Origin of the sequence: Jannaschia rubra (assembly GCF_001403735.1) — a bacterium.
GTDB classification, from domain to species: Bacteria; Pseudomonadota; Alphaproteobacteria; order Rhodobacterales; family Rhodobacteraceae; genus Jannaschia; species Jannaschia rubra.
Window position 1 is genome coordinate 110,012 of sequence record NZ_CXPG01000021.1, and the last position, 56,360, is coordinate 166,371.

At 67.7% G+C, this 56,360-nt stretch carries 53 protein-coding genes, 1 tRNA gene and 1 pseudogene (2 of these 55 running past the window's edge); 25 read left to right on the top strand and 30 right to left on the bottom strand.

Annotated features, from left to right (window positions below; genetic code table 11):
* From JAN5088_RS14075 to JAN5088_RS14090, 4 genes are all read left to right on the top strand, one after another.
* Positions 1–281: the 3' end of a carbohydrate ABC transporter permease gene (locus JAN5088_RS14075; protein ID WP_055683465.1), read on the top strand. The gene continues 862 nt to the left of window position 1, outside the view; 281 of the gene's 1,143 nt are visible here — the last part of the coding sequence; the start codon falls outside the window, past its left edge; its stop codon occupies positions 279–281.
* Between the two features lie 8 nt (positions 282–289).
* Positions 290–1,930 carry an alpha-amylase family glycosyl hydrolase gene (locus JAN5088_RS14080; RefSeq protein ID WP_055683466.1) on the top strand — a complete coding sequence of 547 codons (1,641 nt, stop codon included), beginning with the start codon at positions 290–292 and terminating at the stop codon, positions 1,928–1,930.
* A 27-nt stretch (positions 1,931–1,957) separates the two neighbouring features.
* Positions 1,958–3,061, top strand: coding sequence for an ABC transporter ATP-binding protein (locus tag JAN5088_RS14085; protein ID WP_055683467.1), 1,104 nt, complete (start codon positions 1,958–1,960; stop codon positions 3,059–3,061).
* Positions 3,062–3,127: 66 nt separating this feature from the next.
* Positions 3,128–4,657: a hypothetical protein gene (locus JAN5088_RS14090; RefSeq protein ID WP_055683468.1), complete on the top strand. Its 1,530-nt coding sequence runs from the start codon at positions 3,128–3,130 to the stop codon at positions 4,655–4,657.
* Here the strand turns inward: JAN5088_RS14090 and hpt are convergent.
* Positions 4,654–5,190 (bottom strand): hypoxanthine phosphoribosyltransferase, encoded by a 537-nt coding sequence (gene hpt / locus JAN5088_RS14095; RefSeq protein ID WP_055683469.1) that lies wholly within the window; start codon positions 5,188–5,190, stop codon positions 4,654–4,656. The two genes, JAN5088_RS14090 and hpt, sit on opposite strands and share 4 nt — an antisense overlap.
* Before the next feature lie 71 nt (positions 5,191–5,261).
* On the opposite strand from hpt, the gene JAN5088_RS14100 reads away from it, so the two are divergent.
* On the top strand, positions 5,262–5,714 hold the full coding sequence (locus tag JAN5088_RS14100) for a type II toxin-antitoxin system RatA family toxin (protein ID WP_055683470.1): 453 nt from the start codon (positions 5,262–5,264) through the stop codon (positions 5,712–5,714).
* On the opposite strand, the gene JAN5088_RS14105 is transcribed toward JAN5088_RS14100, so the two are convergent.
* Genes JAN5088_RS14105 through JAN5088_RS14115 form a run of 3 tightly spaced genes read right to left on the bottom strand, consistent with a single transcriptional unit; the run spans position 5,696 to position 7,766 of the window.
* Entirely contained in the window at positions 5,696–6,160 is a 465-nt protein-coding gene (locus JAN5088_RS14105; RefSeq protein ID WP_055683471.1) for a CinA family protein, read from the bottom strand. The genes JAN5088_RS14100 and JAN5088_RS14105 overlap by 19 nt on opposite strands.
* Complete coding sequence (locus tag JAN5088_RS14110; RefSeq protein WP_055683792.1) at positions 6,157–6,648, bottom strand: phosphatidylglycerophosphatase A family protein; 492 nt, start codon at positions 6,646–6,648, stop codon at positions 6,157–6,159. The genes JAN5088_RS14105 and JAN5088_RS14110 overlap by 4 nt, the downstream gene beginning before the upstream one ends.
* Entirely contained in the window at positions 6,648–7,766 is a 1,119-nt protein-coding gene (locus JAN5088_RS14115) for a bifunctional 2-C-methyl-D-erythritol 4-phosphate cytidylyltransferase/2-C-methyl-D-erythritol 2,4-cyclodiphosphate synthase (protein WP_055683472.1), read from the bottom strand. The genes JAN5088_RS14110 and JAN5088_RS14115 overlap by 1 nt, the downstream gene beginning before the upstream one ends.
* A 209-nt stretch (positions 7,767–7,975) precedes the next feature.
* Between JAN5088_RS14115 and dusB the strand changes: the two genes are divergently transcribed.
* The 5 genes from dusB (at position 7,976) to ntrX (ending at position 15,094) form a co-directional block, all read left to right on the top strand.
* Positions 7,976–8,980 (top strand): tRNA dihydrouridine synthase DusB, encoded by a 1,005-nt coding sequence (gene dusB, locus JAN5088_RS14120; RefSeq protein WP_055683473.1) that lies wholly within the window; start codon positions 7,976–7,978, stop codon positions 8,978–8,980.
* The gene (locus tag JAN5088_RS14125; protein ID WP_055683474.1) at positions 8,977–10,056 is read left to right on the top strand and encodes a two-component system sensor histidine kinase NtrB; all 1,080 of its coding nucleotides are present in this window, start codon (positions 8,977–8,979) and stop codon (positions 10,054–10,056) included. Before dusB ends, JAN5088_RS14125 begins: the two co-directional genes overlap by 4 nt.
* Positions 10,056–11,396, top strand: a complete 1,341-nt coding sequence (locus JAN5088_RS14130; protein ID WP_055683793.1) for a response regulator — start codon at positions 10,056–10,058, stop codon at positions 11,394–11,396. The genes JAN5088_RS14125 and JAN5088_RS14130 overlap by 1 nt, the downstream gene beginning before the upstream one ends.
* 73 nt (positions 11,397–11,469) lie before the next feature.
* Positions 11,470–13,698, top strand: a complete 2,229-nt coding sequence (locus JAN5088_RS14135; protein WP_055683475.1) for a sensor histidine kinase NtrY-like — start codon at positions 11,470–11,472, stop codon at positions 13,696–13,698.
* Position 13,699: 1 nt separating this feature from the next.
* On the top strand, positions 13,700–15,094 hold the full coding sequence (gene ntrX, locus JAN5088_RS14140) for a nitrogen assimilation response regulator NtrX (protein WP_055683476.1): 1,395 nt from the start codon (positions 13,700–13,702) through the stop codon (positions 15,092–15,094).
* On the opposite strand, the gene JAN5088_RS14145 is transcribed toward ntrX, so the two are convergent.
* On the bottom strand, positions 15,091–15,510 hold the full coding sequence (locus JAN5088_RS14145; RefSeq protein ID WP_055683477.1) for a hypothetical protein: 420 nt from the start codon (positions 15,508–15,510) through the stop codon (positions 15,091–15,093). The two genes, ntrX and JAN5088_RS14145, sit on opposite strands and share 4 nt — an antisense overlap.
* Positions 15,511–15,629: 119 nt before the next feature.
* Here JAN5088_RS14145 and trkA point away from each other — a divergent pair, with 119 nt between their 5' ends.
* From trkA to tsf, 7 genes are all read left to right on the top strand, one after another.
* Entirely contained in the window at positions 15,630–17,012 is a 1,383-nt protein-coding gene (trkA, locus tag JAN5088_RS14150; RefSeq protein WP_055683478.1) for a Trk system potassium transporter TrkA, read from the top strand.
* Positions 17,013–17,040: 28 nt separating this feature from the next.
* On the top strand, positions 17,041–18,561 hold the full coding sequence (locus JAN5088_RS14155) for a TrkH family potassium uptake protein (protein WP_055683794.1): 1,521 nt from the start codon (positions 17,041–17,043) through the stop codon (positions 18,559–18,561).
* A 148-nt stretch (positions 18,562–18,709) separates the two neighbouring features.
* Complete coding sequence (gene hfq / locus JAN5088_RS14160) at positions 18,710–18,967, top strand: RNA chaperone Hfq (protein ID WP_055683479.1); 258 nt, start codon at positions 18,710–18,712, stop codon at positions 18,965–18,967.
* A gap of 55 nt (positions 18,968–19,022) precedes the next feature.
* Positions 19,023–20,327, top strand: coding sequence for a GTPase HflX (gene hflX, locus JAN5088_RS14165; RefSeq protein ID WP_082430025.1), 1,305 nt, complete (start codon positions 19,023–19,025; stop codon positions 20,325–20,327).
* Between the two features lie 97 nt (positions 20,328–20,424).
* Positions 20,425–20,982, top strand: a complete 558-nt coding sequence (locus JAN5088_RS14170) for a lipid-binding SYLF domain-containing protein (protein ID WP_055683480.1) — start codon at positions 20,425–20,427, stop codon at positions 20,980–20,982.
* Positions 20,983–21,132: 150 nt separating this feature from the next.
* Positions 21,133–21,930: a 30S ribosomal protein S2 gene (gene rpsB, locus JAN5088_RS14175; protein WP_055683481.1), complete on the top strand. Its 798-nt coding sequence runs from the start codon at positions 21,133–21,135 to the stop codon at positions 21,928–21,930.
* Positions 21,931–21,999: 69 nt separating this feature from the next.
* On the top strand, positions 22,000–22,875 hold the full coding sequence (gene tsf / locus JAN5088_RS14180; RefSeq protein ID WP_055683482.1) for a translation elongation factor Ts: 876 nt from the start codon (positions 22,000–22,002) through the stop codon (positions 22,873–22,875).
* Positions 22,876–22,929: 54 nt separating this feature from the next.
* On the opposite strand, the gene JAN5088_RS14185 is transcribed toward tsf, so the two are convergent.
* The 16 genes and pseudogenes from JAN5088_RS14185 to JAN5088_RS14255 all read right to left on the bottom strand — a co-directional run bounded on the left by JAN5088_RS14185 (position 22,930) and on the right by JAN5088_RS14255 (position 37,613).
* Positions 22,930–23,697, bottom strand: coding sequence for a LuxR family transcriptional regulator (locus tag JAN5088_RS14185; RefSeq protein WP_233489799.1), 768 nt, complete (start codon positions 23,695–23,697; stop codon positions 22,930–22,932).
* A gap of 169 nt (positions 23,698–23,866) precedes the next feature.
* On the bottom strand, positions 23,867–24,553 hold the full coding sequence (gene phoB / locus JAN5088_RS14190; protein ID WP_055683484.1) for a phosphate regulon transcriptional regulator PhoB: 687 nt from the start codon (positions 24,551–24,553) through the stop codon (positions 23,867–23,869).
* A complete protein-coding gene (phoU, locus tag JAN5088_RS14195) occupies positions 24,550–25,269 on the bottom strand; it encodes a phosphate signaling complex protein PhoU (RefSeq protein WP_055683485.1) in 720 nt (239 codons plus the stop codon). The genes phoB and phoU overlap by 4 nt, the downstream gene beginning before the upstream one ends.
* Positions 25,270–25,281: 12 nt before the next feature.
* A complete protein-coding gene (gene pstB, locus JAN5088_RS14200; protein WP_055683486.1) occupies positions 25,282–26,067 on the bottom strand; it encodes a phosphate ABC transporter ATP-binding protein PstB in 786 nt (261 codons plus the stop codon).
* A gap of 14 nt (positions 26,068–26,081) precedes the next feature.
* A complete protein-coding gene (pstA, locus tag JAN5088_RS14205; RefSeq protein ID WP_082430026.1) occupies positions 26,082–27,425 on the bottom strand; it encodes a phosphate ABC transporter permease PstA in 1,344 nt (447 codons plus the stop codon).
* On the bottom strand, positions 27,422–28,885 hold the full coding sequence (gene pstC / locus JAN5088_RS14210; protein ID WP_055683487.1) for a phosphate ABC transporter permease subunit PstC: 1,464 nt from the start codon (positions 28,883–28,885) through the stop codon (positions 27,422–27,424). The genes pstA and pstC overlap by 4 nt, the downstream gene beginning before the upstream one ends.
* A gap of 28 nt (positions 28,886–28,913) precedes the next feature.
* On the bottom strand, positions 28,914–29,939 hold the full coding sequence (locus JAN5088_RS14215; RefSeq protein WP_233489800.1) for a PstS family phosphate ABC transporter substrate-binding protein: 1,026 nt from the start codon (positions 29,937–29,939) through the stop codon (positions 28,914–28,916).
* A gap of 61 nt (positions 29,940–30,000) precedes the next feature.
* A complete protein-coding gene (locus JAN5088_RS19765) occupies positions 30,001–30,369 on the bottom strand; it encodes a sensor histidine kinase (RefSeq protein ID WP_442354556.1) in 369 nt (122 codons plus the stop codon).
* A gap of 141 nt (positions 30,370–30,510) precedes the next feature.
* A pseudogene (locus JAN5088_RS19770) lies at positions 30,511–30,699 on the bottom strand (histidine kinase dimerization/phospho-acceptor domain-containing protein); the annotation flags it as partial.
* Between the two features lie 317 nt (positions 30,700–31,016).
* Positions 31,017–32,213 (bottom strand): trans-sulfuration enzyme family protein, encoded by a 1,197-nt coding sequence (locus tag JAN5088_RS14225; RefSeq protein WP_055683490.1) that lies wholly within the window; start codon positions 32,211–32,213, stop codon positions 31,017–31,019.
* Positions 32,214–32,237: 24 nt separating this feature from the next.
* A complete protein-coding gene (locus JAN5088_RS14230; RefSeq protein WP_055683491.1) occupies positions 32,238–33,497 on the bottom strand; it encodes a glutamate-5-semialdehyde dehydrogenase in 1,260 nt (419 codons plus the stop codon).
* The gene (gene proB / locus JAN5088_RS14235) at positions 33,497–34,582 is read right to left on the bottom strand and encodes a glutamate 5-kinase (RefSeq protein WP_143114743.1); all 1,086 of its coding nucleotides are present in this window, start codon (positions 34,580–34,582) and stop codon (positions 33,497–33,499) included. The genes JAN5088_RS14230 and proB overlap by 1 nt, the downstream gene beginning before the upstream one ends.
* An 11-nt stretch (positions 34,583–34,593) precedes the next feature.
* Complete coding sequence (gene obgE, locus JAN5088_RS14240) at positions 34,594–35,637, bottom strand: GTPase ObgE (protein ID WP_055683492.1); 1,044 nt, start codon at positions 35,635–35,637, stop codon at positions 34,594–34,596.
* Between the two features lie 36 nt (positions 35,638–35,673).
* Complete coding sequence (locus JAN5088_RS14245) at positions 35,674–36,261, bottom strand: GNAT family N-acetyltransferase (protein WP_055683493.1); 588 nt, start codon at positions 36,259–36,261, stop codon at positions 35,674–35,676.
* Between the two features lie 332 nt (positions 36,262–36,593).
* The gene (gene rpmA / locus JAN5088_RS14250; RefSeq protein ID WP_055683494.1) at positions 36,594–36,863 is read right to left on the bottom strand and encodes a 50S ribosomal protein L27; all 270 of its coding nucleotides are present in this window, start codon (positions 36,861–36,863) and stop codon (positions 36,594–36,596) included.
* Positions 36,864–36,869: 6 nt separating this feature from the next.
* Positions 36,870–37,613, bottom strand: coding sequence for a 50S ribosomal protein L21 (locus tag JAN5088_RS14255; RefSeq protein ID WP_055683495.1), 744 nt, complete (start codon positions 37,611–37,613; stop codon positions 36,870–36,872).
* A 268-nt stretch (positions 37,614–37,881) separates the two neighbouring features.
* On the opposite strand from JAN5088_RS14255, the gene JAN5088_RS14260 reads away from it, so the two are divergent.
* Positions 37,882–37,971 (top strand) — tRNA-Ser (locus JAN5088_RS14260).
* A gap of 84 nt (positions 37,972–38,055) precedes the next feature.
* Here the strand turns inward: JAN5088_RS14260 and JAN5088_RS14265 are convergent.
* Positions 38,056–38,529, bottom strand: coding sequence for an EF-hand domain-containing protein (locus JAN5088_RS14265; RefSeq protein WP_158448492.1), 474 nt, complete (start codon positions 38,527–38,529; stop codon positions 38,056–38,058).
* A gap of 303 nt (positions 38,530–38,832) precedes the next feature.
* On the opposite strand from JAN5088_RS14265, the gene JAN5088_RS14270 reads away from it, so the two are divergent.
* From JAN5088_RS14270 to JAN5088_RS14280, 3 genes are all read left to right on the top strand, one after another.
* Positions 38,833–39,546 carry a response regulator gene (locus JAN5088_RS14270; protein ID WP_055683497.1) on the top strand — a complete coding sequence of 238 codons (714 nt, stop codon included), beginning with the start codon at positions 38,833–38,835 and terminating at the stop codon, positions 39,544–39,546.
* On the top strand, positions 39,543–40,907 hold the full coding sequence (locus JAN5088_RS14275; RefSeq protein ID WP_055683498.1) for an ATP-binding protein: 1,365 nt from the start codon (positions 39,543–39,545) through the stop codon (positions 40,905–40,907). Before JAN5088_RS14270 ends, JAN5088_RS14275 begins: the two co-directional genes overlap by 4 nt.
* A 78-nt stretch (positions 40,908–40,985) precedes the next feature.
* Complete coding sequence (locus JAN5088_RS14280) at positions 40,986–41,675, top strand: D-lyxose/D-mannose family sugar isomerase (protein WP_055683499.1); 690 nt, start codon at positions 40,986–40,988, stop codon at positions 41,673–41,675.
* A 22-nt stretch (positions 41,676–41,697) separates the two neighbouring features.
* On the opposite strand, the gene JAN5088_RS14285 is transcribed toward JAN5088_RS14280, so the two are convergent.
* Genes JAN5088_RS14285 through JAN5088_RS14315 form a run of 7 tightly spaced genes read right to left on the bottom strand, consistent with a single transcriptional unit; the run spans position 41,698 to position 50,530 of the window.
* Positions 41,698–43,659 (bottom strand): beta-galactosidase, encoded by a 1,962-nt coding sequence (locus JAN5088_RS14285; RefSeq protein ID WP_233489801.1) that lies wholly within the window; start codon positions 43,657–43,659, stop codon positions 41,698–41,700.
* Positions 43,656–44,579, bottom strand: a complete 924-nt coding sequence (locus tag JAN5088_RS14290; protein ID WP_055683500.1) for a 2-dehydro-3-deoxygalactonokinase — start codon at positions 44,577–44,579, stop codon at positions 43,656–43,658. The genes JAN5088_RS14285 and JAN5088_RS14290 overlap by 4 nt, the downstream gene beginning before the upstream one ends.
* Entirely contained in the window at positions 44,576–45,346 is a 771-nt protein-coding gene (locus tag JAN5088_RS14295) for an SDR family NAD(P)-dependent oxidoreductase (protein WP_055683798.1), read from the bottom strand. The genes JAN5088_RS14290 and JAN5088_RS14295 overlap by 4 nt, the downstream gene beginning before the upstream one ends.
* 23 nt (positions 45,347–45,369) lie before the next feature.
* Positions 45,370–47,451: an alpha-galactosidase gene (locus tag JAN5088_RS14300; protein WP_055683501.1), complete on the bottom strand. Its 2,082-nt coding sequence runs from the start codon at positions 47,449–47,451 to the stop codon at positions 45,370–45,372.
* Positions 47,451–48,296 carry a carbohydrate ABC transporter permease gene (locus tag JAN5088_RS14305; protein ID WP_055683502.1) on the bottom strand — a complete coding sequence of 282 codons (846 nt, stop codon included), beginning with the start codon at positions 48,294–48,296 and terminating at the stop codon, positions 47,451–47,453. The genes JAN5088_RS14300 and JAN5088_RS14305 overlap by 1 nt, the downstream gene beginning before the upstream one ends.
* A gap of 1 nt (position 48,297) precedes the next feature.
* On the bottom strand, positions 48,298–49,227 hold the full coding sequence (locus JAN5088_RS14310) for a carbohydrate ABC transporter permease (protein ID WP_055683503.1): 930 nt from the start codon (positions 49,225–49,227) through the stop codon (positions 48,298–48,300).
* Between the two features lie 55 nt (positions 49,228–49,282).
* Positions 49,283–50,530 carry an ABC transporter substrate-binding protein gene (locus JAN5088_RS14315; protein ID WP_055683504.1) on the bottom strand — a complete coding sequence of 416 codons (1,248 nt, stop codon included), beginning with the start codon at positions 50,528–50,530 and terminating at the stop codon, positions 49,283–49,285.
* Positions 50,531–50,634: 104 nt separating this feature from the next.
* Here JAN5088_RS14315 and JAN5088_RS14320 point away from each other — a divergent pair, with 104 nt between their 5' ends.
* From JAN5088_RS14320 to JAN5088_RS14335, 4 genes are all read left to right on the top strand, one after another.
* Positions 50,635–51,420 carry an IclR family transcriptional regulator gene (locus JAN5088_RS14320; protein WP_055683505.1) on the top strand — a complete coding sequence of 262 codons (786 nt, stop codon included), beginning with the start codon at positions 50,635–50,637 and terminating at the stop codon, positions 51,418–51,420.
* 14 nt (positions 51,421–51,434) lie between these two features.
* Entirely contained in the window at positions 51,435–52,496 is a 1,062-nt protein-coding gene (locus JAN5088_RS14325; RefSeq protein WP_055683506.1) for an ABC transporter ATP-binding protein, read from the top strand.
* A 121-nt stretch (positions 52,497–52,617) separates the two neighbouring features.
* Positions 52,618–53,874, top strand: a complete 1,257-nt coding sequence (locus JAN5088_RS14330) for an MFS transporter (protein WP_055683507.1) — start codon at positions 52,618–52,620, stop codon at positions 53,872–53,874.
* A gap of 146 nt (positions 53,875–54,020) precedes the next feature.
* The gene (locus tag JAN5088_RS14335; RefSeq protein WP_055683508.1) at positions 54,021–55,163 is read left to right on the top strand and encodes a baeRF3 domain-containing protein; all 1,143 of its coding nucleotides are present in this window, start codon (positions 54,021–54,023) and stop codon (positions 55,161–55,163) included.
* Positions 55,164–55,168: 5 nt separating this feature from the next.
* Here the strand turns inward: JAN5088_RS14335 and JAN5088_RS14340 are convergent, their stop codons facing one another.
* A protein-coding gene (locus tag JAN5088_RS14340) for an acyl-CoA dehydrogenase family protein (protein WP_055683509.1) crosses the window boundary here: on the bottom strand, positions 55,169–56,360 show its 3' portion. 368 nt of this gene lie beyond the right edge of the window; 1,192 of the gene's 1,560 nt are visible here — the last part of the coding sequence; its start codon lies off the right edge, out of view — the gene reads right to left on this strand; the stop codon is at positions 55,169–55,171.

Genomic DNA, 56,360 nt, shown 5'->3' on the forward strand with positions numbered 1-56,360 from the left:
GCATCGTCCTGCCGCTGTCGTTCCCGGCGCTGGCCAGCTTCGCCATCTTCCAGTTCCTCTGGACGTGGAACGACCTGCTCGTGGCCAAGGTGTTCCTGCCGTCGAACAGCGAATCCTGGGTGATGACCGTCAAGATCGCCGATGACCTGCTCGGCTCGCGCGGGGGGGACTGGGGCATCCTTGCGGCGGCGGCCTTCATCTCGATCGCGGTGCCGCTGCTGGTCTTCTTCACCATGCAAAGATACCTGGTCCGCGGCCTGCTGGCCGGATCCGTGAAATAGGACAACAGATGACTGCAATCGCCGAAGCGCCGAACCCTGCGATCGACCCCGACTGGTGGCGGGGTGGGGTAATCTATCAGATCTACCCCCGATCCTTCCAGGACAGCACCCAGGACGGCATCGGCGACCTGAACGGCATCACGGAACGGCTGCCCTACATCGCCAGCCTCGGCGTCGACGCGATCTGGATCAGCCCGTTCTTCACCTCGCCCATGAAGGACTTCGGCTATGACGTCAGCGACTATTGCGACGTCGATCCGATGTTCGGCACGCTCGCCGATTTCGACCGCCTGACCGAAGCGGCGCACCGTCTCGGCCTGCGCGTGATGATCGACCTCGTGCTGTCGCACAGCAGCGACAAGCACCCCTGGTTCGAGGAGAGCCGGTCCAGCCGGACCAACGACCGCGCCGACTGGTACGTCTGGGCCGACCCGAAGCCCGACGGCACCGCGCCCAACAACTGGCTGTCGATCTTCGGCGGTCCCGCCTGGCACTGGGACGCGCGGCGGCAGCAGTATTACCTGCACAATTTCCTCGTCAGCCAGCCGGACCTGAATTTCCATAATCCGGAGGTGCAGCAGGCCCTGCTCGACGTGACGCGGTTCTGGCTCGATCGGGGGGTCGACGGGTTCCGGCTCGACACGATCAACTTCTACTTCGCGGACGCGCTCCTGCGGGACAATCCGGCCCTTCCGCCCGAACGGCGCAATGCCAAGGTCGCGCCGATGGTGAACCCCTACAACCATCAGGAACACCTGCACTCCAAGAACCAGCCCGAGAACCTGGACTTCCTCAAGCGTTTTCGCGACCTGCTCGACGAATATCCCGGCGCCGCCGCCGTAGGCGAGATCGGCGATGCGCAGTTGGGGATGGAGCTTCTGGGACAGTACACGCGTGAGGGGCAGGGCGTGCAGATGTGCTATGCCTTCGAGTTCCTCGCCCCCGACCGCCTGACCGCAGCCCGCGTGGTCGAGGTGTTCGAGCATCTCGATGATGTAGCGCCCGACGGCTGGGCCTGTTGGGCGTTTTCCAACCATGACGTGACGCGCCACATCACGCGCTGGCACCTGGATGAACGCGGGGCGCGCACCTATGCGACGCTGCTCGCCTGCGTGCGCGGGTCGATCTGTCTTTATCAGGGCGAGGAGCTTGGCCTGACCGAAGCCGCAGTCGCCTATGAGGACCTACAGGATCCCTACGGCATCGAGTTCTGGCCCGAGTTCAAGGGCCGCGACGGCTGCCGTACGCCGATGGTCTGGGAGGCGTCGAACACCAACGGTGGCTTCAGCGAAGTGAAGCCCTGGCTGCCGGTCGCCACGGAGCATCTCGGGCGGTCGGTGGCCATGCAGGACGACCTGGACGGCTCGCTCCTCAACCACTACCGCCGGATAATCGCCCTGCGGAACGGGTCGGAGGCGTTGCAGAAGGGCACACAGGACGGGCTTTACGCTGACGGCAACCTGCTGACCTTCCGTCGCACGGTGCCGGGCGAGACGCTGTTCTGCGCGTTCAACCTGGGGGACGACGCGGTGGGTATGGCCTTGCCTGACGGCAACTGGCGCATGGTGGAAGGGATCGGCGGCACGGCGCCGGGTCAGGGCGGCCTGACCCTCGGGGCGTGGAGCTATTGCGTGATGCGGGCGGTCTGACGGACCGGAGATTGGGAAGGGACGACGATGGCGAACCTCAAGCTGACCGATGTCGGCAAGACCTATGGCGGCAAGGTCGAGGTCCTCAAGGACATCGATCTCGACATCGAGACGGGCGAACTGGTCGTCTTCGTCGGCCCCTCCGGTTGCGGCAAGTCCACCCTGCTGCGGATGATCGCGGGGCTGGAGAAGATCAGCAGCGGCACGCTGGAAATCGACGGACAGGTGGTCAACGACATGCCGCCGTCGCAGCGCGGCATCGCCATGGTGTTCCAGTCCTACGCGCTCTATCCGCACATGACGGTGCGCGAGAACATGGCCTTCGCCCTCAAGATCGCCAAGATGTCGCGCGCCGAGATCGACGAGGCGGTGAACGCGGCGGCGGAGAAGCTGCAACTGACCGACTATCTCGACCGGCTGCCCAAGGCGTTGTCGGGCGGGCAGCGGCAGCGGGTGGCCATCGGGCGGGCCGTCGTCCGCAAGCCCAAGGTCTATCTGTTTGACGAGCCCCTTTCGAACCTCGACGCGGCGCTGCGCGTGGCCACCCGGATCGAGATCGCGCAGCTGAAGGAGGCGATGCCCGACAGCACCATGGTCTATGTCACCCACGACCAGGTCGAGGCGATGACGCTCGCCACCCGCATCGTCGTACTGGCGAACAAGGGCATCGCGCAGGTGGGCACCCCGCTCGATCTGTATGAACGGCCCAACGGCGAGTTCGTTGCGCAGTTCATCGGTTCCCCCGCGATGAACCTCATGGCCGGAGAAATCGTCGGCACCGGCGAGGTCACGACCCTGAAGCTGGACGAAGGCGGCGGCACCATCACCTCGGTCGTGCCCAGCCGGCCGGAGGACAAGGGCGCCCGCGTCAACGTCGGCATCCGACCGGAGGACATGGTGGCGACCGAAGGCGACGACTATGCCTTCGCCGGAACGGTTGATATCGTCGAGGCCCTGGGCGAGGTGACGCTGCTCTACTTCGAACTCCCGAAGGCGGAGACGGACAGCAACACCGTGATCGCCAAGCTCAACGGCATCCACAGCGGCATCCGCGGCAGGACGCTGCGTCTGACCGCCGATCCGTCGAAGGTCCATGTCTTCCGCAACGGGGTGTCATTGCTTTACCGCTGACACGCCCGATTTTCGCCCGAAAGAGTACGCAGTCTGCGGGGGACCATTCCTGCGGAGACGTTTTTCATGGCGGCCGGCAACCTCTATCGCGGCATCCTGACGGGGCTGGGCGGCGTTAACCTGTTCGCGGGCTCCGGGATGCTTGCCATGCTGCTGGGGATGGGCGCGCGCGCCCTCGACCACCTCTACGTCGCGGCGCTCGTCGGCATCGGGCTGATCCTGATGTGGCGGGCGCTCTCGCCCCGTTCGCTGACCCATCCCCAAGGGGTGTCGGGCGGCATCTTCGCTCTCCTCCTCCTCGCCGTGCTGGGGGCTGCGTCGACCCTGACCGGCGGCTTGGCCGGAAACCTGCTGGAACAGGGGGGCATGGCGAACGGGCTGCGCTACGGCCTCGCCCCCGGCCTCTTGATGTTGGGTCTGATCGTCACGATGGTGCTGCCGGTCCTCGTAATCCTCATCGTGCGGGAGACCGCGCCGGCCACATCGGAGCCCGCTTTGCCCGCGTCCCCCCGGACGGCGCTCGAACTGACGCACATCGTGCTTCTCCGTCTCACCGGCATCGCGGGCTTCCTTGCCGCCGCCTTCGCGCTGGCCACGATGGTCGAGACGCCGACCCAGAAAGCCGTCTTCGGATCGCTCGGCCTGATCGGATCGCTCACCCTCCTCCTGCCCAGCCTGACGCCGCGCTTCATGGCGCGCCCGTCGCGTCTGCATCATTTCATCGGCTTCAACCTGCTGGCGACGATCCTCGCCGCCCTTCCGCTCCTCGCCTACTTCATCCCGCTCGGTGCGGAAGTTGCCACGCGACCACAGGTCGATCCCATGACCGGCCTCGTGGTCGTCCCCGATGCCTGGACGTCCTTCATGGCGGCCGACCGGATCACGCAGGTGGCCATGGCTTCGGTCCTGATCCCGATCCAGCTTGCCTGGTTCACGATGCTGATCCTGCTGACCCGCCCGCCCGCGCGCTCTCGCACCCGTCCGAACGACCCTGCGCGTGCCATACCTACCGTCGAAAAGCGCCCCGTGTCCCTGCCGACGGCCAAGCGCGGACTGCCGGCGGTGGGTGCGGCGATGAAGCTCTATGTCGCGGCGGACTGGATCATCCTGCGACTGCTCGGCCTTGGCCTGATCGGCACCGCCTGGATGCTGTGGGACGCGGTCAAGACCGGTCGCACTCCTCAGGCAGCCATCCTCGCCCACGGGGGCGAGCCGATGACCGCGGTCTACCTCTATGCCGGTTTCGGGGCGTTGCTGACGGTCCCGCTGCTATTGCCTCGGTTCATCATGTCACCGCGCCACGTCATTGGCGGGCTGGCCAAGTCCATCCTCCTTGTGGTCGCGGCGCTGGTCCTCATCACGCCTCTGGAAATCGCGATGGTGACGTTCACCGACAAGGCGTTCCACGCCACGCTGATCGCGACGGTGCCCAAGCTGTTCAAGGCCGTGACGGGCGTGGCCGTGACGTCCACACTGCTGATCGCCTTCTTCCGGCAACTCGGCAATCTGCCCCAGGTCGACTACAAGGGCGACCCGAAGATCGCCCTGTCCTCGCAGCAACTCCACGAACTTCGGAAGGCACGGATGCCAAGCTAGGCCGACATGCGGACGCTGCCGATATAGGGCAGGTTGCGGTTCCGCTGGGCATAGTCGATGCCATAGCCCACAACGAAGGCATCGGGGATCTCGAACCCCGTCCAGGTCGCCTTGATATCCACCTCGCGCCGCGTCGGCTTGTCGAGGAGGGCGATCGTCTCCAGCCGCGCGGGGCTGCGCGACCGCAGCAGGTTGGTGACGTGGTGCAGCGTGTGGCCCGTGTCGACGATATCCTCAACCACCAGAACGTCGCGGCCGCCGATCTCTCCGCGCAGGTCCTTCAGGATGCGGACTTCGCGGCTCGATTCCATCGCGTTGCCATAGCTGCTGGCCTCCAGGAAATCGACCTCGACCGGCAGGTGCAACTCCCGCACCAGGTCGGCGATGAAGACGAACGACCCGCGCAACAGGCCGACCACGATGAGCTTGTCCGTCCCCGCGAACCGCGCCTCGATCTCGCGCGCGAGCGCCTCGATCCGGGCGGCGATGGCCTTCGCACTGATCAGCTGGTCGATCACATAGCTGTCGGTCATGTTGCTCCTCGCGGACCCATCGGTCATGACGGGGCGTTAGCACGCCAACGCCACCGGACCCAAGAGAGACGATGCCCCGACACAGCGAAACCCGCGAACTGCCCTATACCGCCGACCAGATGTACGACCTGGTGGCCGACGTCGCCCAATATCCGGAGTTCCTGCCCTGGACCGCAGCGGCGCGCATCCGGTCGCGCGAAGGCGGCCCGGAAGGCGAGGTGATGCTGGCCGATCTGGTCATCAGCTTCAAGGTCTTCCGCGAAAGCTTCGGCTCCCGCGTCGTTCTCTGGCCGTCCGAGCATCGAATCGAGACCGCCTATCTCGATGGCCCTTTTCGGCGGATGGATTCCGAATGGCGGTTCGAACCGCTCCCGACCGGATGCCGCGTCCATTTCTGGGTGGATTTCGAGTTTCGCAACGTCATCATCGGCAAGGTCGTGGGCGCCGTCTTCAACGAGGCGATGCACCGCATCGTAGCCGCCTTCGAGAAGCGGGCGAAAGCGCTCTACGGCAATGCCGCCTGAAGCATTTCCAGCGCGTGATCCCGCGCTGCCCGCCGCACCTCGTAGCGGCCGAGGGCCCCGAACTCGACGGTTTCGACCGTGGTGCCATCGGGTCCGGCCAGTCCGAAACAGACGCGCCCCTCGGGCTTGAACTCCGACCCTCCGGGCCCGGCAATGCCCGTGATCGACACCGCAAGCACCGCCCGCGACCGGGCGCGCGCGCCTTCGGCCATCTGCCGCGCCACCTGTTCGGACACCGCGCCGTGGTCGGCCAGCGCCACCTGCGACACACCCAGCATGTCGCGTTTGGCCGCGTTGGAATAGGTGACCGCCCCCCACAGGAATACCGCCGACGACCCGGGCACGTCCGTCAGCGCGGCAGCCACCATGCCCCCGGTGCAGCTTTCGGCGGTGGCGACCGTGACGCCGCGCGACGTGCAGGCCGCTATCAGCTCCGCCGGGGTCATCGCAGCGCCATCCCGGCGTGCGCCAGGCCGGCCAGCACCACGACGCAGACCGCCGCCATCAGGCCCGCGACCGCGTCGTCCAGCATCACGCCCCCCGCGTCGCTGCGCCGGTCCATCCAGCCGACCGGCCCGGGCTTCCAGATGTCGAACAGCCGGAACAGGACAAATGCCGCGATCCATCCCGGCCACAGCCGCTCCACCCCGACGCCCGCGTTCGACGCGCCCCACGCAAGGGGCAGAAGCGCGATCCATTGCCCCAGCACCTCGTCGATCACCACCTCGCCCGGATCGTGGTCGGCCTGACCCCGCGTGGTCACGGTCGTGGCCCACCAGCCCACCGGCAGGATCAACGCCGTCAAGGCCGTGAACAGGATCGGCCCGCCCTGCATCGCCAGCCATGCCAGCGGCAGCGCGACCAGCGATCCCCAGGTTCCGGGCGCCGGCCGCAGCAGACCCACGAAACCGACCGTCGCGACGACGCGCGCGATCACGACGTCACCAGCGACACGGTGGCCATGCAGGCGATGCCCTCGCCGCGGCCCGCAAAGCCCAGCCGTTCCGTCGTCGTGGCCTTCACCGATACGCGATCCACCGCGACCCCGGTGACGTCGGCCACGCGGGCGCGCATGGCGGCGGCGTGGGGTGTGATCTTGGGGTGCTCGCAGATCAGGGTCGCGTCGATGTTGCAGATCGCGAACCCCCGCTTGCGTGCCAGATCGGCCGCATGGGCCAGGAAAACGGCGCTGTCGGCGCCCTTCCACTGCGGGTCCGATGGGGGGAAGTGGCGGCCGATATCGCCCTCGGCCAGCGCTCCATAGATCGCGTCGGTGATCGTGTGCAGGCCTACGTCGGCATCCGAATGACCCTGCAACCCGCGGTCGTGGGGCACCTTCACACCGCAGAGCATGACGTGATCGCCCATACCGAACCGATGCACGTCGAAGCCGTTGCCAACCCTGATGTCCATACGTGTCCCCATCGCTGCGCGGGCGAAATCCTCCGGCCCGGTGATCTTCATGGCCGCTTCGTCGCCTGCCACAATGGCGACGTCCAGCCCAGCGGCCAGCGCGACCTCCACATCGTCGCTCGCCGGCCCGTCGAAGGCGGCGTGCGCGGCGCGGATGGCGGCGGTTCGGAATCCTTGCGGCGTCTGCGCACGCCAGAGGTTCCGGCGGTCCTGCACGCCCTCGACCCGCTCCGCGCCGTGCCAGAGTGCATCGGTCACGGCCAGCGCTGGGGCCGCCCCGTCGGCCGAAGCCAGCGCCTCCAGCACCCGGTCGATGACCGCGCCGGGCACGTTCGGCCGCGCCGCGTCGTGGATCAGCACAAGCTCCGTCGTCACCGGAGCGAGCCCCGCCGCAACGGACCCCGACCGCGTGGATGCGCCGTCGATGAGGCGCACGCCCGGCACCGCGGCCTTTGCCATTGCGCGATCCTCCGGGTGGATCACCACCACGACCTCGGCCACGCGACCGGCGAAGGCGGCGACCGCGCGGGCCAGGACCGTCTGTCCGCCCAGATCGCGATATTGCTTGGGCAGACCGCCCCCGGCGCGCGTACCGCGGCCGGCAGCGACGATCAACGCGGTGGCATCGGCGCGGGGCATGGCGAACTCCGGGGTGGCGGTGCAGAACCGTCCCGTCCTAGCGTCCGACCCCGGAGCAAGGCAAGACAGTGACGCGCGCGCGGGCAGGGGGCTGGAGAACTGCCTGTTTTTTGTGCATATGCGGTCTGGAGGGCGTCAGGGTCAGCAAGACGCTGATCTCCAGGCCCGGCCTGACCTATGCTGCACACGATATGACAAGAGACTGGCTGATGGCGGACATGCCCCACGCGACACTCGACTCCCGGCTGGCGGCCCTTGGGATGACGTCGCCTGTGGCCCTCGCGCCAATGGCCGGCATTACGGATCTGCCGACACGGACGCTGGTGCAGTCGTTCGGCGCGGGCCTCGTCGTGTCGGAAATGGTCGCCAGCCGCGAGATGGTCGAGGCCAAGCCCTCCGTCCGGGACCGCGCCGAACTGGGCGCGCAGGTCGAAGGCACGTCGGTCCAGATCGCCGGCCGGGATGCCGTCTGGATGGCGGAGGCTGCAAAACTGCTGGCGGGGCAGGGCGCACGCATCATCGACATCAACATGGGCTGCCCGGCCAAGAAGGTGACGGGCGGCCTGTCCGGCTCGGCTCTGCTGCGCGACCACGACCATGCGCTGCGCCTGATCGAGGCGGTGGTGGCCGCCGTGGACGTGCCCGTGACGCTGAAGACGCGGCTCGGCTGGGACGACGACAGCTGCGACTCTGCAGCCCTTGCGCGTCGGGCCGAGGATGCCGGCATCCGCATGCTCACGATCCACGGGCGGACGCGGTGCCAGTTCTATCAGGGCGCGGCCGACTGGGCCGCGATCGCGCCTATCGTGCAGGCGGTCACGATCCCGGTGCTCGCGAACGGCGACATCATCGACGCCGCTTCGGCCAACGCGGCGCTGGCGGCCTCGGGGGCGGCGGGCGTCATGGTGGGGCGCGGCGCGCAGGGACGGCCGTGGCGACTGGCGCAGGTTGCGGCGGAACTGGGCGCCGGACCCGCCCCCCGTGTGCCGCGGGGTACCACGCTGGTGGAGGTCGTCGCCGCGCATCATGCGGCACTCCTCGCCTTCTACGGCAAGGATCTGGGCGGCCGCGTCGCCCGCAAGCACTTGGGCTGGTACATGCACGAGGCCGGAACGCCGTCCGACCTGCGGCGCAGGGTGCTGACCGCCGCGCCCGACGCGGTGGCGCCGCTGCTGGCCGAAGCGCTGACCGGTCCGCAAAGGCAGGCGGCGTGACCGGACCCGACGTCTGGCAGGCCCTGCCGATCCCGGCGCTGGTCCTTGACGGCGCGGACCGCGTCGCGGCCGTCAACGGCCCGGCGGAGGGAATGTTCAACCGCTCCGCCCGGTCGCTGACGGGGCGCGCGTTTCCGGCGATCCTGGACCTCGATGGCGGGGTGCCCGCCGCCACGGCCCGCGTGCGGGCGACGGGCGCGCCGCTGACGCTGCACGAGGTGACGATCCGGCCAGCGCAGGCGCCCGCCATTCGGTGCGAGGTTCACCTTGCGCCACTGGACGACGGCGTGCTGATCCTGATGTCGCCACAGGACATTGCCGGACGGTTCGACAGCACCGACCACGCCCGCACCGCCGCGCGGTCCGCTATCGGCATGGCCGAGATGCTGGCGCATGAGATCAAGAACCCCCTCGCGGGGATCACCGGCGCGGCGCAGCTTCTGGGGATGGGGCTCGCAGGCGAGGATCTGGAGTTGACCGGCCTGATCGTCGCCGAAAGCCGCCGCATCGTGAAGTTGCTGGAACAGGTCGAGCAGTTCGGGAACCTGCGCCCGCCCGACAGGCACGCCATCAACATCCACGACGTCCTAGACCGCGCGCGGCGGTCCGCGCTCGTAGGCTTCGCCGCGCATGTGGATATCGTCGAGAAATACGACCCTTCCCTTCCGCCGACCTGGGCCGACCCGGACCAGTTGTTGCAGGTGGTGCTGAACCTTCTGAAGAACGCCGCGCAAGTGGCCGATCCGAAAGGAAAGGTGACGATCCGGACCTTCTATGAGCCGGGTCTCCGGGTGCGGCGGACCGATGGGACGGCGGCGTCCCTGCCTCTCCAGGTCGAGATCGTGGACGATGGCCCCGGGATCCCCCCCGCCATCGCCGCCAGCATCTTCGAGCCTTTCGTCTCGGGCCGCGAGAACGGCACGGGGCTGGGTCTCGCCCTCGTGTCGAAGATCGTGAATGACCACGACGCCTGGATCTCGGCCAGCAGCATGCCGGGGCGGACTGTGATGCGCCTGTCGCTGCCGCTCGCCCCGAAAGACATGAAGATCGACCCGCAAGCCATTGGAGCAAAATGATGGACGGCACGATTCTCGTCGCCGACGACGACCGCACCATCCGCACCGTCCTGACGCAGGCGTTGACGCGGGCCGGGTGCAAGGTTCATGCGACGGCCTCGCTGGGAACCCTGCTGCGGTGGGTCGAGGAGGGGAAGGGCGATCTGGTGATCTCGGACGTGGTCATGCCCGACGGCAACGGGCTCGAGATGCTGCCCCGTATCGCGCGGGAGCGGCCGGGCCTGCCGGTCATCGTCATCTCGGCGCAGAACACGATCATGACCGCCATCCAGGCCGCGGAGGCTGAGGCATTCGACTATCTGCCCAAGCCCTTCGACCTGCCCGACCTGATGAAGCGCGCGGCCCGGGCGATGGAGCAGACACGCACCGCGCCGACGCCCTCACCGCCCTCCGGCGACGACTTGCCGCTGATCGGGCGTACGCCTCGGATGCAGGCGCTCTACCGGCTGATGGCGCGGGTGATGAACACGGACCTTTCCGTCCTGATTTCCGGCGAATCCGGCACCGGAAAGTCGCTTGTGGCGCGCACGATCCATGACTTCGGCAACCGGCGCGACCTGCCTTTCGTCACGGCGACCGGCGACGACCTTGTTACAACCGATGACGTGGCGGACCTGGTCGCGCGGGCGCAAGGCGGGACGATCCTGTTCGACGAGGTGGGCGACCTTACGGCGCAGGCGCAGGCGACCCTCGTACGGCTCATCGACCGGCTGGAGGGCGGGCCGCGCCTCCTGGCGACGGTGCAGCACGACCTGACGCCGCGGCTCGACGACGGGTTCCGGGCCGATCTCTATTATCGGCTGGCGGGGGCGCAGATCGACGTGCCGGCGTTGCGCGACCGGGTGGACGACGTGCCTCTGCTGGCCGCGCATTTCGCCGCCCGTTCCGAACGTGACGGCGCCCCTCCGCGGCAACTGGCAGCCGACGCAGTCACGGCGCTGCGGGCGCATCCCTGGCCTGGAAACGTGCGGCAGTTGGAGCATGTCGTTCGTCGCCTGCTCGCCGCCTCGCCGGTCGAGACGATCGCACGGCCCGAGGTCGAGGCGGCCCTGGGCGATGCTCTGGTTCGGCGGACGGCCGATGCCACGGGCACCCTGTCCGAGGCGGTTGACCGCCATCTGCGCCGCGAATTCGACCTGCGCGCCGGGCAGCTTCCGCCGCCGGGCCTCTACCAGCGCGTCCTGCGGGAAGTCGAAGCTCCGCTGATCGAGACCGCGCTGGACGCCACCAGGGGCAATCAGGCGCGTTGTGCCGAGATGCTGGGGATCAACCGCAATACGCTCCGCAAGAAGATCACCGATCTCGATATCCGCGTGACACGGCGCCGCAAGTTGATGTAAAAGCGCCACAGGCGTTGCGGATCGGGAACAACCCGACGTGAACGACGCCCGGTAAGACATTGATGAGGCGATTTTGCGGGCTCCTGCCAGCCACGTACGGCCGTCGTCGCGCGCGTTTCTCTGGAGCGGGCGCAGACAGCTTCAGACGGCCCTGACGGTCACCCTGGTGGTGCTCGGCCCCGTCCTCGTGGGGCTGACGTTCGTGTCGCTGGGCTTGCGGGGACCGTCCGGCGACCTGACGTGGCTGCGCGTCGTGCTGCTGGCCGACCTGATCTATGTGCTGACCATCGCCGCCATGGTGGTGCGCCGCCTGACGCGGATGATCGCGGCCCGGCGTGCGCGGTCGGCGGGCTCGCAGTTGCATATGCGGCTGACGGGGGTATTCACCGGCATCGCGCTGATCCCCACGATCTTGACCGCCGTCTTCGCCACGATCACCATCAACATCGGGCTGGAAGGCTGGTTTTCCGACCGCGTCCGCAGCGCGCTCGGCAATTCGGTCGAGGCGGCGCAGGCCTATGCGCAGGAACACCGCGACGACCTGACCGAGGATGCGCGCGCTCTGGCCAGCTATCTCAACGTGGCGAAGCGGGCGTCTTTCTTCATGGCCGACGGCGACCTGCGGCAACTTCTGTCGCAGGGGCAGGAGCTTGTGCAGCGCGGGCTGGAGGAAGCCTTCGTCATCGACGGAACCGGCGACATCCGGGCGCGGGGCGATCGGTCATATCTGTTCGACTTCGAGCCCGTCCGCGAGGAACAGATCGAACAGGCCCGCGCAGGCGCGATCATCCTTATCGAAGACAAGGAAATCAACGAGTTCCGCGTCCTTCTTCAACTGGATGCCTTCGCGGACCGATTCCTTTACGTCACCCGGACGGTGGACGGCGACATCCTTCAGCTTCTGGACGAGACGCAGGCGACGGCGCAGCTCTACCAGCAGCTCGAAAAGGATCGGGGGCGGCTTCTGTTCGAGTTCGGGCTGCTTTATCTCGGGTTTGCGATGATCCTGATCCTGGCCGCCACATGGGCAGGCCTGTGGTTCGCGGAGCGGCTGTCGCGTCCAGTCGGGCGGCTTGCGGGCGCGGCACAGCGGGTGGGGCAGGGCGACCTGAACGTGCGCGTGGCCGAGGAGAAGGGCGACGACGAGATCGCCATGCTGGGCCGGATCTTCAACCAGATGACACGGCAGTTGAAGGGACAGCGCGACGCGCTGGTCGAGACCCACGCACAGACCGAGCGCCGCCGCCGCCTGTTCGACAGCGTGCTGGGGTCGGTGACGGCGGGCGTGATCGGGCTGGACCCGGAGGGGCGGATAGACTTCCTGAACCGCTCCGCGCAGCGGCTGCTGTCGATCGACGGGGAACGCTATGGCCTGCCGCTGGACCGCGTCGTGCCGGAGTTCACCGACCTGTTCGACCGCCTGCGCGAGGCGCGGACCGAGACGGTGCAGGAGGAGATCCGGCTTGCACGGGGCGGCCACCTCGAAAGCCTGCTGGTCCGCATCGCCACTCGCCCCGGCGCGGACGGCGCGCCGGAGGGATATGTTGTGGCCTTCGACGACGTGACCGAACTGGTCAGCGCGCAACGAATGGCCGCCTGGGGCGACGTTGCGCGCCGCATCGCACATGAGATCAAGAACCCCCTGACGCCCATCCAGCTTTCGGCGGAGCGCCTGAAACGCCGCTTCACGCGGGAACTTTCGCCCGAGAGTGCGGCCAAGCTGGGCGAGTTGACGGACGTGATCGTCCGCCAGACCGGCGACCTGCGGCGCATCGTGGACGAGTTCAGCAAGTTCGCCCGAATGCCGGAGCCTGAGCGGCAGAAGGGCGACATCGCGGGCCTTCTGCGCGAGACCGTGACATTGCAGCGCGCCGCGCTCGACCCGGTCGAGATCGTCGCCGACATTCCTGCGGGGCCGCGGATGGCGGAGTTCGACCCGACGATGATGGGCCAGGCGTTTACCAACCTCATCAAAAACGCAGGCGAGGCGATCGAAAGCCGCTATGAAAAGATGGGTGGCGGAGTCTCGGGCCGCGTCGACGTGACGCTCGACGCGTCGGGTCCGCAGCTGGAAATCCGCATCCGCGACACGGGCATCGGCCTGCCGCAAGACCGCAGCCGCCTGTTCGAGCCCTATGTGACGACGCGCGAAAAGGGGACGGGGCTGGGCCTGTCCATCGTGAAAAAGATCGTCGAGGAACACGGCGGCACGCTGGATCTGCAGGACGCGGCCCCGGAGGCCGACGGACACAAGGGGGCGGAGGCCGTCATAAGGCTTCCCCATATCGAGAAGGGACACTGAAATGGGCGACATCCTGATCACCGACGACGAGGCAGATATCCGCAGCCTCATCTCGGACATCCTGGAGGACGAGGGATACTCCTGCCGGACGGCGGGCACCGCCGATGCCTGCATGAAGGCCATCGAGGACGAGGCGCCCAGCCTGATGATCCTGGATATCTGGCTCAAGGACAGCGACATGGACGGGATCGACATCCTCAAATCCGTGCGCCGCAGTCACCCGGACATTCCGATCATCATCATCTCGGGGCATGGCAACATCGAGATCGCGGTCGCGGCGATCAAGCAGGGGGCCTATGACTACATCGAGAAACCGTTCAACATCGACCAGCTTATGGTCGTCGTCGGCCGGGCGATGGAGACGTCGCGCCTGCGCCACGAGAACAGCGAACTGCGCCGCAAGGATGCGTCATCGGCCGAGATGATCGGCCAGTCGGTCGCCTTCAAGACGCTGATGTCGCAGCTCAAGAAGGTGATGAACTCGAACGGGCGCGTCATGCTGACCGGGCCGGCGGGTGCGGGCAAGGAAGTCGCGGCCCGGTTCATCCACGCGAAGTCCAACCGGTCTTCAGCGCCCTTCGTCTCGGTCAGCTCCGCCTCGATAGAGCCGGACCGGATGGAGAGCGTGCTGTTCGGCCGCGAAAGCCCCGAGAAGGGGATCGAGCCGGGCCTGCTGGAGCAGGCGCACGAGGGCGTTATCTACTTCGACGAGATCGCGGACATGCCGCCGGGCACCCAATCCAAGATCCTGCGCGTTCTCGTGGAGCAGGCCTTCACACGCCTTGGCGGCAGCGAGAAGGTGCGCGTGGACCTGCGGGTGATCTCCTCCACCAACCGCGACCTGCAACAGGAAATCCGCGCGGGCCGGTTCCGCGAGGAACTGTATCACCGTCTGAACGTCGTTCCTATCGAGGTTCCCAGTCTGGAAGACCGGCGCGACGACATCTCGGTACTGGCCGACCATTTCATCGCCTCGCTCAACAAGGCGCAAGGCCTGCCGCTGCGCGAATTGTCGGAGGAGACGAAGGCCCTTCTGCAGACGATGCGCTGGCCCGGCAACGTGCGGCAGCTTCGCAACGTGATCGAGCGCGTGCTGATCCTGGGTGACGGGACAGGCCCCATCGAGCCGTCCGAACTGCCCAGCCCCAACGACGGCGGCGGCGATTCCGGCGACATGACCCTGTCGGGCAGCCTTGCCAGCCTGCCGCTGCGCGACGCGCGGGAGTTGTTCGAGCGGCAGTACCTGATAACGCAGATCAACCGCTTCGGCGGGAATATCTCGCGCACGGCGAGCTTCGTGGGGATGGAACGGTCGGCCCTGCACCGCAAGCTGAAGTCGCTGGGCGTCGTGACCTCCGCGCGCGGTGGATCGCGGGTGGCGCGGATCGACGACTAGGTGGCGGGCACGGCGATCCTGCCGTTCGCGTTGCACAGCCCGCGCGTATCGAAGGGCTGGCTCTGCAGGACGGCGACCTGGCCGCGCGGGCAGGCGGGCAGGTCTGCGGCGCGATAGCCCTTGGCGGCCATGCAGGCGTTCAGCGACCGCTCCCGCAGCGGCTCGTTCCGGTCGTAGTCGTAGATATCCGGCCCGTTGTAGCCGCCGATGCAGAAGTTGCCGGTACAGCTTCGCGCGCCGATGATGACGCTGGGCGCGGTGGCGATGCGGCTGCGTTCGGGAAAATCGCGACGGGCCTGGGCAGCGCAGGCCAGGAACTCCTGCTCGGCGGTCAGGGCCGGCGTGCCGGGCTTGATCCAGACCGGCTCGGGCGCGGCGCAGGCGGCGAGCAGCAGAAGGGGGGCCAGATACCTCATGCCGCGACAATTAGCACAGCGTCCCGCACTGGCAATCGAAACCGCCGGAGCGGGGGCGTTGACCGTGGGGGCGGCCGGGCCTATCCAAGCCGTCTGATCCGGGGCCGCGGGGGCATTCCATGAAAGTCATCATCTGCGGCGCGGGGCAGGTCGGCTGGCAGATCGCGCGGCATTTGTCGGGCGAACGCAACGACGTGACGGTCGTGGATAACAACCCCGAACTGGTCCACCGCGCGACCGACACGCTGGATGTGCAGGGCATCACCGGCTTCGCCAGCTACCCCGACGTGCTGGAACGCGCGGGGGCCCAGGATGCCGACATGCTCATCGCGGCGACCCATTCGGACGAGGTCAACATGGTCACCTGCCAAGTGGCCCATTCGATCTTTACCGTCCCGCGCAAGATCGCGCGCCTGCGCGCGCAGTCCTACCTCAGCGCAGTGCGTGCCGACCTTTACCGCCGCGACCATCTGCCCATCGACGTCGTCATCTCGCCCGAGCGGGAGGTGGCGGAGGCAGCCCTGCGCCGCCTGCGCGCGCCCGAAGCCTTCGACGTCGAGGAGTTCATGGACGGCCAGGCGCAGTTCATCGGGTTGTCGCTCGACGCCGACTGCCCCGTGCTCGACACGCCCCTGCGCCAGTTATCGGAGCTGTTCAGCACGCTGCGCGCCGTCGTCGTTGGCGTCCGGCGACCCGGCGGCCGCCTGTTCGCGCCCGAACCGCGCGACCAGCTCAAGGCTGGCGACCAAATCTATGTGCTGTGCAACTCCGAGGACTTGACCCGTACGCGCGAGATCTTCGGCAAGACGGTGCGGCGGCAGGAGCGGGTGGTCATCATCGGCGGCGGCAACGTCGGCTTGGCCGTGGCGCAGGCCCTGGAGGCCGCGCCCGAGCGCATCCGGGCCAAGATGATCGAACGCAGCCGCAAGTCCGCCGAACGCGCGGCGGAGGCGCTCGTGCGGACCATCGTCCTCTCGGGCGACGGCCTCGACATCGAGATCCTGCGCGAGGCGGGAATCGAACGCGCCGATGCCGTGCTGACCGTGACCGACGACGACAAGACGAACATGCTGGCCGCCGTGCGGGCCAAGGCGGCGGGCTGCGACAAGACCATCGCGCTCATCAACGATCCGACGCTGGTGCCGCTTCTGGGAACGCTGGGCATCGACGCCTATGTGAACCCGCGGCAGACAACGGTGTCGTCGATCCTGCGTCACGTCCGGCACGGGCGGGTCCGCAACGTCTATTCCGTGGGCGACGCCGAGGCCGAGGTGATCGAGGCGCAGGTGCTGTCGACCTCGCCCATGGCCGGCCGCCTGATCCGGGAGATCGAGTTCCCCGAAGGCGCGCTGGTCGGTGCCATTCAGAAGGAGGACGGGCGCGTGAACCGGCCCGATGGGTCGACCCGGATCGAGGAGGGCGACGTCGTCGCCATCTTCGCGCTGAGCCCCGACGTGCCGGAGGTGGAGCGCCTGCTTCAGGTTCAGGTGGACTTCTTCTGATGCACCGCCGCGGCCCCGGACCGGCATGATGGGCGGCGTCCTGCGACGGGTGCCCTTGTTCGTGCAGCTTGCCGCATTCCATGCGGCGTCGATGATGGTGCCCGCCTTGCACGCCCTCAGCATCGACGCCCATCGGGTCGCGCAGGCGTTCTTCTACAACGGCGTGCTTTTGCTTGCCGTGCTGGCCGCGCTGGCCGTGGCGACCGCCCGGGACAGGTCGCGCAACATCACGCGCAGCCATCTGGTCGCCCTGCTGGGCGCATTTACCATTCTGCCCGTCATGGCGGCCATGCCCGTGTCGGACATCGTGTCCGACACGCGGTTCCTCAATGTCTATACCGAGATGGTCGCCGCCATGACCACGACCGGCGGCAGCCTGTTTCCCGCCGACCGCCTGCCCGAGACGGTTCACCTGTGGCGGGCTTTCGTCGCCTGGCAGGGCGGTCTGGTCGTCTGGGTCGCCGCCGTCGCCGTGCTCGCGCCCCTGAACCTTGGCGGTTATGAGGTGGCGGAAGGCAACGTGCGTCGCCACGCCGACCTGGAGCAGACCCGCACCGACGGACAGGCGATGAACCCCGACTTGCGCGTCTTTCGCGCCATGGTGACGCTCGGTCCGATTTATCTCGGCCTGACCGGAATTCTCTGGGCAATCCTGACCATCGCGGGGGAGGGGGCGACCACATCCCTGATCCACGCGATGTCGACGATGTCGACCTCGGGCATTTCGGACGGCACGACGATCGCGCGGAGCACGGCGGGCATCGGCGGCGAGGTGGCGATCGCCGCCTTCCTCATGTTCGCGCTGTCACGACAGACGTTCTCGACCGACATGAACCGAGACGGCATGCGCCATCTGGCGCAGGACCGGGAACTGCGGATTGCCGGCATGCTGGTCGTCGCGGTGACTGTGGCCCTGTTCGCGCGTCACTGGATCGCCGCGTTCGAAGTGGGCACGACCGACGATGTGGGCGGGGCCTTGGGCGCGCTCTGGGGGTCGGCCTTCACGGTACTGTCGTTCCTCACCACGACCGGGTTCGAGAGCGCGCATTGGCAGGCCGCGCAATCGTGGTCCGGCCTCGGCACGCCCTCGGTCCTGCTGCTGGGGCTGGCCATGTTCGGGGGCGGCGTGGCGACTACGGCCGGCGGCGTCAAGCTGTTGCGGATCTATACGCTCTATGCCCATGGCCAGCGCGAGATGAGCGTGCTGGTCTATCCCAGTTCGGTCGCCGGAATGCAGGGCAGGGGCCGGCGCATTCCGTCGGGCGGGATCGAGGCGGCCTGGGTTTTCTTCATGCTGTTCGCCACGACCATGGCCGGTGTGACCCTCGCCTTCACGCTGACCGGGCTGGATTTCGAGGATGCGCTGGCGCTCGCGGTGGCCTGCCTGACCACAACGGGGCCGCTGGCCGAGATCGTGCTGGGCGGAAAGGGAACGCTGACGACGCTGCCCGACGCGTCGAAGGTGATCGCCGCCGCGACCATGGTGATCGGACGGCTGGAGGTGCTGGCGCTGTTCGCCCTTCTCAACCCGAATTTCTGGCGCGATTGACCTCGCGGCAGAACGGGGTTGGCAGGGCGTCGCCGGGGCGTGTGGGAATCCTGTGTTTCAGGGGTGGAAACTTCGTGATCGCCGCCCCATAACTCTGGAATTGGACAACGGACGTCCGGCGAACGGGCGCGGAACAGGGATTTGCACCATGGCATCCGACAAGCAGAACCTTCAGGACGCTTTTCTCAACCACGTCCGGAAGACAAAGGTGCCTGTCACCATCTTTCTGATAAACGGCGTGAAATTGCAGGGCGTCATTACCTGGTTCGACAATTTCTGCGTTCTTCTACGCCGCGACGGACAATCGCAGCTTGTCTACAAGCACGCCATTTCAACAGTGATGCCGGCTCAGCCCATCAGCCTGTACAGCGGCGAGGAAGAGGCGGCTTCTGGCGAATCCTCCTGATCAGACGCATGAGACGCAGGCGCGCGACACCCGCGCGCTGGTCCTGCATCCCGACATGCGCGCAGGCGACCGCTCCGGCCGGACCCCGCAACATTCGTTGGAGGAGGCTGTGTCGCTTGCCAATGCGCTGCCCGGTCTCGACGTGGCGGGCGGCGATGTCGTGCGCCTGCCGAAGCCGCATCCGGGCATGCTGTTCGGCAAGGGCAAGGTCGCCGAACTGAAGCAGCGGATCGAGGTGGACGAGATCGAGCTTGTCCTGATCGACGGCAGCGTGACCCCCGTGCAGCAGCGCAATCTCGAACGTGAATGGAAGGTCAAGCTGCTGGACCGGACCGGGCTGATCCTGGAGATCTTCGCCGACCGTGCGGCGACCCGCGAAGGCGTGCTTCAGGTGGAGCTGGCAGCCCTCTCCTATCAGCGCACGCGCCTCGTCCGCGCCTGGACCCATCTGGAGCGGCAGCGCGGCGGTCTGGGCTTCGTCGGCGGACCGGGGGAGACGCAGATTGAGGCGGACCGCCGCGCCATCGACGAGCAGATGGTCAAACTGAAGCGCCAGTTGGCCAAGGTGGCGCAGACGCGCGAGTTGCACCGTGCCGCGCGTGCCAAGGTGCCCTATCCCGTTGTGGCGCTGGTGGGTTACACCAACGCGGGAAAATCGACCCTGTTCAACCGCCTGACGGGGGCTGAGGTGATGGCGAAGGACATGCTGTTCGCCACGCTCGACCCGACGATGCGCGCCGTGGAATTGCCCCACGGGCTGAACGTGATCCTGTCGGACACGGTCGGCTTCATCTCGGACCTGCCGACGCAGCTGGTCGCCGCCTTCCGCGCCACGCTCGAGGAGGTGCTGGACGCCGACCTCATCGTCCACGTCCGTGACATCAGCCACCCGGAATCGGAGCTTCAGGCCAGCGACGTCGACACCATCCTCGAACATCTCGGCGTGTCGGACGAGGTGACGCGGCTGGAGTTGTGGAACAAGGCCGATGCGCTGGACGACGAAGGACGCGCGACGGCCACGAACCTGGCCGCGCGGCGCGACGACGTGTATCTCGGTTCGGCACTGACGGGGCAGGGGCTCGACGCGTTGTTGCAGCGGATCGCGGGCGAATTGACGGCAGCGCTGCGCGAGGACGTGCTGACGCTGCCCTTCGCCGCGGGACGCGCCCGTGCCTGGCTGCACGACGAAGGCGCGATCCGGTCCGAGACGCAGGGCGGGGATGGCACGCGCGTTTCGCTGCGCTGGACCGAGCGGCAGGCCTCGCGGTTCGCGGCAACGTTCCCCGATCTGATGACCGACCCCACCAAAGGCACGGACGACGCGGCGCCGCCGGCAGCACCCGGCCCATGGCACCCTTGAAGGGGTGACAGGTCGCCTCACGGCTGCTATCGTCGCGCACGGATCGGGGCGTCAGACTTCGACCGGGTTTGAGCAGACATTGGACAGGACACACCCCATGACCGCATTTTCGCGTCGTCGTTTCCTTGCGACGGCCTCTGCGCCCCTTGCCCTCGCCGCCTGCGGCAACGGGATCGGCAGCGACGGCGCCAGTCGCATCGACGGCCGCGTCGATGCGGCTTTCAATTTCATGTACGACACCCTGCCCGACACGCAGGTTCTGGCCGGCAAGGCGGCAGGCATCCTGATGATGCCGGTCGTGACGCAGGCCGGCTTCGGTTTCGGCGGGGCCTATGGACGCGGGGCCCTGCGGATCGACGGTGTGACGGTGGATTACTATTCCGTGGCCAGCGCATCGGTCGGTCTCCAGATCGGGGGGCAGCAATACAGCCACGCGCTGTTTTTCATGACGCAGCCGGCGCTCGCCAATTTTCGCAGCGCGCCGGGCTGGACGGCTGGGGCCGATCTGCAATACGCGACCCCGTCGGAAGGGCGCAACATCGGCACCGATACCAATAAGCTGACGATGCCGGTCGTCGCGGTGGTGTTCGGTCAGGCGGGGCTCTTGGCCGGCGCCACACTGGAAGGCGTCAAATACACCCGCATCATCCCCTGATCGCGGCTTGAACATTCCGCGCCGCCCGGCTATGGCGGCGCTACTTCACAGGCGGGGGCGGGCCTCCGGGGGAGACATCCCCGCAGGTCCACCGGTTGAGCGTCATGCTCTGATCCCCTGCCGAGGCTCAAACCGGAAAGGACATGAGACATGGCTCTGCCTGATTTCTCGCTGCGTCAGCTTCTCGAAGCCGGCGTTCACTTCGGCCACCAGACCCAACGCTGGAACCCGCGCATGGGGCCGTATATCTACGGCGCCAAGAACGGCATTCACATCATGGACCTGACGCAGACGGTTCCGCTGCTGGACCAGGCGCTGCAGGTCGTGCGCGATACCGTGGCCCGCGGCGGCCGCATCCTGTTCGTCGGCACCAAGCGCCAGGCGCAGAAGCCCGTCGCCGAAGCCGCCGAGCGTTGCGCGCAGTACTACATGAACCACCGCTGGCTGGGCGGCACGCTGACCAACTGGAAGACGGTGTCGAACTCGATCAACCGCCTGAAGTCCATCGACGAGGCAGCCGATCAGGGGTTCGAGGGGCTGACCAAGAAGGAACGCCTTGGCATGGAGCGTGACCAGGAGAAGCTGCAGGCTTCGCTGGGCGGCATCCGGGAGATGGGCGGCCTGCCGGACCTTCTGTTCGTGATCGACGTGAACAAGGAAGACCTGGCAATTCTCGAAGCCAAGAAGCTTGGCATTCCGGTTGTCGCGGTCGTCGACACCAACTGCTCGCCCGATGGCGTGGACTACATCATTCCGGGCAACGACGACGCCGCCCGTGCCATCTCGCTCTATTGCGATCTGGTCGCGCGCGCGGCGCTCGACGGCATGTCGGCGCAGCTTGGCGCCGCCGGTGTCGACATCGGTGCCATGGAAGACGGCGCCGGTGAGCAGGTCGATCCCGGCGAGGCCGTCGAGCCCGCCACCGAGGAAGCCCCCGCCGAGGCCTGAGGCCCGCGGGACAACTTGAGGGCGCGGCCGACCGGCTGCGCCCGACCCAATCATTCAGGAGACCGGATCATGGCGATTACCGCTGCGATGGTGAAGGAACTGCGCGATTCGACCGGCGCAGGCATGATGGACGCCAAGAAGGCGCTGACCGAAACCGACGGTGACATGGAAGCCGCCGTCGACTGGCTGCGAACCAAGGGTCTGGCCAAGGCCGCGAAGAAGTCGGGCCGCACCGCCGCCGAAGGCCTGGTGGCCGTCGCCGTGCGCGACAGCGAGGGCGTCGCGGTCGAGGTCAACTCCGAGACCGACTTCGTGGCCAAGAACGCCGACTTCCAGAAGATGGTCGCGTCCTTCGCCAACGCCGCGCTGGATGCGCAGGACATCGACGCGCTGAAGGCCGCGAAGGTCGACGGCAAGACGGTCGAGGACACGCTGACCGACAAGATCGCCACCATCGGTGAGAACATGTCGGTGCGCCGGATGGTCCGCCTGTCGGGCGGCTCGGTCGTGTCCTACGTCCACAATGCCGCCGCCCCGGGCATGGGGAAGATCGGCGTGCTCGTCGCGCTGTCGGGCCCGAACGACGAGTTCGGCAAGCAGGTCGCGATGCATGTCGCCGCCGCGAACCCCGCGTCGCTATCCGAAGCGGATCTCGACGCGTCGGTCGTGGACAAGGAGCGTCAGGTCCAGATCGACATCGCGCGTGAATCGGGCAAGCCCGACGCGGTGATCGACAAGATGATCGAAGGCCGGATGAAGAAGTACATGGCCGAGGTGACGCTGCTGAACCAGCAGTTCGTCGTGAACCCCGACGTGACCGTTGGTCAGGCCGCCAAGGATGCGGGCGTCGAGATCACGGGCTATGTCCGGCTGGAAGTCGGCGAAGGCATCGAGAAGGTGGTCGAGGATTTCGCCGCCGAAGTCGCGGCCGTCGGCAAAGGCTGAGGTCAGCCATATTCATCGAGGCGGCGCCGGGTCAGTCCGGCGCCGTTTTTCGCGTCAGGCGTAGTAGCGGAAGAACTGGTTCTGCAGGCTGGTCTTCAGGATCGCCTGTGCCGTTGTCTCCACGTCGAGCGCTGCGCGGGCCAGACGCAAGTGTTTTTCCACCGTCGCGGGATTGCGTCCCAGCAGGATCGCCACATCCTGCGTGGTCTTGCCGTCGGCGACAAGCTCCAGCACCTCGCGCTGCCGATCGGTCAGGGTGCGACCGTGCAGACCGTGGGGTAGGGACAGCATCGTCAGATGCGCGACATGGCAGATGAGTTCGATCTCCTGGCCCTTCGACAACCAGAGGTCATCGACCTCCGCCTGCGTCATCAGGGTCGTGCCAAGGCCGATCCCGTGTCCCGTGCGCGCCGAGATGCGCGGAAAGCTGATGCCATAGCCCGCAATGACGCCATGGCGCCGATTGAACTCCAGCACGCGCATCGCCGCAGGCGACAACCGACCCTCGACCGCATCGCGCACGATCTCGCCCCAGGACAGGGTTCCGACGTTCTGCATGGCCCAGCGGACCATCGGCGCATCGCGAAACAGGCCGCCTTCGAGGTAATCGTCGGTGAAATCCTTGGGGTAATTGGTCAGGATGAACGCATCCTTCAGATCTCCCGCGCTATGGTCAGTGCGGAAATTCGTCGCGGCATAGAGGATGCGGTCGAACCCATAGCTCCGCAGCCGGTCCTGCAGGTCGGACCAAAGCGCCTCCATCTCCGTGGTACGGGTGATGGAGAGGAGGAACCGGTCGGTGTCAGTCAGGGCGCTCGGCACGTCGATCTCGATACCTGCGGGCGGTTGAGCCGAGGTTAGGGCAAGGCCGCGGCGATTGTCGAGCCTTTCACTAGCTATTACATAATTCAGGTTATCAGAAAGCTAACGTTTCCGGCACCCGTACGGCCTCGGGCATCAACTTGTCCCGACAACTCCCTGATACCATGCGTCATTCCAATGAATAGCCCGCCCCCCGTACGGTGCGGATCGGGTCGTCCTTCATGGACGATACCCGCAGCGCCTTTCGCAACCGGCCGACATGCACGTCGACCGTCCGGCTGTCCACATCGACGTCTCGCCCCCAGACCCGGTCCAGCAACTGATCGCGCGACCAGACGCGGCCCGGACGTTCCATGAAGGTGATGAGCAAGCGCAGCTCCGTGGGCCCGAGCCGGAGTTCGACGCCATCGCGGAATGCCCGATGTCCGCCCGTATCGACCGTCAGGTCGTCGAACGTCAGCCGTTCACCCACCGATGACGGCCGGACGCGCCGAAGCTGCGTTCGGACGCGCGCGATCAGTTCGGCGACGGAATACGGCTTTACCATGTAGTCGTCCGCACCCGTCTCCAGCCCCCGGACGCGGTCGATCTCCTCTGACCGCGCCGACAGCATGATGACCGGAATGGACCGCGTCCCCGGAGCCGACTTCAATCGCCGGCAAACCTCCAGTCCCGACACGCCCGGAAGCATCCAGTCGAGCAGGATGAGGTCCGGCGGCTCCTCCCGCGCAAGGTCCAGTGCCGCGTCGCCGCCCGTCGCCTCCCGAACGTCGAAACCCTCGGCCTGCAGGTTGTAGGCCAGCACCTCACGCTGCGGCGCCTCGTCCTCGACGACGAGCACCTGAGGTCGGGTCATCCGGCGGTGCCGCCGCCCAGCGTGCTGGTGGTGTCGGCCTTCACGCGATCCTCGTCCGGCAACTCTCCGGTCACGAGATAGATGACCTGCTCGGCGATCCCCGTGACCAGATCGCCCATCCGTTCGATGTTCTTGGCCAGGAAATGCAGGTGCATGCAGGCGGTGATGTTGCGCGGATCCTCCATCATGTGCGTCAGGTATTCGCGGAACAGCGCATTGTACATCTGGTCCACTTCCTCGTCCCGCGCGCGCACGTCCAGCGCCAGATCGGCGTCGCGCTGAATATAGGCGTCGAGCACGTCCTTGAGCATGACCTGCACCGACTTCGACATCCGCTTGAGCGACGCGGTCCCGCCGTCCACTGGATGAAGTTCCTGAATGATCTCAGACCGTTTCGCGATGTTCTTCGCATAATCCCCGATCCGCTCCAGCGCGGCCGAGATGCGGAAGACCGTCAGGACCGTCCGCAGGTCGGTGGCGATAGGCTGGCGCAGCGCGATCAGGCGGGCTGCCTCCTCGTTCACGCGCAGTTCCAGCGCGTCGATGGCCTTGTCGCCGCGCCGGGTCTCGCGGGCGAGGTCGGCGTCGCCCTCGGCCAGCGCGGTGATCGCATTGCCGATCGCCTCCTCCACCATGCCGCCCATCTTCATGATGAGGGCCTGGATCGCCTCGAGGTCGCGGTCGAACGCGGATGTGATGTGGGTGCTGCCGATCATGGTCCCCTCCCCTCAGCCGATGCGGCCCGAGATGTAGCTTTCCGTCCGAGGATCCTCGGGCGAGGTGAAAATCCGGCCCGTCTCGCCGTATTCGACGAGATGGCCCAGGTGGAAGAACGCCGTGCGCTGGCTGACGCGGGCGGCCTGCTGCATCGAATGCGTGACGATGACCACGGAATAGTTCTGCTTCAACTCGTCGATCAGCTCCTCGACCTGCGCGGTGGCGATGGGGTCGAGCGCAGAGCACGGCTCATCCATCAGCAGGACCTCGGGCGCGGTGGCGACGGCACGGGCGATGCAGAGACGCTGCTGTTGCCCGCCCGACAGGCCGGTGCCGGGCTGGGCCAGCCGGTCCTTTACCTCCTCCCATAGCGCGGCGCGGCGCAGGGCGCTTTCGACGATTCCGTCCAGATCTGCGCGATCCTTGGCAAGGCCGTGGATGCGCGGACCGTAAGCCACGTTGTCATAGATCGACTTGGGGAACGGATTGGGCTTTTGGAACACCATGCCGACCTTGGCGCGCAGCTGCACCGGATCGACCCGCCGGTCATAGATGTCCTCGCCATCGATGCGGATATCGCCTTCGACCCGCGCGACCGCGATGGTGTCGTTCATCCGGTTGATGCACCGCAGGAAGGTCGACTTGCCGCAGCCCGACGGCCCGATGAAGGCGGTGACCGTGTTGTCGGGAATGTCCACGCTGACGTCCTTGATGGCGTGCGTGCCGCCGTAATACACCTGCACCCCGCGCGCGGTGATCTTGGCCGGGGCGGTGTCGGTCAGTCCCGTGTCGTTCATGTCAGGGCCCTTTTTCACCAGCGACGCTCGAACCGGCGGCGCAGGAAGATGGCGGTGAGGTTCATTGCGAGCAGGAACAACAATAGCACGATGATCGCCCCGCCCGCACGTTCCACGAAGGCGGGATCGGCCCGCTGCGTCCAGTTGTAGATCTGCACCGGCAGCGCCGTCGCGGGATCGAAGAACCCGTCGGGCGGCGCGTCGGGATATTCCCGCACGAAGGCCACCATCCCGATCAGCAGAAGCGGCGCCGTCTCGCCCAGGGCCTGCGCCAGCCCGATGATCGTGCCGGTCAGGATGCCGGGCATCGCCAGCGGCAGGACGTGGTGAAGCACGCTCTGCATTTTCGACGCGCCAAGGCCCAGGGCCGCGTCGCGGATCGAAGGCGGCACCGCCTTGAGCGCGGCGCGCGTGGCGATGATGATCGTGGGCAGCGTCATAAGCGTCAGGACCAGGCCACCGACGATGGGTGCCGACTGCGGCAGGCCCATGAAATTGATGAAGATGGCCAGCCCCAGGATGCCGAAAACGATGCTGGGCACGGCCGCCAGGTTGGAGATGTTGACCTCGATCACGTCGGTCCAGCGGTTCTGCGGTGCGAACTCCTCCAGATAGATGCTCGCCGCCACCCCGATGGGCAGCGCCAGCGCCAGCACGATCAGCATCATGTAGATCGAGCCGAGAATCGCAACGCCCAGACCCGCTGCCTCTGGCCGGGTATCGGAGCCGTCGGGCGCGGTCAGGAAGCGCCAGTTGAACCCCGTCCGCAGCAGTTCCGCGTTGCGAAGCTCCTCCGCCAGCCGAAGCTGCTCCGGCGTCACGTTGCTGTCGAGTTCGGCCGACGCATAGGTCACGCGCCCCTTGAAGAATCCGTCGATCCGGCCTGATGCCAGCACCTCCACTGGAACCGTCTGGCCCACAAGATCGGGGTTCGCCAGGACATGCCGACGCAGTTGCGCCACGCTTTCGTCCGAGATCATCTCGTCGAGCGCGCGGTCGTCCACCTCCGCCTCGATGCCCGCCGCCGCGATGGTCGCAGCCAGTCCCTCGCGCAGCAGCGGCGCATAACGGAACGTCGTCACGCCGGCCATCGCCGCCGGATCACGGGTGCCCGACGGGTCGAGCCGCGCGGCGTCGAGCGGCACGTCGATGCGGATCGTGGTCTGGCGGAAGGCAGATGCGCCGTTCGCCAGGATCGACACCAGGAGGACGACAAGTGCCACGATGCCGATGGAGACGGCGAGCAGGCCATAGATGCGGAACCGGCGTTCCGCCGCGTTGCGTCGGGCGGTTCGCGCGTCGCTGACCAGCAGGCTGCCCTGCCCTGCCCGGCCGTTTCCGCGCGTTGCATCGGTCATTCGTATTGCTCCCGGTAACGGCGCACGATGAACAGCGCCAGCACGTTGAGGCACAGCGTGATCACGAAAAGCGTCAGCCCGAGCGCGAAGGCCACCAGCGTCTCGGGCGAGGCGAAGTCGGTGTCGCCGGTGAGCTGGCTCACGATCTTGACCGTGACGGTCGTCATCGCCTCGAACGGGTTGAGGTCAAGCCGTGCCGCGGCCCCCGCCCCCAGCACCACGATCATCGTCTCGCCGATGGCGCGCGAGGCGGCGAGCAGGATCGCACCGACGATGCCGGGAAGCGCCGCCGGCACGATCACCTGCCGAATGGTCTCGGACTTCGTGGCGCCCAGCCCCAGCGACCCGTCGCGCATCGCCTGCGGCACCGCGCTGATGATGTCGTCGGACAGGGACGACACGAAGGGGATGAGCATGATGCCCATGACCAGCCCCGCCGTCATCACCGAGGACGCCGAATTGCCAAGGCCCAGCGGCTCCGCAAATGCATCGCGCAGCAAGGGCCCCACCGTGACCAGCGCGAACAGGCCGTAGACGATGGTGGGGATGCCGGCCAGGATCTCGATCAGCGGCTTGGCCACCGTGCGGAACCGCTTGCCCGCATATTCCGACAGGTAGATCGCGGCGAACAGGCCGATGGGCACCGCCACCACCAGCGCGATGAACGAGATGTAGAGCGTGCCCCACAGAAGCGGCAGGATGCCCAGTTGCGACGCTCCGCCCCGGCCCGAAAAGCTGGGCGACCAGGTGGTCGAGAAGAAGAACTCCTGCCATGGATACTGGTCGAAGAAGCGCATCGCCTCGAACAGCATGGACAGGACAATCCCGAGCGTCGTGAGGATGGCGACCGATGCGGCCGCGATCAGCAGCAGGCGGACCGCCTGTTCGACCGCGTTGCGCGCCCGGAACTCGCCCCGCGACCGGTGCAGCGCCCAGACCGCGCCGATCGCCGCCACGGCCAGCAGGGTCGCCAGCATCGCGCGCCGCATCGCCACCGTCCGTGCATGGTATTCCACCGCCGCCGTGAGCACCGCCTCGGTCAGCGGCGCGGCCATCACGGTGCCGCCGGCGCGCAGGGCCTCCGTCGCCTCCTTCAAGTTCATCGCGGCGATCCGGCCGGCATCGATGACGCCAGCCCGCGCCGCATCCTCCAGCCCCTCCGCCACGCGCTGCACGTCCGAGAGCGTCAGGGCGAGGGTGCTGCCCGGCGCCACGGCGTCGCGCGGGAAGTCGGCGGCCACCATCCGCTCGATCATCAACGGCTGAGCCACGGTCCAGAGCGCCAGGACGATCAGCGCGGGCACCATCGTCGCGAGAAGCGCGTTGAGCCCGTAATGCCCCGGCAGGCTGTGCAACCGCCGCGCATCGCCCGCCACTGAAGCTATGGCACGGCGCCTGCTCAACCCATAGGCAACAAGGCCCATAACGATGAGGATGGGCAGAACCCAGGTCAGCGGCATCGGCAGGCTCCTCGGTCGCGCTCAAACCTCACGGCATGACCGTCCCGTCCAGCAGGACCGCCTGTGTCTCGGCAAGGTCGGGGTCGGGCACCAGCCCGTAGTCCGCCAGCGGCCCCCCCGGCCCCGCCAGATCGTCGCTGACAAAGAACGTGGCGAACTCCTTGAGGCCCGGAATGGCGTCCAGATGCGCCTTCTTCAGATAGAAGAACAGCGGCCGCGCCACTGGATAGTCGCCTGCCGCGATGCTGGCGGTCGTCGGCACCACGCCGTCCATCGTCGCCACCTTCAGCCGGGCGGTGTTGTTCTCGTAGAAAGACAGGCCAAAAACGCCCACACCGTTCGGGTCGCTCTCTGTCCGGGCCAGCGTCTCGGTATAGTCGCCGTCGATGTCCACCGCCCGCCCGTCGGTGCGAAGCGACATGCAGGCGTCCTCCACCGCATCCTCGTCCAGACCGCTCGCGGCCAGCGCCTCGGCCGCGCCCGTGTCCTCGCATCCCTGCAGGATCACCTTCTCCTCGAACACCTCGCGCGTGCCGTGCTTGGTGCCGGGGATGAAGGCCAGGATCTCCACGTCGGGCAAGGCCGGGTCGATTTGCGACCAGCGTGTGTTGGGGTTCGGCACCATCGCGCCCCCCTCGTCCGGAAGGCGCGCGGCGAGCGCGCGGTACCACTGCGACGGAGTGAAATCGGCGAACTCCGGGCCATCCCGCTGGCTGGCGAAGACGATGCCGTCGTATCCGATACGAACCTCGATGATGTCGGTCACGCCATTGGCCGCGCAGGCCTCGCGTTCTCGGTCGCGGATGGCCCGGCTGGCGTTGGCGATGTCGATGGTGTTCTCGCCCAGCCCCTCGCAAAAGCGTTTCAGCCCGGCCGATGACCCGCCCGATTCCACCACCGGCGTCGGAAAATCGTAGTTGTCGCCGAAAGCCTCCGCCACGATGGACGCATAGGGAAGGACGGTGGACGATCCGGCAATCTGCACCTGATCGCGCGCGACCGCCGCGCCGGCCCAGCAAAGAAGCGCGGCCAGCACCGCGCCGCGTCCCGTCATGGATCCCATCCGAAGCCCTCCGACGCTTTCGGGGCACTCATGCCGCGTGGATGTAACGGTTTCATGACAGTGCCGGAAAAAGGACGGTCACGATGGTGCCGCGCCCCTCGACGCTGTCGATCCGCAGGCGACCACGGTGCCGGTTCACGATGTGTTTGACGATGGCGAGGCCGAGCCCCGTCCCCCCCTGTTTGCGCGACCGGCCGGTGTCGATGCGGTAGAATCGCTCGGTCAGGCGCGGCAGATGTTCCGGCGCGATGCCGGGCCCATGGTCTGCGACCGACAGCCGCCAAGCCGGGCCGCGGATCACCGGGTCCCGGTCGACGGAGGCGATGGCGACCTCGACCGCGCCCGGCCGCGCGCCGTATTTCACGGCGTTGCCGATCAGGTTGGTCAGCACCTGCATCAGCTGGTCGCGATCTCCGGCCATCGGCGCGGCCGGGGGACAGTCGAGCGCGATCGCCACGCCCGACGCTTCCGCGCCGGGACGCAGCGTCGCCGCCGCCTCGCGGGCGAGCGGGCTGAAATCGACGGTGGCGGTCGGCCTGCGACGCGACTGCTCCTCCACCCGCGAGAGCGACAGAAGGTCCGAGACCAGCCGGTCCATCCGCGCCACCTCCCGCGACATGAGTGCCAGGAACCGCTCCCGCGCGGGGGCATCGTTGCGGGCGGTGCCCTGCATCGTCTCGATGAAGCCGCTCAACGCGGCGAGCGGCGTCTTGAGTTCGTGGCTCACGTTGGCGACGAAATCGCGGCGCATCGACTGCCCCGCCTGCGTGTCCGACACGTCGCGGAAAACCAGCAGAACCTGCCCCTCGGCCACCGGCGTGATAGCCACGTCGAACGGCGTTTCGACCTCCCCGGCGGAGTGGATGAACCGGGCATGGCCGGGCACCTGCCGCACCAAGGCCTCGCCGACGGGGCCGAGCAGCGCGGGCTGCCGCAGGACGCTGACATGCGACCGCCCGACGATCCAGACGCCCAGCTTGTCTTGCGCGGCCCTATTGGCCAAGGCGACCCGCCCCTCGCCGTCCAGCAGCAGCGCAGGCTCGACCAGCGCGTCCAGAACCGCGGCGATCACCCCGGGCGCGCGGCGTCGAGCGCGGCGGTGAAGTCCTGCCGCAGCAGCTCGAAAGGCTCGCACCCGACCGAGACGCGGAAGAACCCTTCGGTGATGCCGAGTGCCGCCCGTCCCTCACGTGTCAGGGCCCTATGGCTGCTCGACGCCGGATGCGACAGGGTGGTGCCCACGTCGCCCAGCGTCGGGGCAAATGCCAGCCCCGGCGCCGCACGCGTCAGCGCGTTCGCCGACGCCCGGCCGCCGCGCAGCCGGAAGCTCACCATGTTGCCCCATTGGCCGTTCAACAGTGCGCCGGCCCGATTGTGGTCGGGGTGATCGCGCCGGCCGGGATAAAGCACGGTCTCGACCGCGTCGTGCTCCGCGATCAGGTCGGCCAGCGCCGCCGCATTTGCCTGCGCGCGCTCGAACCGCATGTCGAAGGTATACATCCCCCGCTCAGCCATCCAGCAATCCCAAGGGCTTGGCGTCAGGCCGAGGGTGACGTTGGTGTCATAGATCGCTTTCCGGTGCCCCGCTTCGCGCGTCAGAACATAGCCCAGCGTCACGTCGCTGTGCCCGGCCAGCAGCTTGGTCACCGAGTGGATCACGACGTCCGCGCCACGCGAAAAGGCCGGGAACCCCACAGGCGTCGTGAAAGTGTTGTCGACAACGAGGATCAGCCCCCGCTCGCGCGCCAGCCGCTCGATCCCCTCCATGTCCGCGATCCGCAGCGTGGGATTCGAGACGACTTCGACCAAGAGGAGCTTCGTCGCCGGCGTGATCGCGGCGGCCATCGCAGCCACGTCGGTCGGATCGGCCAGCGTCGAGGTGATGCCCCAGCGGGGCAAATCCTGCGTCAGCATCCGCAGGCTGCGCCCGTAAAGCTGGTTGCCGCCGACGATGTGATCGCCCTGTCCCAGCAGGCCGAGCAGCGTCGCCGTCACCGCCGACATGCCGCTGCCCGTGATGATGCCGCCCTGGCCGCCTTCCAGCCGGTCGATCATCTGCGCCAGGACGTCGGCGTTCGGGTGCCCTTCCCGCCCGTAGGTATAGCCCCGCGCCCGTCCCTCATACTGGTCGTCGAGCGCGTCGGGATCGGGAGAAGAATAGACGACCGAAGGTTGCAGCGGTGTGACCACGGCCCGGCTGACCGAGGTCGGGAAGGCCGTGCGGCGGATCAGGTTCGGACGGCCGCCAGTGTCAGGGTCGGACATGAAGTTCACCTTGCAAGTATTCGATCAGGTTCGGATCGCGCCGTCGCCGGTCACGAGGTATTTGAAGCTGCAGAGCTGTTCGGCCCCCACCGGCCCCCGCGCATGCAGCTTGCCGGTGGCGATCCCGATCTCGGCGCCCATCCCGAACTCACCGCCGTCGGCGAATTGGGTCGACGCATTGTGCATCAGGATCGCGCTGTCCAATCGTTCGAAGAAACGGGCCACGGGGGCCGGATCCTCCGCCAGGATGCAATCGGTGTGCGATGACCCGTAGCGCCGGATATGCGCGATGGCATCGTCCACGTTATCAACAACTTTTGCCGCGATCTTCATGTCGAGAAATTCGGTTCCCCAGTCGTCTTCCGTCGCCTTGACCGACCCCCGCAGCCCGTCCCCTGCCCGCACCTCTACTCCCTCGGCGATCAGGTCGGCGACGATCCGGGCGCCAAGCCCCTCCGCAATGTCGCGATGGATCAGAAGGCATTCGGCGGCGCCACAGATGCCCGTGCGGCGGGTCTTGGCGTTCAGGATCACGCGGCGTGCCTTGTCAGGATCGGCGGAGGCATCGACGTAGATGTGCACGATGCCTTCCAGATGCGCGAAGACGGGCACCCGGGCCTCCCGCTGGACCAGCCCCACGAGGCCGCGACCGCCGCGCGGCACGATCACGTCGATGTGGTCCACCGCGCGCAGCATGGCGCTGACGGCACCCCTGTCGCGGGTTGGGACGAGCTGAATGGCGGCTTCGGGCAAACCGGCAGCCCGAAGCCCCGCAACCATGGCGGCATGGATCGCATGGCTCGAATGGAAGGACTCCGATCCGCCCCGCAGGATCACGGCATTGCCCGCCTTGAGGCAGAGCGCCCCCGCGTCCGCCGTGACGTTGGGCCGGGATTCGTAGATCACGCCGACCACGCCCAGCGGCGTCGCGACGCGGCGGATGGTCAGGCCGTTCGGCCGCTCCCATTCGGCCAGCACACGCCCGACCGGATCGGGCTGGGCGGCGATGGCGCGCAAGCTGCCGACGATGCCGTCCACTCGCCCGGCGTCCAGCCGCAGCCGGTCCATCATCGCGTCCGTCAGGCCGCGATTCCGCCCCACGGCAAGATCGCGCTCGTTCGCCTCCAGAACGGCATCCCGTGTATCGGCCAGAGTCTCGGCAGCGGCCTCCAGCGCGGCGCGCTTGCGGTCCGCGGGGGCGCAGGACAGGTCGGCGGCCGCGGCACGGGCGACGGTGCCGATCCCGTGCATCATAAGGTCGATGTCGTCGATGCTGTCGGTCATCAGAGGGCCATGTCGTCGCGGTGGATCAGGGCGGCCCGTCCCGCATAGCCCAGCCGGGCCGCGATGTCACCGGATCGCAGCCCCCGGATGCTGCGCGCCTCATCGGCGGTATAGCGGATCAGACCCTGCCCCATCTTGCGGCCGTCCGGTCCTTCGATGGCGACCGGATCGCCCCGTCCGAAAGTGCCGCCTACAAAGGTGACGCCCGCGGGCAGGAGCGACTTGCCCGCCGTCAGCGCCTGCGCAGCACCGGGGTCGATCGCGATAGTGCCGCGCGACTTCATCGATGCGATCCACCGCTTTCGCGCCGCCTGCGGGTCGCCCTTGGCCGTGAACCACGTCGCCTGCGCCCCCTGCGCCAGCGCCGACAGGGGGCGGTCGCAGCCCAGCGTGATCGCAAGCGCGCAGCCCGCGTCGGTCGCCGTCCTCGCGGCCATGACCTTGGTGATCATGCCGCCTTTGGACAGGCCCGATACACCGTCGCCCGCCATGGCGGTAATGTCGTCGTCGATGGCCTCGACAACGGGCAGGTGCCGGGCGGAAGCGTCGAGGTTGGGGTTCGCGGTATAGAGGCCGTCGACGTCGGACAGGAGGACACAGACATCCGCCCCCGCCATCGCCGCGACCTGCGCGGCCAACCGGTCATTGTCGCCGAACCGGATTTCGTCTGTGGCGATCGTGTCGTTTTCGTTGACGACGGGGATGACGCCGAGCGCCAGCAGCGTCTCGAAGGTCGCGCGCATGTTGAGATAGCGGCGCCTGTCCTCGCTGTCGTCGAGCGTCAGCAGGACCTGTGCGGCCATCAAGGGCGCCAGCGCCGCCTCGTAGGCCGCGGCGAGCCTGATCTGCCCCACGGCGGCGGCGGCCTGCGACTGTTCGATGCTGAGCGGCGGCACCAGGCCCAGCCCCCGACGGCCGAGCGCGATGGAGCCAGACGACACCAGGATCACGTCGCGTCCCCCTGCCCGCAGACCCGCCACGTCGGACGCCAACCCGCGCAGCCAGTCGGCCCGCAGCGCGCCGGTGTCGCGGTCGACGAGCAGGGCCGATCCGATCTTGACGACGATCCGCCGGGCCCCGTCCAAAGGCGATCCGGTCAGAGCGGCGACCAAGGCGTCTCCCCCGTGTCGTCCTCCGACGGTGTGCCGGGGGCGGCCTTTCCGATCATGACGCGCAGGGCGCGCAGCACCTCGGTCACGCCCTCGCCCGAGACGCCTGACATGGCCATGACCTCGGCCCCGGCGGCTTCCGACAGGGCCGCGCGCTTCTCGGCCAGCTCCTTCGTCGGAATGGAATCGACCTTGTTGAGAACGGTGAGCCGCGCCTTGTCGACCAACCCCTCGCCATACATCTCGAGCTCGGTGACGATGGTCTGATAGTCGGCCACGACATCCGCCGCCGTGCCATCCACCAGATGCAACAGTGCGCCGGACCGCTCCACATGGCCAAGGAAGCGGTCGCCCAGGCCCCGGCCTTCGTGCGCACCCTCGATCAAGCCGGGAATATCGGCCACCACGAATTCCACGCCGTCCACACCGACGATGCCCAGGTTCGGCACGAGCGTCGTGAACGGGTAGTCCGCGATCTTGGGCCGCGCGTTCGACGTGGCTGCGAGGAAGGTCGACTTGCCCGCGTTGGGCAGGCCCAGCAGCCCCACGTCGGCGATCAGCTTGAGCCGCAGCCAGATTTCCCGCTCCACCCCCGGCTGGCCGGGGTTGGCCCGGCGCGGTGCCTGGTTCGTGGACGATTTGAAATGCTGGTTGCCGAAGCCGCCGTTGCCGCCCTTGGCCAGCACGATGCGCTGGCCCGGCTCCGTGAGGTCGGCGATCACCGTCTCCTGATCCTCGTCCAGGATCTCGGTGCCCACGGGGACGCGCAGAACGATGTCGTCGCCATCCTTGCCGGTGCGCTGACGGCCCATGCCGCCCTGCCCCGACTTGGCGAAGAAATGCTGCTGATAGCGGAAGTCGATCAGGGTGTTCAGTCCCTCGACCGTCTCGACGATGACGTCGCCGCCGCGCCCGCCGTTGCCGCCGTCGGGTCCGCCGAATTCGACGTATTTCTCACGCCGGAACGAGATCGCACCGGAGCCGCCGCTGCCCGAGCGGATGTAGACGCGGGCCAGATCGAGGAATTTCATGTCCTGCCCTTACGCCCCGCAGGTCGCGGCCTCAAGTCACCTGTCGGCCGGCGCACCCTCGGCCATCTGCCGCATGTAGGTCCAGGTCGGAACGACTGCGCCGCGGGCAACGCAAAACGTCTCGGCATCGCCGATGTAGTCGAAGCCCGCGTTGGTCAGGACCCGCGCCGATGCGGGGTTGTCCTGAAAGATGGTGCCGAAGATCTGCCGACGATTCAACGGATTGGCCGCTACCAGGGCCGTCACCGCCTCCGACGCGATACCTGCGTTCCAGACGATCGGAGCGACCCAGAAGCCGATTTCCGCCTGATCCCGGTCCATCGTCTTGAGGCTGATGATGCCGACGAGTTCGTCAAGCTCCGCCTTGGACGCATCCATCGCCCAGACGGTATCGTCCCCCTGCCCCGCCAAGACGCGCGTGACGAAGGCATCGGTCGCGCCCGGCGGAAGCGGATGCGGAATCGACGAGGTGTTGGACGCGACGCGCTTGTCGCCGGCATAGAGGTCGATCAGGCCCATGTCCGACCGCCGCAGGGGCCGTAGGGTCAGCCGGCTCGTCTGGATCGCCGGCTGCGCCTGCGTCGTCACGGTGTCGGAGCGGTGGGGGGCACGCTGGGGCGTCATGTCGGACCTGCAGGCGAGGAGCGGAAGGAAACAGCGGCCGCTGCAAACGTCCGCCTAGAACAACATGGCCACGAACCGCGGCGGTTTGAAGGCGATGGCCGATCATGCTGCAGCCCGATCCGTTCAAATCACGTCCTTTGTCCGGGCCGGCCCGGAGGACGCGGATAGCGCCCGAGGCCGAGAACGGACGGTCTCGCCATCATACCGTACGGGATGACCGATCGAGAGAGCCACCGATGGGGGATCCATCTGTCAGTCGCCATTTCCGACTGCAAACGACACGGGGGACCGACCTTCGCCGATCCCCCGATATCCAAACCGTCAAGATCGGCTTATTCGGCAGCCTCGGCCCGCGGCAGGACGCTGATGAAGGTGCGTCCCTTGAAGCCCTTGCGGAAGGTCACGGCGCCATCCGTCGTGGCAAAGATCGTGTGATCGCGACCCAGGCCCACGCCCTCGCCCGGCCACCACTTGGTGCCGCGCTGACGCACGATGATGTTGCCCGCAATGGCCTGCTGGCCCCCGAACAGCTTCACACCCAGACGACGGCCGGCGGAATCGCGGCCGTTGCGGGAGGAACCACCGGCTTTCTTGTGTGCCATGAGATATTACTCCTGTTCTGCGGCGAACTGCTTCGCCTGATCGATCCAGCCGTCGCGCTCGATCCGGCCCTTGAACGACAGCTTGTCGTCCATGTAGGCGATCTCATCCGAACCCCAGGCGATGATCTGGTCGAAGTGATAGACGCCGTTGTCGTGCAGCAGGCTCTCCAGCTTGGGACCAACGCCCGAGATCTTCTTCAGGTCGTCGGCCTTCCCGCCACGCGCTTCGGTCAGCAGGTTATCGGGGCGAGTTCCGATCGTCGCCTCCGTATCGTCCACAGCCTTCGTCGGAGCGGCCTTTGCGGGCGCATCCTTCTTGGCTGCAGGCTTCGACGCGCCCTTCACCGGCTTGTTCGACGCAGCCGGCATGGCCGCGAGATCGGCCGCCGACAGCGAGCCTGTGCCCACGGCCGCCTTCACGCCCGACGCGTCCGCGCCCGAGGCGAGGATGTCCGTTACCCGCAACAGCGTCAGCTTCTGCCGGTGGCCCTTGGTGCGCTTGGACGAGTGCTTTCGCCGGCGCTTGACGAAATGGATCAGCTTCTCGCCCTTGATCTGGTCGATCACGTCGGCCTGGACGGCGGCGCCTTCAATCAGGGGGGCGCCGATGGTCATCGTGTCGCCACCGATCATCAGCACGTCGTTGAACTGGACCTTCTCGCCCGCTTCCGCGGCCAGACGTTCCACGCGAAGCACGTCGCCCGCGGCGACCCGGTATTGCTTCCCACCGGTTTTCAGAACGGCGAACATCCGTTCTCTCCTTTGTGTCCATCGCGCCCTGCGGTCCCCCGGTCGGGGCGTTGACGGCACGGTCCCACAGGACGTCGCACCACCTCGGACAGCGGCCCCGTGATGGGGCATGTATGAATGGCAATGGGCCGCAAGAATCCTCACGGCCCACGCGCGGTCTATTCCATGCTACCCTCCTGGGTGTCAAGCGACGCGCCGATCACGATAATCCACACGATCCTCTTGCAGCCCCCGCGCCGCTTGCCTAAAGACGCGCCACCACCCGTGCGGAGAGGTGCCGGAGTGGTCGAACGGGACGGTTTCGAAAACCGTTGTGGATGAAAGTCTACCCAGGGTTCGAATCCCTGTCTCTCCGCCACTTGACCCGGCATGTTTCCATTTGGTTCGTCCCTGCCTTGGTTTCGGGCAGGCGACGCATGGCCGCCCGCCCGTCGACAGGGGTTCAGCCGCGGCGGCCGCGGTCACGAGGAGTTAGGGCTCCGTCGTCGTCTCGGTCCACCCGCTTGACGATGTCGCCGAACCTTGCGTCCATCTCCCCGTCCGTGATGACGCCGTCGCCATCCGCGTCCAGGTTCTGGAACGCATCGACCATCCGCGACCGGGTAAATTCGCGATAGAGTGTGTCGAACTCCTCGATGCTCAGCGCTCCATCGCCGGAAGCGTCGGCCTCACCGACCTTCATTGCGCGATACGCGTCGATCTCGGCCTGGGTAACCGATCCGTTGCCATCGGCATCGATGTCGGCGAAAACGGCGGCGAACATTCCGGACCCGCCATGTCGACCGGCTTGCCGGCCGCCGCGATGTCCGCGATCACCGCGGTCTCCACGCATCTCGCCGCGATCGCCGCGCATCTCGGCACGGGTTTCGGCCGCGGGACGGTTGGGATCGGCGGGCGCGGTCTGCGCCGTCGCCATGAACGCTCCCGTTCCGGCCAGTGCGATCGCGAGGACACTCACGGGAAGGTACTTCAGGGTTTTCATTGTCTCGTCCTTTCACATTTCACGTCGGAGACGCCTTGGCCTCCGATGTTCCCCATATGGCGCATGGCGGGCCACAAGGTTTGTCAGCCCGTGGCCCGGTTTGTCGTCGATCGTCGCGACAGGTCCGGCTGATACGATCTGCGACAAACAATCCGACCCGGGATCGACAGCCGGGGGGAAAAATGAGGTATCCCTTCCGGTGAATCGATCCCGCCGCCTCGCTCTAAGGAACACGTCCTGGAATCGTCCGACCCGCAGATCCTGATCGTCGACGACGCCCGCGACATCCGCGAGCCGCTGGGCCAGTACCTGCGCCGGCAGGGGTTTCGCACGCGGCTCGCCGCCAATGCCGGCGAAGCGCGGCGGATCGTGGACGAGACCCGGTCGGCGCTGGTCGTGCTCGACATCATGATGCCGGGAGAGGACGGATTGAGCCTTTGCCGCTGGCTCGTCTCGCGCGGCGGCCCGCCGGTCATCCTGCTGACCGCGATGACCGATGAGACCGACCGGATCGTCGGCCTGGAACTGGGCGCCGACGACTATCTCGTCAAACCGTTCAACCCGCGCGAGCTGTTGGCGCGCATCCGGGCCGTGCTGCGCCGCGCGCCTCCGCCCGAACAGAAGGTCGCGTCGGGGCGGCGGCGGTTCGGCGGATGGATGCACGACCCCGCCGCCCTCTCCCTGCTGCACGAGGACGGGCGCGCGGTGGAGATCACCTCCGGCGAAAGCCGCCTTCTGGGCGTCCTGCTCGATCACCCGCACGTCGTCCTGAGCCGCGACCGCCTGCTCGACCTGACGGTGGGGCGCGACGCGAGGGCCTATGATCGCGCCATCGACAACACGGTGAGCCGCCTGCGCCGCAAGATCGAGGCCGACCCCAAGGCGCCGCGCCTGATCGCGACGGAATGGGGCGGCGGCTATCGGCTGGCCGTCGACGTGGCGGACGCATGAGCGCCCTGCGCCGGTTCCGGCCCGACGGTCTCGGGGCACGCTTCGCCCTGCTTCTGGTGGTGGCGCTGGTCACGGCGAACCTGATCGCGCTGGCGCTCCTGTCGTTCGACCGGGCGCGGCAGGACCGGGCGGCCCTTGTCGAGCGCGAGGCGGAGCGCATCGTCTCGCTCGTGCCCGCGATCGAGGCGGTGGCCCCTGCGGTCCGGCGCGCCATCGCCCGCAATGCATCCACCCGGTTCTCCCGGGTGTCGGTCGATGCCGAGCCGCTCGTCGGTGACACCCCCCGCGCGCCCCGGTCCACGGCTTTGATGCGGCAGTTGATCGAAGCCCTCGGGGACCGTCCCCTGCGGGCGGCCGTGAGGGCGCGCCCCGACCGGGAAGGACAAGGCGGCCCGGCGATGATCGCCGTTTCCATCGCCTTATCGGTCCCTGAGGGCGAGGCGGCGCAATGGCTCAACGTGGTCTCGCGGGGGTACAGACGGCGGCCTGAGGGGCCGGACCAGGAAATATTCCTCATCGTCCTCGGGCTGTCGCTGGCCTTGGTCCTCGGCGCTGCATTGCTTTATGTGCGGCGGCTGACGCGACCCCTGCGGGAGCTGGCCGACGCCGCCCGCGCCGCGGGACGGGGCGACCGCACCGCGCGGGTGGCTGAGGCGGGCCCGCGCGAGATGCGGGATGCCGCTGCGGCCTTCAACGACATGCAGGGCCGCATCGCGCGTTTCGATGCCGAGCGGATGCGGACGCTCGCCGCCGTCGGCCACGACCTTCGCACGCCGATCACCAGCCTGCGCATCCGTGCCGAACTGCTGGAGGAGGCCGATGCCGCGCCGATGATCCGCACCCTGGACGAGATGACCGTGATGGCCGACGGGCTCGTCGCCTATGCGCGCGGCGCCAGAGATGCCGAGACGACGCGGGACATCGACCTCGCCGACCTTCTCCGCCGTCTTTGCGGGGAACGCGGCGCGGAATTCGACGGGACCAAAGCCGTTGCGGTGACAGGCCGACCGGTCGCGCTGCGCCGTGCCTTCGGGAACCTCGTCGACAACGCAGTTCGCTATGGCGGCAGAGCGCGGGTCCACCTGTCGCGGGATGGCCCGGATGCCGTCGTCACCGTGGAGGACGACGGCCCCGGCATTCCGCCGGAGCGTCTGGCCGCCGTTCTCGAACCCTTCGTGCGGGGCGACGACAGCCGCAGTGCGCAGACCGGCGGCGCGGGCCTCGGCCTGTCCATCGCGCAGACCATCGTCGCGGCGCACGGCGGCGCGATCACGCTGGAAAACGGGGCCGAAGGCGGCCTGCGGGCGACCGTTCGCCTTCCGCGGACGAAAGGCGCGCGTTCCTCTCAGGCGGGGACATGAGCATCCCTTGAGGCGTCCGTCGCTTCCCTTGACAGGTCGCCGCGCCTATCAAGGGCCGGACAGACAGGGGAGGCCCGCATGAAACGCTCCGACATCAACGCGATCATGGCCGAGGCGGATGAGATGATCCGGCGTCACGGCTTCGCCCTGCCGCCCTTTGCCCATTGGACGCCGGAGGAGTTCGCGGCGCGGGCGAAAGACGCGCACCAGGTCATCGACGCGCGTTGCGGTTGGGACATCACCGATTACGGCGCGGGCCGCTACGCGCAGATGGGGCTGTTCCTCTTCACTCTCCGCAACGGGCTCCTGTCGGACCTGCGGGCGGGCGGTGGCATGTGCTATGCCGAGAAGCTTTTGATTTCCCGACAGGATCAGCTTTCCCCCATGCATACCCATGTTCTGAAGGCCGAAGACATCATCAACCGCGGCGGTGCCACGCTGGTGGTGGAGCTTTACGGATCGGACGATGCCGGGAACTTCGCCGAAGACCGGGGCGGCACCGTCTGGTGCGACGGCATCCGCCATGAGTTCGCGCCGGGCGAACGGCTCCGCCTCGCGCCGGGCGAAAGCGTCACCCTGCGGCCGGGCGACTGGCACGCCTTCTGGGGCGAGGGCGGCGATGTCCTGATCGGCGAAGTCAGCACCGTCAACGACGACGAGACCGACAACATCTTCCGCGAACCCATCGGGCGCTTTGCGGAGGTCGAGGAGGACGTGCCCCCGACACGCCTGCTGGTCAGCGACTATGGGACCTGGCTGCGGGGATAGCCGCCCTGCCCCGGCCTGTCCCTCACTCCCGTGACGTCCGCAGGCATTCCGCGCCCGGAATCCGACCTGCCGCCGTGTCGACGGGATCGGGGTTGTAGTTGAACCAGAAGCGTTCCGTCCCCGTGTCGCGGATGCGGACGCCGCGCGGCATGGCCAGGGTCTGGACATCCGCGCGCTCGCAGACGTCGGCGATCAGACGGTCCAGCAGCGCCTCGTCGCCCCACCCCCCGGCATAGGTGATGCGCCCCTGACGCACGACGACCGGCGTGCCGTCCGTGGCGGCGAAGACAATCTCGGCCGTGCCTTCGATCTCCTCCCTGTAACCCGTCACCGCACCCCCGCCCGTGACCGGAACCGGCAGGTCGGGACGCAGGCTTTCGACCCGCGCGACCGTGGCGTCGAGACCGGGAAAGGCCGGCGGCAGCGGCACCGGGATCGTGAAGTGGCCGTCACGCGCGGCGCTGCGCGGTCCGATCGCCACCTCCGCCCCGCTGCCGGCCAGAGCCGACTTCAGATCGTCGGGCACATGCATGAGGCCGGGCGCGAAGATTGCACGATAGCCGGCGAAGTCGCGCGTGCCGGGGGGCAGGATATCGACCGACAGTCCGGCCCGCCGCAACGCACGGTAGTGATCGAAGATCAGCGCGAAATAGCTCAGTCCCCGCCCGTGCGGCTGCACCTTCCAGGCCCAGTCGGCCGCGTAGTCGAAGATCAGCGCGACGGGGGCCTGCGCTGCGACGGCGTCGGGCGCCTCCGCCAGTTCGCGCGCGACCGCACGGGCTTCCGCCAGCCCCGGCGCCTCGGCCCCGTCGGGGCGGAGCAGGCCGGCGTGCATCTGTTCCTGTGCGAACGGCGCCTGCCGCCAGCGGAAATAGCACACCGCCTCCGCCCCGTGCGCGAAGGCCTCCCACGTCCACAGACGCACCATCCCGGGCAGCGGCGCGGGGTTCCATGGCGCCCAGTTCACGGGGCCGGGCTGTTGTTCCATCACCCACCATCGGCCGCGCCCGACAGCGCGGTAAAGATCGTGGTGGAACGCCTGGAAGTCCGGATCGCCTTGACGTGCGAAACGGCGCTGATCCGCCACGCCCGCCCCCACGCGGTCTTCGAGGAACCCGAGGGGATAGCTGTCCCACGACGCGATATCGAGATCGGCGCCCACCGCGAAATGGTCGAAGTCGGTCACGCGGCCCATGTAGTTGTGGGCGATCGGCGCGCCGGAATGGGCGCGGATGGCATCGACCTGCGCGCGGTTGAAGCGGACGACCTGGGCAGAGGAAAACCGCAGGAACGCGAGGCTGTGCGCGGGGTTCGGCTCCGTCACCGTCAGGTTCGGCAGGTCGATGTCGTCGAAGTCGCCATAGTCCATCGACCAGAAGACATTGCCCCAGGCCCGGTTCAGCGCGCCGATGTCGCCGGCGTTGCCATCTGACGACGCAAACTGGCCGCGGAGCCAGTCGCGGAAGGCGCGGCGTGCGGCGTCGGAGTAGGAGACCACCGTGTCGTGGCAGCCGTATTCATTGTCGGTCTGCCAGGCGGCCACATGCGGATTGCGGCCATAGCGTTCGGCCAGCGCGGTCACGATGCGGCGGCACTCCTCGAGATAGCCTTCATGGCTGAAGCAGTAATGCCGGCGGGAGCCGAACTTGCGCGGGCGGCCCTCCACGTCGATGGCGAGCATGTCGGGGTGCCGGTCCAGCATCCACCGGGGCGGCGTGGCGGTCGGCGTGCCCAGCACCACGCGCCGCCCTGCCCCGCCCAGCGTTGCGATGGCGCGGTCGAGCCAGTCCCAATCGAGGCGGCCCGGCTCCGGCTCCAGCCGCGACCAGGAGAATTCCCCGATGCGGACCCAGGTGAGCCCCGCCTCGGCCATGCGGCGCGCGTCGTCCTGCCACTGCTCCTCGGGCCAGTGTTCGGGGTAGTAGCAGACCCCCAGCGTCCGCTGCAGGACCGGCGCTTCGCGGGAACCCGACGGTTGGCTCATCGCTCACCCTCCTTCAGGTCCTCGTAGGCCGCGCGAAGGCCGCTCAACGTCATCTCCTCCGCTCCGACCTGGCGCGCGCGGACACCCTGCAGGTCGAGCGCCGTCCGGTAGGCGCCCGCGATCCCGCTTTCGCCCATGACCACGATGTCGCGCCCGAGCCAGTAGGGCCGCGCGCCGGCCAGTTCGGCCCCGATCAGCAAACCCGACAGACGCGACCGCGCCGCGACGGGATCGAGCCCATGCAAAAGCGCTTCGGCCCGGAGCGTGAACAGATCGCGCGCCAGCACCTCGGGCTGGGAAACGGTGCGCGCGACGGCGTCGGAAAACGGCCCTTCGTCCATCCCGGCGGAGGCGATGCCATGGCGCAGCACCGACCGGTCCGCCAAGAGCGCGAACATCTCACCGGTCATGAAGGTGCGGAAGCTCACCACCTCGCCCGCGCTGACGTGCACCCATTTGCAGTGGGTGCCCGGCAGGCAGATGACGCCGTCGAAATCGGGTTCCGTCCTCAGAAACCCCGCGATCTGCGTCTCCTCCCCGCGCATCACGTCGGCGGGTGCGTTCTGCCTCAGGCCGGGAAGGATGCGGACGGAGAGGCGCTCGCTTTGCGTGGCGACCCGCGTGGCCTGCCGGATGCCGGGGGGCGCGCAGGGAACGGCGGCATAGCGCGCCTCCGCCCATCCCTGGCGCGATCCGGCCATGCCGCAGCAGATCACGTCAAGGCACCCCGCGCCCGGCAGATCGTCGCGCAGAAGGTCGAGCAGGACAGGCTCGAACTCCTCGCGGCGGAGCGTGCCCATGCCCCGGTCGCTGTCGATCCGGCCGAGGACCGCACCCGCCCGGTCCATCCGCCAGAGACGCAGGTGCGACGTGCCCCAGTCCGCCGCGATCCAGTCGGGCCTCATGCGCGCATCGGTCATCCCGTCACCACGACGCCGCCGTCGATCACCAGCGCCTGCCCCGTCATCATCCGCGACAGGTCCGACGCCAGGAACAGCGCGCCGCCCACGATATCCTCGGGGGCAAGCGAGTCCTTCAGGCACTGGCGGTCGATATGCGCGGCGAGGCCTTCGGGCGTCACCCAAAGGTCCCGCTGCTTCTGCGTCAGCACCCATCCGGGGGCGAGCGCATTGACGCGGATGCGGTCCGGTCCGAACTCCCGTGCGAGGGCGCGGGTCAGGCCGTTGATGCCGGAATTGGCGGCCACATAGGCGGGATAGCCCGCGTTCCCCATCATGTAGCTGATCGACGAGAAGTTGATGATCGACCCGCCACCCGCCGCCTGCATCCCCGGAATGACCGCCTGCGCGGCAAAGAAATAGGCCTTGAGGTTGATCCCCGTCGACCGGTCCCAGAAGTCCTCGTCCACGTCGAGGGTCCTGTGGCGCTCGTCGTTGGCGGCATTGTTGACAAGAACGGTGATCGGCCCCTGCGCCTCTGCCGCCCGGTCCACCGCCGCCTTCAGGGCCGCGACGTCGGTGATGTCGCAGGGAATGAACAGCGGCCGCGTGCCGGTGGCGCGCTCCATCTCGTCGCAGAAGGCGCCGGACTCGGACCGCTGGACGAAAGCCACCCGCGCGCCCTGCCGCAGGAACCCTTCGGTCAGGCTCGCCCCGATGCCGGAGCCGCCGCCCGTGATGAAGACCGATGTGCCGCTCAGGTCGTGGAATGTCGCCGGCAGGTTCATCTCTCGCTCTCCCGCGTCGCTGGTCATACTCGTTCCCCTTCGACGACCCACATGCGTTCGGGAAAGCTCCACGGCAGGGTCAGGCCGTGGTTCATCAGGTATTGCCCGCTCAGGACGACAGGTTGCGATTTCAGGACCGGCTCGCCGCGCGACAGGCCGGACGCGTCGCCCCGGTTCAGCAGCTCGATCCGGTAGCGCGCATGGGGCGACAGCCGCGTCAGGCGCAGGGGACGCGGGACGGTCTGCGTCGAGGTGGCGGCCTTTCCGGCGAAGACGACGAAGCGCCCGCCGTCCTCGGCCTGTTGCTGTTCGGCGATGACGGCCGGATCGGCGCTGTCGAGCCGCAGGATGTCGGCGCGGCCCATCCATTCGCGGTTGCGCTTCCACCATTCCGTCACCTCGGTCAGGACACGGGCCTCCTCCTCATCCAACTCGCGCGGGTCCATCTCGAACCCCATGTGGCGCTGCGCGGCGACCCAGGCCCGGAACCGGATGTCGAGCACGCGGCCCGAGGTGTGACATTCGCGTGGGCCGACATGGCTGCCCGTCACGACGAAAGGCAGGAAGATCGCCGCGTTGTGCTGGATCTTCAGTCGCTCCAGCGCGTCGTTGCTGTCGGAGAGCCAGACACGGTGCGTGCGCCCGAGGATGCCGAAGTCGATCCGCCCGCCCCCGCTTGCGCAGCTTTCGATCTCGACCTGCGGAAAGGCGTGGCGCAGACGGTCGATCAGGGCGTATGTTCCCCGCGTCTGTGCCGCGTCGGGCATCGGCAGCACGCGGTTATGGTCCCATTTGACGTAGTCGACGGGATGCGCCGACAGGATCGCGCCGATCCGGTCGAACAGGACATCGCGCACCTCCGCCCGCGCCATGTCCAGCGCCTTCTGGTTCCGCCCCAGGATCTGGTCGTCCGGCCCCAGCGCCCAGTCGGGATGCCGGCGGTGGACCTCGCTGTCGGGGTTAATCATCTCCGGCTCGAACCAGATGCCGAAGGTCATGCCCAGCGCGTGGACATGCTCGATCAGAGGCCCGAGGCCGTCGGGATACTTGCGCGCATCCACCACCCAGTCCGACAGCGCGCGCGTATCGTCGTCGCGATTGCCGAACCAGCCGTCGTCCAGCACGAACCGCTCGGCCCCGAGGGCGGCGGCGCGGGTCGCGATCTCCTTCAACTCGGGCATATTGTGGTCGAAATAGACGGCTTCCCAGCAATTGTAGTGAACGGGGCGCGGGCGGTCCGGCCTGGGAAAGCGCAGGATCCGGTCGCGCAGGTGCCGCTGGAAGGCGACCGCGCAGCCGTTGATCCCCTCGTCCGAAAAGACGGCGTAGAGCGTGGCCGACTCGAAGCGCGTGCCGGGCGACGTCTCGATCCCCGCCGCATGGCCGAACTGGATCTGCCGGCGACCGTCGGACAGCTCCTCCGCGACCATGCGGTGCCCGCCCGACCATCCGTAGTGGAAGCCGAACGCCTGACCTTGCGTATTCGTAGCCCCCCGGCAGGGGACGATAAGGCCGGGAAAATGTTCGTGCCCCGTGCGTCCCGTCCGGTTGTCGCGGCAGCGGATGCCGGGGGACCAGGGGGTGGCGTTCATCTGGAACTCGCCGCACCAGCGGCCCGCGAAATCGTGCATCTCGTCGGAAAGTTGCGGCCCCGGAAAGACCGGGGCGGCGAGCCAGTGGAGGTGGACGGGTGCTGCGCTTTCGATCGTGGACCGCGCTTCGATCACATGCGTGTCGCCGCAGGTCGCGAAGGTCGCGCGATAGGTCAGCCCGTGACGCTCGTCCCGGTAGAGGATAACCAGCCGGTCGCCCTCTTCTTCGGCTTCGACGAAGCGGAACGCCGGCAGGATCGACGTGCCCTCCGCGTCGCGCAGCATCAGGCCCGGCTGGCCCGGAAAGCTCTGCGTGGCCTCCGGGCAGATCGACAGGTCGGGGGTGCGATCCAGCATCCCGCCCGTGACGTCCAGCGCCCCGGCGGCCGTCAGCGCGGCGAGGTCCTCGCCCTCCGGCAACCGCGGGCCCCAATAGACGATCTGCGGCAGCCGCGCCCCATCGGAGGCGAGGATCAGGCTCTGCCGGCCGTCGGCAAGCGACCAGTGCCGCATCACTTCACCGCCCCGAGGGTCAGGCCGGCGATGAAATGCCGCTGCATCAGGAAGAACATCGCCACCGGCGGCAGGGCGGCCAGGATCGACCCCGCGCTGACAAGATGCCACTGCGCGATCCATTGCCCGTTGAGCGACGACAGGCCCGCCGTGATCGGCTGCGACTCGGGCGAGTTCGACAGGACGGTCGCCCAGAAGAAGTCGTTCCAGATGAAGGTGAAGATCAGGACGCTCAGCGCGGCGATGGCGGGCCGCATCAGGGGCAGGACGACGTGCCAGAATATCCTGACCTCGCTCACCCCCTCGACCCGCGCCGCCTCGATCAGTTCGAAGGGAAGCGCCTTGATGAAGTTCCGCATGAACAGCGTGCAGAACCCGGTCTGGAACGCGATGTGGAACAGCGCGAGCCCGTACCATGTGTTGTACATGTCGAGGCTGAGCGTCAGATCGCGCACCGGCACCATCAGGATCTGGAACGGCACGAAGTTGCCCGCCACGAACATGAAGAACACCAGAAGGTTCGACCTGAAGTTGTAGATGGCGAGCGCGAAGCCGGTCATGCACGACAGCGCCAGCGCGCCGATCACCGTGGGGATCGTCACCTTGAACGAATTGAGCATGTAGGAGGCCATCGGCGAATTGGCGAAGACCTCCCGATAGTTCGAGAAGGCGATGGAGGACGGCATCCCGAAATAGTTCCCCTGCGCGAGGTCCGACGCCGGGCGCACCGATGTCACCGCCACGCCCAGAAGCGGCAGGAGCCACAGGAAAAGCGCCACGGGCACGGCCACCCTATAGAGCCATCGCGTCGCGGTCGGCGCCTGTTCGATGGGTCTGGGGAACATCCTAGCGCTCCCTCTCGTCGCGCCACATCTTCCAGATGAAGCCCGAGATGAAGATCATCATGATCGCGAACAGGACGACGGCGATGGCCGCGCCATAGCCCATCCGATAGCCGTATTCCGACAGCGCCTGTTCGTACATGTAGAACGACAGGACGCGGCTCGACCCATAGGGCCCGCCGTCCGTCATCACCGACACGAGGTCGAAGGACCGCAGCGCGCCGATCACCGTCACCACCACCGCGATGAAGGTCGCGGGGCGAAGCTGCGGCAGGACGACGTGCCAGAGCATCCGCCACCCCTTCGCCCCGTCGAGCCGGGCCGCCTCGATCTGGTCGGTCGCCACGTTGTTGAGCCCGGTAAGGTAGAGGATCATCACATAGGCGATCTGCGGCCAGAGCCCCGCGGCGATGATCCCGTAGGTGACATAGCGGTCGTCGGCCAGGATCGCGACGCCGGTGCCGGTCAGCCACTCGATCAATTGATAGAGCAGGCCGAAGTCGGGGGCGTAGAACCACGAGAAGATCAGGCCGACCACGACCTGCGAGATGACGAAGGGAAAGAAGAACATCGACTTGTAGAGCCGCATGCCCCGGATCGTCTGGTTGAGGAAGATCGCCATCATCAGGCCGGCGGGAACCGACAGCATGTAGAGCACGAGCCAGAGGACGTTGTTCCAAAGCGAGGTATAGAACGCGTCGTCGTCCATCAGTTCGGCGTAGTTCGCGGCCCCGATCCAGACCTTCTCGCCCAGCCCGTCCCAGTCGTAGAGGCTGATCCACATGCTCTGGAAGATCGGGCTCACGACATAGACCGCGAACATGGCGAGGCCGGGTGCAAGGAACAGCCAGGGCGCGAGCCTCCGCTGATGCGTCCGCCAGCGGGAGCGGGGCGGCATCTCGGCCGAGGCTGCGGGCAGTGCGGCGCGGGTCATCGAGGGCCTCCGGTGGGTCTGCGGGCGGCCGAAGGGATCGGCCGCCTCGCAAGTCTTACTGGTAGATGCGCGTCCGCGCCTTTTCGAGCCGGTCGAGGATCCGGTCGAGGTTCTCGGGCTTGACCATGAACTCCTGGAAGCCCTCCATCCCCATCTTGGCCATTTCGGCCGGGGCGTCGCGGTCGAAGAACTGCGCGATGCCGCCCTCCGCCGTGGACAGCGTCTCGAACCCCGCCTTCAGGAACGGATCGTCGGGCACCGTCGCGTCCTTGTTGATGGGAAGCTGACCCATCGCCGCGTTGATCGTGTTCTGCGCTTCGGCCGTGGCGAGATAGGCCAGGAACGCCTTGGCGTCGTCGGGGTTCTGCGCCGCGGTCGGAATGTGGACCGTGTCCGTCGGCGCCTCCTCCGCGCGCGGGATGTCGGTGGCGATCTCAGGGAAGCGCATGAAGCCCAGGTTCTCCTCGGTCATGCCGCCTTCCTTGAAGACAGCGACGGCGAAGTTGCCCATAACGTAGTTCGCGGCCTTCCCCTGCACCAGAAGCGCCGCCGCGTCCTGCCATTCGAGCGCGGCGTGGTTCTTCGTGACATAGGGCTGGACCTTGGCCCATTCGTCGAAGACGGCCCTCACCCGCTCGTCGGTCCAGGGCACCTCGCCGGAGGTCAGGTCCATGTGGAAGTCGTATCCGTTGGTCCGCAGGTTGAGATAGTCGAAGATGCCGGCCCCCGGCCATAGCGCCTTCGTCCCGGTGGTCAGGCAGTCGATGCCCGCCGCCTCGAACGCCTCGCAGTTGGCCACGAATTCCTCCCAGGTGATGTCCTCGACCCCCGGCACCTCGACGCCGGCCGCCTCATAGGCGTCCTCGTTCATGTAGATGCCCCACTGGTAGTAGGTGTAGGGCACGCCCCACTGCTTGTCGTCGATGGTCATGGAGGCGAGCGCGGAGCCGAGCGACTCCTCCAGCCCGTTCTCCTCCCAGACGTCCGATACGTCCATGAACTGCCCCGAAGTGACGAAGGGCGCCATGCGGTTGCCCGCGTACCAGTTGGCGAGGTCGGGCGCGTCGGCGGTCAGGAAGTTGCGGATCGCCGTCTTGTAGCCTTCGTGGTCGAAGTTGTTGAGCTGGATCTCGATCTCGGGGTTCGCCGCCTCGAAATCGGCGATCACCTGCTCCATTGCCGCCAGCGGTGCGGGATCGAAGTCGGCGTTGTAACGGACGATGCGCTTGTCTTGGGCGACGGCGGCCGTGGTCGTCAGCAACGCGGCGGAAAGGGCGAGCGCGCCCTTCGCATAGTGGAACATGGTGTCCTCCCTGACAGGTTCCATTTAGTGAAACACGATCTTGAATATTGGAAACTATGTTCGCTAGACTGCCTCTCGTCAACAGGGTCGCGGAGGGCACAGGAATGGCATCGGAACGTCCCGCCGACGGCACGGTCGGCAAGGCGCTGGACGTGCTGGAACTGGTGGCCGGGCACGGCGCGCCGGTCCGCTTCTCCGATCTCCTGTCGGTGTCGGATCATCCCAAGGCGACGCTCTACCGTCTGCTCCAGACGCTCACGAACCAGCAGATGCTGCGACACGATGCCGAAAGCGGCACCTATTCGCTCGGCGTCCGGCTCGTCCGCCTCGCGCATTCGGCGTGGTCGCAGAGCTCGCTCGCCCCGATCGCGCGGCCTCATATCGACGCGCTGTCCCAGGCGACGGGCGAGACGATCCACCTGGCGCAACTCGACGCCGGGCACGTCCTCTATGTCGACAAGCGCAACGCGGCCCGCGCGATCGAGATGTTCGCCCAGGCAGGCCGGGTCGGCCCCGCCTATTGCACCGGCGTGGGCAAGGCGATGCTGGCCCATCTCGACCCCGAGCACCTGGACGAGGTGCTCAAGGCGCAGAGCTTTCACCGCCATACCGCGAACACCATCGCGACCGCCGTGGACCTGCGCGCCGAACTGGCCCGCATCCGCGCGCGTGGCTACGCCTTCGACCGGGAGGAGCACGAGCCCGGCATCATCTGCTGCGCCGTGCCCATCCTCAGCCGGATCGGCAAACCCATCGGCGGTCTGTCGATCACCTCATCGACCAACCGGGCGACCCTCGAAGATCTCGAAACCCACGCCGACAAGTTGCTGAACGCGGCCGGTCGCATCGCAGAAGACGCGGAAAGCTGGCGCTTTCCGGAACGCATCTAGGAAGGCGGAACCCCATGACCGGAGTCTCACTCGACAACGTCGTCAAGAAATTCGGGCCCATCGCCGTCATCCACGGCATCGATCTCCGGATCGAGGACGGGGAGTTCTGCGTCTTCGTCGGCCCCTCCGGGTGCGGGAAATCGACCCTCCTGCGGATGGTGGCGGGGCTGGAGAAGACGACCGCCGGCAAGATCCACATCGGCGCCCGCGACGTGACCGACATCGACCCGGCGGAACGCGGCGTCGCGATGGTGTTCCAGACCTACGCGCTCTACCCCCACATGACGGTGGCCGAGAACATGGGCTTCGGGCTGCGGATGAACGGCCATCCGAAGGACGTCATTCGAAGCAAGGTGGCCGAGGCGAGCAGGATCCTCAAGCTCGACAACTATCTCGACCGCAAGCCCAAGGCACTGTCGGGTGGCCAGCGCCAGCGCGTCGCCATCGGCCGGGCCATCGTCCGCGGCCCGGAGGTGTTCCTGTTCGACGAGCCGCTGTCGAACCTCGACGCCGAACTGCGCGTGGACATGCGGATCGAGATCGCGCGCCTTCACAAGGAGATCGGGGCGACGATGATCTACGTCACCCATGATCAGGTGGAGGCGATGACCCTCGCCGACAAGATCGTCGTCCTGCGCGCCGGTCGGATCGAACAAGTGGGCACCCCGATGCAGCTCTACGCCGACCCCGACAACCGCTTCGTCGCCGGCTTCATCGGCTCGCCCAGCATGAATTTCCTCGACGGTGTGGTCGACGGCGGCAAGGTCCGCATTCCCGCGCTCGGCGGTGGCCCTGTCGACACCGGGGTCGCCCTGCCGCCCGATGGCCACAAGGTCGTCGTCGGCCTGCGGCCGCAGCACCTGGCGGTGGCGCCCGGCCCCTCCGACATCGTCCTCGACATCCGCGAACGCCTCGGCGGCGTCTCCTACGACTATCTCGACACCCCGCAAGGGGAGCGGCTGATCGTCGAGACGCGGGACGACGCGGTGATCGACGAGGGCACGCCCGTCGTCGTCACCTTCGATGCTACCCAGGCCCTGTTCTTCGACGTCGACACGGAACGGCGGCTGCGCTGACGGGCCGGGCGTCGCGTGTCGCCGCCGCGTCGCACGTGTTCTTCTGTTTCGGGCGCGCGGGATTTCCGCTAGGGGATCGGCACGTCGAACGCCCGCGACGGGCAGGCCGCCGGAGCATCCCATGGCTTTGCGAACCCACGTGCGCCCGGTGGCGGCCCTGCTTGGCGGCACGGCCGCCTTCAACGCTGGAAACAGTCTTCTCGGCGTCGTCCTGCCCCTGCGGATGGAAGGCGCGGGATATCCGGTCTGGCTGACCGGCCTCGTCATGGCCGCATTCTACATGGGTCTCGCGCTCGGCGGGCTGCGGGCCAAGCGGGTCATCCTGCGCATCGGGCACATCCGCGCCTTCACGGCCTTCGCGGCCGTCTGCGCGGCAAGCTGCCTGTTCTACGGCTTCACCTCCGGCCCAATCGCCTGGGTGACCCTCCGCATCGTCGGCGGGTTCACCATCGCCGGCATGACGACCGCGATCGAAAGCTGGCTCAACGAACGCAGCGCCAACGAGACGCGCGGCCGGGTGCTCGGCTACTACATGCTGGCCTATTACCTCGCCGTCGCGGCGGGTCAGACGATGGTGAACCTCGCGCCCCTGGGCGGGCATGAGCACCTGATGATCGCCGCGGCGCTGATCGGGCTCTCGCTCGTCCCCGTGGCCCTGACCCGACTGGGCGAGCCGAGCCTGGCCGAGGTTCGCGTGCTGAACGTCCGTGCCCTCCATGCGACGTCACGGGTCGGGGTGACGGGCGCTGCCGTGGCGGGAATGATCGTGGGGTCGTTCTATTCGCTGGGCATCGTCTTCGCGCGCGGAATGGGCCTGGGCGTCACCGAAGCGGCCCTGTTCATGAGCACCGTCGTCATCGGCGGGCTGATATTCCAGCTTCCGCTCGGGATGCTGGCCGACCGGTTCGACAGGCGCGTGGTGCTGGCCTTCGTCCTGCTGGCGGCGGGGGCGTCCTGGGCGGGCGTGGCGCTGACGGTCGGACAGGGTTCGCCGCTCCTCGCCGCGGTCCCCGCACTCCTCTTCGGCGGGGCGATCAGCGGCATCTATCCGCTCTGCCTCGCGCTGACCTTCGACCTGCTGGACCGGCGCTACTACGTCGCGGCCGCGGGGCGCTTGCTGATGGTCTATTCGGTCGGCGCGGCCATCGGGCCGCTTGTCGCATCGGTGGTGATGTCTGCCTTCGGGCCGGGGTCCTTCTTCGCGCTGGAATCCCTCGTCGCCGCGGCGTTCGCCGTCGCGGTGCTGCTGCGCGCGCGGACACGCGCGGCACCCGCCGCGGAGGATTGCGAACCGTTCGTCCCGATGCCCGACGGCACGCCGGTGGCGACCGCGCTCGATCCGCGAACAGATCCGCAGGGATCGGCCGACATGGCCTGACGCGCGGCGCAGGCGGAAAGTCGCGGGCAGCCCCGGGGCGCCGGTTGACTTGCGCTCCCCCACCCCGCCTCATCGTGCAGATGCCGCGGGGGCCGGACGCCCCGCAAGGCAAAAGCGTCCTTCATGCGATATTGGCGGGGTGCCCCATGTTCACGAAATCCGATCTCGACAAGCTCATGGAAGCGACGCCGCCCGTCGGCGTGTCGCTGTTCCTGCCGACCCATGTCCGCGGCGCAGAGACCCGGCAGGGACCGATCCGCCTCAAGAACCTGCTGGCCGAGGCGCGCAACCGGCTCGGCGACCGGGGCATGAAGGCTGGGGATATCCACGCGCTTCTCGCTCCGGCCACGGCCCTCCTGGACGACTATCCGTTCTGGCAGCATCAGAACGAAGGGTTGGCGCTGTTCCTTGGTAGCGGAGGGATGCACGAACATCGGGTGCCCTTGTCCTTCGACGAACGCGTCGCGATCGGCCCCCGCTTCCACGTGAAGCCCCTGCTGCCGCTGCTGGCGGCCGACGGCGCCTTTCACGTTCTGACGATCACCGCCGAGAGGGTCCGGCTGTTCGACGCCTCGCGTTTCAGCATGGCGGAGGTGGAACTGGACGATGCGCCGGAGGATCTCGCGGAGGTCATGGGCAAGGCGGACTATCAGAATCCGCTGCAGGCCCCGCCGGCGACGCGGCCCGGCCCGGGTGGGACGACGATCTCGAAGTCGGAGGTCCTGGGCGACAGTCCTGCCGACTGGCGCAAGGATCGTCTGGTCGAATACGTCCGCCGCATAGCCTCGGTCCTCGATGACCGGCTCGCATCCGATGCCGTTCCGGTCGTGCTCGTCGCGGATGCGGAAACGGGTGGGCATTTCGCCAGGTCCACCACACTCGGACCCCTGCTCGCCGGCATGGTCGAGACCAACCCGGCGGCGATGGACGACACCGCCCTGCACGAAGCGGCCTATGCTCTGGTCGAGCCGCGTTTCATGGCGGGTCGCAGGGAGGCCGTCGACCGCCTCGCCGCGCTGCAGGGGAGCGATGACGCCCGAGCCATGGCCGGCGCGGAGGATGTCGCCCGGTCCGCGCAGGAAGGTCGTGTCGAGACGCTCCTGCTGGCCGAAGGCGCATCCGACCGCGATGGCGGCGCGACAGGGTCCGATGACGAAGCCGAGGGCTCCACCCCGGACCGGTTCGATGCCGCGGCCGTCGAGACGCTCCGGCACGGTGGCGACGTCTATATCGTCCCGGCGGATGACATGCCCGGCGACACGCGGATCGCAGCCATTCTGAGGTACTGACCGCTTCAGGCGGCCCGCGGCATCGCCCGGTCGATCAGGTGGCGGGCGTCCGGCAGGACCACCCCGCCATAGGCCAGCCCGCGATCCCCGAGCCGCCCCGCGCAGAACGCGTCGAAAATGGCGCCGTCCCCCTGCGACAGGGCAATGGCCTGCATCGCCAGCGCCACGTCCTCGGCGAACCGGCGCGCGGTCGTCTCGTCGGGGTGCACGTCCAGACGCCGCAGATGCACGTCGAGCCGGGCGTCGAGCCCGCGCGCGCCTGCCACCGCGGCCGCCAGCGCCTGCCTTGCCGCATCGTCCCGAAGCGCGCGGAGCAGGTCGAGCGCGATCACGTTGCCCGACCCTTCCCACACCGCATTGAGCGGCGCCGCGCGGAACAGCCGCCCCATCGGCGCCTCCTCGACGTAACCCGCGCCACCATGTGCCTCCAGTGCCTCATGGACGACCCCGGTCTGCCGCTTGCAGACCCAGTATTTCGCCGCCGGCACCGCCACGCGCGCCAGCGGATCGCCCGCATCCATGAGGGCACCGCAGCGGATGGCGAGCGCCACGGCGGCCTCCACCTCAAGGCACAGGTCGGCCATTACGGCCAGCATCGCCGGCTGGTCGATCAGTGTCTTCTGGAACGCCCGCCGGTGGCTTACATGCCACAGCGCCTGCGTCACCGCCGCCCGCATCCCGCCGGCGGAGCCCGCGACGCAATCGGCGCGCGTCTCCTGCACCATGGCGATGATCGTGGCGATGCCCCGGCCCTCGTCGCCGAGCCGCTGCGCCAGCGCGCCGTGATACTCGATCTCCGAGGACGCATTGGACCGGTCGCCCAGCTTGTCCTTCAGCCGCTGGATGTGCATCCCGTTCCGTCCGCCGTCAGGCAGGACGCGCGGCACCAGGAAACACGTCAGCCCGCCCTCCGCCTGCGCGAGCGTCAGGAAGGCGTCCGACATGGGCGCCGAGCAGAACCACTTGTGCCCGTCCAGCACATAGTCCCCGCCCTGCCGCCGCGCCCGCGTCGTGTTCGCGCGGACATCCGACCCGCCCTGCTTCTCGGTCATCGCCATGCCCAGCGTGACGCCCGCCTTCTGCGCCACCGGCAGGCGTCGGGGGTCGTATTGCGCCGCGCGGACCAGCGGCTCCCACACTGCGGCGACGCGCGCGTCAGCACGCAGCGCGGGCACGCTGGCATGGGTCATCGACATG

Excerpts from the sequence above, each read along its gene's own strand:
- JAN5088_RS14285 (WP_233489801.1), bottom strand. The coding sequence starts at position 43,659 with ATGAGCCAACCGTCGGGTTCCCGCGAAGCGCCGGTCCTGCAGCGGACG.
- trkA (WP_055683478.1), top strand. The coding sequence starts at position 15,630 with ATGAAAGTCATCATCTGCGGCGCGGGGCAGGTCGGCTGGCAGATCGCG.
- JAN5088_RS14215 (WP_233489800.1), bottom strand. The coding sequence starts at position 29,939 with ATGACGGGACGCGGCGCGGTGCTGGCCGCGCTTCTTTGCTGGGCCGGC.
- pstA (WP_082430026.1), bottom strand. The coding sequence starts at position 27,425 with ATGACCGATGCAACGCGCGGAAACGGCCGGGCAGGGCAGGGCAGCCTG.
- JAN5088_RS14130 (WP_055683793.1), top strand. The coding sequence starts at position 10,056 with ATGGACGGCACGATTCTCGTCGCCGACGACGACCGCACCATCCGCACC.
- JAN5088_RS14335 (WP_055683508.1), top strand. The coding sequence starts at position 54,021 with ATGTTCACGAAATCCGATCTCGACAAGCTCATGGAAGCGACGCCGCCC.
- JAN5088_RS14170 (WP_055683480.1), top strand. The coding sequence starts at position 20,425 with ATGACCGCATTTTCGCGTCGTCGTTTCCTTGCGACGGCCTCTGCGCCC.
- JAN5088_RS14155 (WP_055683794.1), top strand. The coding sequence starts at position 17,041 with ATGGGCGGCGTCCTGCGACGGGTGCCCTTGTTCGTGCAGCTTGCCGCA.
- JAN5088_RS14280 (WP_055683499.1), top strand. The coding sequence starts at position 40,986 with ATGAAACGCTCCGACATCAACGCGATCATGGCCGAGGCGGATGAGATG.
- JAN5088_RS14230 (WP_055683491.1), bottom strand. The coding sequence starts at position 33,497 with ATGACCGACAGCATCGACGACATCGACCTTATGATGCACGGGATCGGC.
- ntrX (WP_055683476.1), top strand. The coding sequence starts at position 13,700 with ATGGGCGACATCCTGATCACCGACGACGAGGCAGATATCCGCAGCCTC.
- hfq (WP_055683479.1), top strand. The coding sequence starts at position 18,710 with ATGGCATCCGACAAGCAGAACCTTCAGGACGCTTTTCTCAACCACGTC.
- pstC (WP_055683487.1), bottom strand. The coding sequence starts at position 28,885 with ATGCCGCTGACCTGGGTTCTGCCCATCCTCATCGTTATGGGCCTTGTT.
- JAN5088_RS14290 (WP_055683500.1), bottom strand. The coding sequence starts at position 44,579 with ATGACCGATGCGCGCATGAGGCCCGACTGGATCGCGGCGGACTGGGGC.
- JAN5088_RS14085 (WP_055683467.1), top strand. The coding sequence starts at position 1,958 with ATGGCGAACCTCAAGCTGACCGATGTCGGCAAGACCTATGGCGGCAAG.
- JAN5088_RS14245 (WP_055683493.1), bottom strand. The coding sequence starts at position 36,261 with ATGACGCCCCAGCGTGCCCCCCACCGCTCCGACACCGTGACGACGCAG.
- hflX (WP_082430025.1), top strand. The coding sequence starts at position 19,023 with ATGCGCGCAGGCGACCGCTCCGGCCGGACCCCGCAACATTCGTTGGAG.
- JAN5088_RS14310 (WP_055683503.1), bottom strand. The coding sequence starts at position 49,227 with ATGACCCGCGCCGCACTGCCCGCAGCCTCGGCCGAGATGCCGCCCCGC.
- JAN5088_RS14080 (WP_055683466.1), top strand. The coding sequence starts at position 290 with ATGACTGCAATCGCCGAAGCGCCGAACCCTGCGATCGACCCCGACTGG.
- JAN5088_RS19765 (WP_442354556.1), bottom strand. The coding sequence starts at position 30,369 with ATGGCCGGAGATCGCGACCAGCTGATGCAGGTGCTGACCAACCTGATC.
- JAN5088_RS14255 (WP_055683495.1), bottom strand. The coding sequence starts at position 37,613 with ATGTTCGCCGTTCTGAAAACCGGTGGGAAGCAATACCGGGTCGCCGCG.
- phoU (WP_055683485.1), bottom strand. The coding sequence starts at position 25,269 with ATGATCGGCAGCACCCACATCACATCCGCGTTCGACCGCGACCTCGAG.
- JAN5088_RS14305 (WP_055683502.1), bottom strand. The coding sequence starts at position 48,296 with ATGTTCCCCAGACCCATCGAACAGGCGCCGACCGCGACGCGATGGCTC.
- JAN5088_RS14265 (WP_158448492.1), bottom strand. The coding sequence starts at position 38,529 with ATGGCGACGGCGCAGACCGCGCCCGCCGATCCCAACCGTCCCGCGGCC.
- JAN5088_RS14145 (WP_055683477.1), bottom strand. The coding sequence starts at position 15,510 with ATGAGGTATCTGGCCCCCCTTCTGCTGCTCGCCGCCTGCGCCGCGCCC.
- JAN5088_RS14090 (WP_055683468.1), top strand. The coding sequence starts at position 3,128 with ATGGCGGCCGGCAACCTCTATCGCGGCATCCTGACGGGGCTGGGCGGC.
- JAN5088_RS14315 (WP_055683504.1), bottom strand. The coding sequence starts at position 50,530 with ATGTTCCACTATGCGAAGGGCGCGCTCGCCCTTTCCGCCGCGTTGCTG.
- rpsB (WP_055683481.1), top strand. The coding sequence starts at position 21,133 with ATGGCTCTGCCTGATTTCTCGCTGCGTCAGCTTCTCGAAGCCGGCGTT.
- JAN5088_RS14105 (WP_055683471.1), bottom strand. The coding sequence starts at position 6,160 with ATGACCCCGGCGGAGCTGATAGCGGCCTGCACGTCGCGCGGCGTCACG.
- JAN5088_RS14100 (WP_055683470.1), top strand. The coding sequence starts at position 5,262 with ATGCCCCGACACAGCGAAACCCGCGAACTGCCCTATACCGCCGACCAG.
- JAN5088_RS14295 (WP_055683798.1), bottom strand. The coding sequence starts at position 45,346 with ATGAACCTGCCGGCGACATTCCACGACCTGAGCGGCACATCGGTCTTC.
- JAN5088_RS14300 (WP_055683501.1), bottom strand. The coding sequence starts at position 47,451 with ATGCGGCACTGGTCGCTTGCCGACGGCCGGCAGAGCCTGATCCTCGCC.
- phoB (WP_055683484.1), bottom strand. The coding sequence starts at position 24,553 with ATGACCCGACCTCAGGTGCTCGTCGTCGAGGACGAGGCGCCGCAGCGT.
- hpt (WP_055683469.1), bottom strand. The coding sequence starts at position 5,190 with ATGACCGACAGCTATGTGATCGACCAGCTGATCAGTGCGAAGGCCATC.
- JAN5088_RS14325 (WP_055683506.1), top strand. The coding sequence starts at position 51,435 with ATGACCGGAGTCTCACTCGACAACGTCGTCAAGAAATTCGGGCCCATC.
- obgE (WP_055683492.1), bottom strand. The coding sequence starts at position 35,637 with ATGAAATTCCTCGATCTGGCCCGCGTCTACATCCGCTCGGGCAGCGGC.
- JAN5088_RS14330 (WP_055683507.1), top strand. The coding sequence starts at position 52,618 with ATGGCTTTGCGAACCCACGTGCGCCCGGTGGCGGCCCTGCTTGGCGGC.
- JAN5088_RS14320 (WP_055683505.1), top strand. The coding sequence starts at position 50,635 with ATGGCATCGGAACGTCCCGCCGACGGCACGGTCGGCAAGGCGCTGGAC.
- dusB (WP_055683473.1), top strand. The coding sequence starts at position 7,976 with ATGGCGGACATGCCCCACGCGACACTCGACTCCCGGCTGGCGGCCCTT.
- tsf (WP_055683482.1), top strand. The coding sequence starts at position 22,000 with ATGGCGATTACCGCTGCGATGGTGAAGGAACTGCGCGATTCGACCGGC.
- JAN5088_RS14275 (WP_055683498.1), top strand. The coding sequence starts at position 39,543 with ATGAGCGCCCTGCGCCGGTTCCGGCCCGACGGTCTCGGGGCACGCTTC.
- JAN5088_RS14225 (WP_055683490.1), bottom strand. The coding sequence starts at position 32,213 with ATGTCCGACCCTGACACTGGCGGCCGTCCGAACCTGATCCGCCGCACG.
- pstB (WP_055683486.1), bottom strand. The coding sequence starts at position 26,067 with ATGAACGACACGGGACTGACCGACACCGCCCCGGCCAAGATCACCGCG.
- rpmA (WP_055683494.1), bottom strand. The coding sequence starts at position 36,863 with ATGGCACACAAGAAAGCCGGTGGTTCCTCCCGCAACGGCCGCGATTCC.
- JAN5088_RS14115 (WP_055683472.1), bottom strand. The coding sequence starts at position 7,766 with ATGCCCCGCGCCGATGCCACCGCGTTGATCGTCGCTGCCGGCCGCGGT.